Source organism: Clostridium aquiflavi, from assembly GCF_031344075.1.
In the GTDB taxonomy this organism is placed as follows: domain Bacteria; phylum Bacillota; class Clostridia; order Clostridiales; family Clostridiaceae; genus Clostridium; species Clostridium aquiflavi.
On the sequence record NZ_JAVJAN010000016.1, the window covers coordinates 1 to 57671 of the forward strand.

Genomic DNA, 57671 nt, shown 5'->3' on the forward strand with positions numbered 1-57671 from the left:
TTGCTCCCAATATAAAATTGAGACAAGCAGTAAATATGACAATACTCATTAAGGATTCTCAAAGTCCAATTACAATGCCACTTCACCTATTTCATATATTAACACGTATTTAAACAATTCTTAAATAAAATCACTTTTAATTATACTTTAAAAATGATTTTATTACAAAGTTTTGATTTTTTATTTCATTACCACTGTATACTAGGTGATATTTTTTTATAAATTTAATCCTATATAATTTTTCACAATTAACTAGTATATATTTAAAAGCTTATATGCCTTCAGCATATAAGCTTTTATAATTTTCATATCATATATTAATGCAATTACATAATAAAAACATAAAACAAACCAAATCTAAAACTAAGATGTTTGTTTATTATTATAATAATTATAAATGTAAAATGGTACTCCGATAAGCATCAGTATGAATCCCCACATTACAGTTTCTGCTCCTGAACCATAAATAGTCCATATAGAATATGCAAATGCCAAAAGAGGTATTATTGATTTCTTTATAAATATTTTAAAATTAAATTTCTGCTCTTCTCTAAACATAAGCATCATTTCTGCACTTACTGCTAATAAATAAACAGGTAAAAATGACAATGTTGCTAATATAGTTATAAACGTAAAAGCAGATACCATGCTCTTTTGGTAATTCATCACAAGTAATATATTTACCAATACTGATCCAGCTATCAATGAATTTATTGGAGTTCCATACTTAGGATGTAATTTACCAAAAAATTTAGGAAACACTCCATCTATTCCTGCTGCATATGAAACTCTAGCTGTTGATAATAGCCATCCAATTGTTGTTCCTAAAATGCATATTATAACTGCGATTGTTAGTCCTTTCCCAATTGAGTGTCCAAATATGTTAGTTAATATGTCTGTAAGTGGTGCTGTACTAGTTGAAAGCTGTAAATTTGACATAGCTCCCATACTTCCAACACTTATTAATATGTAAATAACAGATGCTATTATCATTCCATATATTGTGCTCTTTTTAACATTTTTTTCTGGATCTCTGATTTCTCCTGCTGTAACTGTAGAACTTTCCAAGCCTACAAATGCCCATAATGTTGATGTTGCTGCCAATGGAATTGTAGATAATCCCTTTCCTTGTGGCATAAGTGGCATTAAATTAATTTTATCAAAATTTAAGAAAGCTGCTATTATAAATACTCCAAAAAATGCAATCTTAAACACAGTAACAAAAGTTTGAATCTTTCCAGCTTCTTTAACTCCTACTATATTTAATATAGTAAAAATCCATAATAATGAGCTAGTGTATATTATTGATGCTAATGGATTTTGAAGTGCAGGTATAATGGATGCACTATAACTAGATAAAGCCACAATAATTGCAGCATTTCCAATCCAAGAACCATTCCAATATAACCATGCACTTAAAAAACCTGTAAATTCTCCGAATGCTTCTTTAGTATATTGATATGCCCCCCCAGTAGCTGGATATTTAGAACCTAAGTTTGCAAATGAAATTGCTATTAATATAGAACCTATAGTCGTTATAACCCATGCTATTATTGTTGCTAACGGGCCTGATACCTGTGCAAGGGTTGCTGGCAACATAAATACTCCTGAACCAATCATATTTCCACATACAAGCATAGTAGCCATAAATAGACTGATTTCTTTCTTCAAGTTGTTATTCTCCATTTTTTCCTCCTAATGTTGGACTGAAATCACAATATAAAATTTAACCTTTAACATTGTAATTTTATCAGCTTCTCATCATTTGTCAATGCATTGTCTAATGTTTATATACAGTTACACAATTTGATATTATTAAAATTTCTGTTTACAAAGTGTAATTTTATATTTTCATAATATTTCAATTTATAAATTGATTAATAATTAATAATTTATAGAATATATTTATAATTTTCTCTTTATTAGAAATTTATATACTATATTTCTTAATAATTTAACTACACTTCTTCTTTTTTTCCACATTTCTCATATAAAAGAACCCCTGTCCATTCACATAAGAATCCTAATACTGCGCCAATAAGTAATGATGGTATAAGATTCATCAAATCTCCATTAGCTGCAAATGTTGAAAATGATCCAACAAAAGCTCCTGGTATAAATGCAAGTACTTTAATTTTAGATTGTATACATAAGAAAAATGTAGTCACTATTGTCATGATTACTCCCGCTTGTGGAAAACCTAACATAGCTGATACCTTTATACTTAGCATTGCCCAAAATACTCCACTCAAATTTGTACATATAGCACTTTTAAATCCCTCTTTTTTACCACCTGCTGCAAAAAAAGTAGTACAACCTGCAAAACCCGCCCAAGCAATTAATCCTGCAGCATCAGCACCTATCATCCACGCACCACAAAGTATTGCTGTAGTTAATGATAATGAAAATAATGAACTCATTATTATTTCCTCCTATAATATTAATTTTAGGTTATTTTTTATTAAAATGTTTATTATAAAATGTATTTAACTATTTTATGATAAAAATAGCTGTGTTTAATCTTATGGATTTTTAACACAGCTATTATTATAAATGAATAATTAAAAAATTTATAGAATTATTTCTCTTTCTTCTCCATTATTTTTGAATTTTATTTCGCCCTTACCTATAGCTGTAACTGGACATACAAGTGCACATAAATGACATCCAACACATCTATCTTTATTTACTTCCGGCTTTCTTTCCTCTACATTCCATTTTATAGCTTGATGAGCACCATCATAACAAGAAATGTAACATCTACCACAGCCTAAACATTTTTCTTCATCAACTTCTGGATAAACTATATATTCTCTATCTAAATCTTCAGCTGGAATAATATTTTTAACAGCTATTCCAACCATATCTTCTAGCTTTTCAAATCCATGTTCTTCCATAAAATGAGATAACCCACTTATCATATCTTCTACTATTCTATACCCATATTGCATTACTGAAGTAGTAACTTGAAGATTACTTGAACCCAATAATATAAATTCTAAAGCATCTTCCCATGTTTCTATTCCGCCAATTCCACTTATAGGAACACCTTGTAATTTTTCATTCTTAACAAGTTCATAAATAAATCTTAATGCTATTGGTTTTACAGCTTTTCCTGAATATCCTGAAACAGATGATTTAGCATTAACTACTGGTTTTGCAGTCATTGAATTTATATCAATACCAGTTATGCTTTTTATAGTATTTATTGTTGCAAGTCCTGTTGCTCCGCCTTCCATAGATGCAATAGCTGGTACTGACATATCTCCTATGTTAGGAGTCATTTTAGCTAGTATTGGTAAATGAGTACCTCTTCTAGTTGCTTCACAATATTTTTTAACAAGTTCTGGGTTTTGACCAACATCTGAACCCATTTCATGACTTGTCATTTGAGGACATGAGAAATTACATTCTATCATGTCAGCACCAGCTTCAGTTACAAGCTTTGCTAAGTCTTCCCACTCTTTTTCATTTTCTCCCATTATTGAAGCTACTACAACTTTAGTAGGATAATTTTCTTTTAATCTTCTTAAATCATCTAAATTTTGTTGTAATGGATGATCTGATATTTGTTCCATATTTTTAAACCCAACAAATGAAGTTGATTCTTTTCTTAAACTATCAAAACGTGGAGAAACTTCATTAGGCATAAAGAAACCTATAGTTTTAAACATTACACCTGCCCACCCAGCTTCAAATGCTTTAGCACACATTTCATAGCAATTTCCTACTGGTGATGATGATAAGAAAAATGGATTTTCACATTTTACTCCACAAAATTCTATTGATAAGTCTTTGATAATACTCATTATCTAGCACCTTCTTTCTCATTTAAATATTGATCTATTTTTTCTGCTGCTTCTTTTCCTAATTTAAGTGCATAAACAACTGTTTTATCACCTTCAACTATATCTCCACAAGCAAATACTCTATCAATATTAGTTTTATATTCTTTAGTTAATATCATTCCTTTATCATTAAGCTCTATATTAGCTATTGAATTTACTTCTTCTTGTTCTTGTCCAATTGCAAATATAACATTTTCTGTAGGTATATCTAAGTTTGAGTCATCAAACATACCTACCCCTTTAAATCTTGAAACACTACCATTTTCTCCAATAATTTCTTCAGGCTTAATTCCTGTAAATATTGGTATATTTAAGTCTATTACTTCTTGAATACTCTTTCTTTCAGCTGGCATTTTTTCTATAGTTCTTCTATAAACTATTTTAACATCTCCTGCACCTAAGTTCTTAGCTGTCATTGCACAATCTATTGCAACGTCTCCACCACCAACAACTATAACTTTATTTCCTAGTTTATATTGTCCAGTTGACTTTACTTCTGCTAAAAAGTCTGTACCATTAATTACACCATTTAAATCAGAACCATTTATTTTAACTTCTTTACTCCTTTGCATTCCACAGGCAATTAAAAATGCTTTATAGCCCTCTTTACTTAAAGAATCTATAGTAACATCTTTTCCAATGTTTACATTAGTTCTAAACTCTACACCTAGATTTTCTATATATTTAATTTCATTATCTACAACTACTTGAGGTAGTCTTTCTTCTGGTATTCCATAAGTTAACCAACCACCTAATTTTTCTTTTTTTTCAAATACTGTCACATTGTATCCTAATTGTGCTAATTTAGTTGCTGCTGCTAATCCACTTGGACCTGAGCCAACTATAGCAATTTTTTCTTTATTACTTTCTACTTTGTTTAGCATTTCCATCCCTAAAACGTTTTCATAATCAGTTAAATACTTTTGAAGCTTTGCAATTTCTATAGGCTTGTCTATATTTGTTCTACTACAAGCTCCTTCACAATATTTCTTGGTAGGACATACTCTGGCACACACTCCTCCAAGTATGTTGTTTTCTCTTATTGTCTCAACAGCTCCCTTTAGATTTCTAAAGCGAAGCGAACGAATAAATTTAGCTGGATTCGTTCCTATTGGACATGCTTGTGAGCACGGTGCATCATAACATAGTAAACATCTTGAAGATTCCTCTATCGCAAATACTGGACTGATTAATTCTTCATTGTTTTTTTTCATTTTATTATTTTTATACAAAATGATCCCCCCTAAGTTGTGTATCGACAATATTAACTTAATATTTAAGAAATACTATTAAGTTAATCTTATGATGTTATAATTATATCATAAATAAATACAATGTTTTACTTTGCACTTTCTTGTTATGTTAATGTTTACATCGACTATTTGTTAAAATAATTATTTTTTAGATACTCTATTGTAACTTCTTTCTTTTTTATACACTATATTTATGTTTTTTATATTTTTGTATATTATGTAAAATGTTTCAACTAAAACAAAATTATCTATTAAAACAATAATTATGTTATTCTAATAGATAGTTTATTTTAATTTATGACTATTTATATCAATAATTTGTATATCATATAAGTCATTATTTAATTATATTTCCTGAGAAATAATGGGATTTTTATAAATTCCTAAAGAATAAAAAAATCTATACGTTTGTTCTTTGCCATCTAACAAACATATAGATTATACTAAGTATTTGAGTTATTTTGTTTTTTCATTAGATTTTATACAAAATAATATAAAATTTAATTAGTTTATACATAATACAATACACTTAGCTTTTTATTTTTGAGTACTTTTTTAATCATTTTTTTAGATTTTGTTCTTCTTTCTCAGTATCTGTAATATTGCTTACGGAACCATTATTCTTATCTTTTGAAGTTTCATTATTTTTATCTTCTGTTTCTTCATTGTTTGTTGTATTATCCCCTGGCTTAATTTCCTCTATTGGAGGTAATACTATTTCTGGCTTTGTTTCTGGAACTTCTTCAGGATCCTTCTTTATTTCAGACTCTTTATTATCTTCTATTGGCTTTTGTACTTCTGGAGTAATTTCTTTTATTGTTTCTTCAATTTTATCTTTTTTAGGTATTGTATTATTTTCTAAAGTATTTTCTGGTTTATCACTATATTTATCATCTGATAAATTATTATTTATTTCTGGTTTTTCTGAATTTTGTGCATTATCAGCTTTCCAGTAAATACAATTTTCTTTATCTTTTATTAAAGAAGTAATTTCTTTAACAGGAATATTTTCAATTTTAGATTTTACAGTTTCATCAGCTGAAAGAGAAACTTCATATCTTCCTAAACTTATACCTTTAGTTTTTGCTTCTTCCACCGCTTCTTTACTACCTTTTACATAAGTTACATTTTCAGTTTTAAAAGTTGTTTTAATAGCATCTTGTATTTGATTTTCGTAATTTTCATCTTCATGCTTATCTAATAATGCAAAAGCAACTAATACTTCTCCCGTTTCACCTAAATATTCTTTTTCAACTAGAATAGCCTTTATACCTTCTATTCCTTTGTCTATTTCTAGACCATTTATACTTGAAAAATCAATATTTTTGCCGTCCTCATTAACACCTTCAACAGCTACTATTTTCTTCTTATTATTAACCTGTATTTGAATACTTGGATTTATATCTAAGCTTACTACAGCATATGCTTTGTTAAATGCTAATGGTTGAAAGAACGTAAATATAAGTAAGAATAATGCTGCAAATGTTCCAAATGTTTTGAATAAGCTAATTTTATTAACACTTCTATTTTGATTAATATTAACTAAATCTTCTTCAAAGTAAAATATCTTTTGTCCTAATTTCATACCATCTTTTACTTTGATGCTCTCTATGCTACCCGTATCATTCATTACTATTGCATATTCTTTTTTTATTTCCATTATTATTCCCTTACTCATGATTATCACCTACTTTCTGATCCAATTTTTTAGTGTCTTAAGATTTTTCTTAAATATAATTACTACTGAAATTATAAATTTTTTGCTTCGTTTCACTACTTTTTCAGTAACAGAAAATCTAAGTACAATTTTCTTAATTGGTAATCTTTTTTTAACCTCCATAAAAGTTGTTAGTTCTTCTACTTCACTTATTTGCTTTGCTAAATTCATAGCATTTTCTCGTGTTGCTCTTTGCTTAGGCGCTTCTTCCACTAAATCTTCAAATGTAAAGCCATATAACATTATTTCTGATTTTAATATATTTATGTCATCAACTAATAATCCATTATCTTCTTCTTCTAAATATTCATCTTGAATTTCTATTCCCTTTTCAACCAGTTCTTCAATAGATGAACATGAATGTTTATTTTGGCTTTTTAAATAATTTTTAATTCTACTTGATATAACAAGCTTTGCGAATGGTAAGAAATAACCTTTATTTTTCTCATATCTTTCAATAGCCTCACAAAATGCAAGTAATGCAATACTTAGTTCTTCATCATTTTCACAAGACACATATTTTCCAGTAACATCAGATATGCTTTTAATTATAAAAGGCATATGTTGTTCTATTAATTGATTTACATCAAGGTCTTGTCCAATATTTAAATCTTCTAAAACACATTCGAGCATATTTAAGCTCCCTTCCTGTTCATTATTATATACAAAAAATATTAGTATTTTCGGTACTTTTTATTTCCAATGAATAAAATTTTCTAAAATATAATACATTGTATTACTTCATGCTTATATATTACCATATATTTTTTAATAAAGTAACAAGTAACAAACATATTTTATATGTACTAATTTTAATTAAATTAAAATTCAATCTTTTATTTAATTCTTTATAAATAAAAATCTTTTATTTATGATAAATTCTCACTAAATTTACGTATTTATTTTTTTAAATATAAAAATACTGCTAGGACTAATTAAAATCCTAGCAATATTATTAAAAATTATAATTTATTTATAACTTCTATTAAAAGTTTAATGATGCTGTTTATATAATTTCTACATATAAATATTATAATCAAAATAACAGCTTAATAGTTTTATATAAATATCTCTAATGTCCCAAATATCTTTAAAATTAGTATGATCTAAATATTGTCATAATAATTATCACCATAATATTCTCTTCTATTATATCTTCCTTGTTTATAAATATTATTTCTATTTTCTATTTGTTTTAGATTCATTTCTATCTTATTAAAATACTGTTCTTTTTGATTTAACTCATTTTCTTTTTCTTTAAGTTTAATTTCTTTTTCTTTAAGTTTAATTTCTTTTTCTTTTATATTATTTTCTTTTTTATTAATTTCCATTAAAAAACGATTCAAATTTTCTTGTTTTTCTTTAAGTTTAATTTCTTTTTCATTAATATAAATTTCTCTTTCTTTTATATTGATTTTTTCCTCTTTTATATTTAATTCTCTTTCTTTTATTTCTAACTCTTTTTCTTTTACTTTACTCATAAAGTCATAAGATGAATCTTTATAAGATTCCTGTTGCATTTCTTTTTCTTGTCTACCCTTTTGTTGTATATCTTTTTCTTGTTTATCAGTTTCTTTTCTTATTGATATTGATTTATAATGCATTTCATTTCTATTATCATTTACCGCAGTTGAAAAAGTTATTAGTGCCATAAAGGCTGCCCCCTTAATCCATTAATATATAGTTATGACAAATTTACTTCATCTATAGCTAAATAGCCATGCATAGCTACGGGACTAGTTGGTTTTGAAATGGAAGCTTCAAAAACAATTGTTTCAGTTACTGTAATTGTATATTGATGATGTTCCCAATCATCACTAATATATGGTACTGAATGTGTAAAAGTATCTCTTACAATTCCATCTGTATTTTTTATAACTACTTTAGCTACAGCCGGATCAGACTGTGGTCCTTCTGTCAAATGGAAGAATGCATAATAATCTATTACCTGTCCAGCTACTACATTAACACTTTGTTTTAGTATAGCGCTTTCATTAACCTTACCTGATCTTAATAAAGCAAAACATTCACTATCTTTACCTTTTAATTCTTTATTTTCACCATCCTTTTTATATTTAAATTCATCTGTGGCTTCAACAAATCCAGCAGGTATATCTATTTTAGTCCATCCATCAAGACTACATTTTCCTTCAACTTCAAATCCTCCATTGACAAAATCGTCTCCTGGTTCTGGTTCTGGACCTGGTTCATTACAATCTTCAAATTCAACTTGGAATAAAATTGATGCACAAAATACTGAATGGCAAGGTAAACAGAAATCTCCATAGTACTCTTCTGAATCATCACAACATTTTCTTATTTCTAGGATATATTCAACTCCACCGTCAAAACTATCTCCCTTTTCAACTACTTTATTATCTGTAATATTATATATTATAAAGTCACAATTTGTACAAATATCCATCACTTTTAAAGATGCTTTTTCAATAAGAGTAAGATCTAAAGTATCATTCACAGTTGGTTGTGAGTTAATTGGATGATAAGTTTCTTCTCCGTAATTTCCGAATACTAACAAAAATCCAAGATCGTCACCTTTACCTGGATTACATGGTTCTATCGAACATCCACAATCTCCTTCAGAATATACGTATTTATATGAAAACACTTTAATTTCTTTTTTTATGGTTATAGGTTTTACATTTTGCTTAAAGCAATTTAAATCCTTATTATAAAAGTTAGCTATATTTCTATAATTTATTTTTGCATCTGTAGGCATAATTATTCTCCTTATCTTTTTTCAGTGAAATTATCGTAAAATTTATTACTACACTATATGTTAATAAGAATAGAATTGTTACATTAATAAGCCCTTATATGAATTCTCTTAAAATTTTCATATAAGGGCTCTAGATAATACATAAAAATATTACTGGAAATAAAAATTTCCAGTAATATTTTATTAAAAAACGTGCAAACTACACAAAATTATTCAGAATCGTTAATACAACCCTCGAACTCAATTTGGAATAAAATTGATAAACAAAATACTGAATGACAAGGTAAGCAGAATGCTGCAGTACAGTTTTGGTCATTGTCATCACATTTTCTTATTTCAAGAGTATATCTACTTCCTCCCATAAATTCAGTTCCAGTAGTAACTTCTATTGGGTTTGCTGGGTCTGTAACATCATATATTTTAAAATGACAATCTGCACAAATACTCATTACTTTTAAAGATGCATTAGTGATTTGTGAAAGATCTAAAATATCGTGTACAGTAGGATCTGTTGCAGGATCTGGACAATAATTCTCTTCTCCATAATTTCCAAATATTAATGTAAATCCAACATCGTCACCTTTTCCTGGATAACATTCTCGTCGACAATCACAATCTGCTTCTGAATATACATATTTATATGAAAATACCTTTGTTTCACTTTTTATAATTATAGGGACTTGATTTATTACATCACAGTCTGAATCAGTTGGGTCAAAACTAGCTTGATTAAGATAATTTACTTTTGCCATACTTATATTCTCCTTTAATACATAACTTTTTTAGCATTATTTATTTGCTACTTTAATTTATGTCGAAATAGGTAGATTTGTTACTCTTTTATTGAATCTTGTTCATAAAAAAATATCTAAAGTAATTGATATAATCTTTTTACTTTAGATATTCTTTAATTATTTACTTATATTTCATAATTTTATAATTTATATTTTCGCTATATTTTAAATAGATCCAGTAACTCATACTTATTTAATTTATTAAATAATCCTTCCTCTTTTAGCTCTCCAGTTATTACATCTTCTATTAATGATTTTTTATCTTCTTGAAGCAATAGTATCTTTTCTTCTATGCTTTCTTTTGTTATTAATTTAATTACTTGAACTACATTTTTTTGTCCAATTCTATGGGCTCTATCTGTAGCTTGATCTTCTATTGCTGGATTCCACCATGGATCAAAATGTATTACCATATCCGCTGAAGTTAAATTTAATCCAGTTCCTCCAGCTTTTAAAGAAATTAAAAATATTTTTATATCTTCATTATTATTAAATTCATGTGCAAGTCTAATTCTTTCTTTTGAAGGCGTACTTCCATCTAAATATAAATAAGAAATTTGTTCACCTTTAAGTTCATCACAAACTTTATGTAGTACAGATGTAAATTGAGAAAAAAGAAGTATTTTGTGCTTATTCTTTATGGATTTTTTTATCAATTCTTTTGCTACATTGATTTTTCCACTTCCGCCATCATAATCCTCAACAATTATGGATGGATCTAAACAAAGCTGTCTAAGTCTTGTTAAATAAGCAAATATAGCCATTCTATTATTTTTGCTATCAATTTGTTTTAACTTACACTGTATATCTTTAATATAAGTTTTATATATTTTCTTTTGATTCTTTGTCATCTCGACAAAAAATCTATCTTCTATCTTATCTGGCAATTCTTTTATAACATCTTTTTTCAATCTTCTTAATATATATGGATTTATCATTATTCTTAATTCTTGTTTTGATTTTTCATCATTATTTATGAATTTCTTCGAAAATTCATCTTTACTAAAAAGATATCCTGGCATTATAAAATCAAACAAAGACCATAAATCAAGCAAATTATTTTCAACTGGTGTTCCTGTTAATGCAAATCTAACCTTGGCCTTTATTCCCTTAACTACTTCTGTTACTTTTGCCTTAGGATTATTTATATTTTGTGCTTCATCTATTATTAAATAATCAAATTTCATACTTTCATATTTTAAATAATCATTTCTTAAAGTTCCATAAGTTGTAATTATCAAATCATATTTTTCAATATCATCTAATACTTTGTTTCTAGCTTTTAAATCTCCATGTATAATTCCTACTTTTAAACTAGGGGCAAACTTTTTAAATTCTTCATCCCAATTATATATTAATGATGTTGGAGTTATAACAAATGCTTTCCTATTTGGTTCTGAAAGTAAAAATGAAATTATTTGAATAGTTTTACCAAGTCCCATTTCATCAGCAAGTATTCCTCCAAAACCTAGTTTACTTAAATTTTTAAGCCATCTATATCCTTTAACTTGATATCCTCTTAAAGTAGCATTAAGATTACTTGGAATAAATATTTTCTCATCATCCAAATTCTCTAGCTTATTTAAAGCTTCTTTAAATATCTCTACTCCGTTAACATTATATTTTTTACTATTTAATTTTTCATTTAAATAATATAATTTATTATTATCAACTATATAAGAATTGTTTTCACTCATTATATCTATATTTAAATTTTCTATAATTCGTAAAAAGTTTATTATGTCTCCATCTTCTAAATTAACAAAACTCTCATCATTTAACTTAATATAACTTTTCTTCTCTTTCCATGCTAAATATATTGCATTTAAATCATTATTACTAAAATCACTTAATGAAAAAGAAAAATCGATACCTTCTTTGTTTTTGTTTAAATCATAATTAATAAATGATCCATTAAATAAAGTAAATAATTTTTCATCTTTTAAATCACTTACTTCTCCAATTTTTTTAATTTTGTTTATTCCATTTTTTAAAAACTCATAATATTCATCATCATTTCCTTGAAATATAAAATCACCAGAACTATAAAAAAATCTAAATTTATTCATTTCACTTTCAATACTTCTAACTTTTCTAGATCTTTTAATTATAAAGTTAGAATTTATATTATCATGGTTATAATCTAATTCTAAATTTTCTCTAATTATTTTAACTTTAATAATTCTATCATTATTCCTATTTATTAAATTAAATTTGAAACTTATTAATTTATCCAAATCATCGATAATATCTTGTTCAATATTTATATCATGAGAAATCTCATTTAAGACTTCTATTATTTTATTTATATCTTCTATATAAGTATCTTTAGATAAAATAATCTCTCCGTATTCCTTTAAATCTTCATAAAATTTAATATAACTCTGCAAGTGCTTTATAGGAGATATGTATATATTTCTATCATATAAAAAAGCATTCATTTTTTTATTTAATGGTATAGGAAAAACTTTTTTTGTTTTCAATATATAATCTTCTTTTAACTTTTTAAAAGTGAAACTAATTGGCAAATTAGTAGTTTTTATATCACACAAATAGTTTTGATAATTATATTTAAACTTTATTTTCTTTTTATTTATAAGGTTTAAAAATCTTCTTATATTTTGAGGAAATATTTTTATATTTCCAGTATTGAGTTCTAATCTACAAATACTTAAATATTCTTCTAGAAATTCTATTAATTCTTCATCATCTTCATTAAAGTAATATTTCTTATGGCTATATATAAGTCCTTTTGCTATATAAAAATTTTCTTTTTTTATATAGCTAGAAATAAATTCCTTCATATTAACTAAATACTTTGTTTTACTTCCTATTAAAAAACTTGCTTCAAAATAATCTTCATTTTTATCCTTTACTTCATTTACTACTACATCTATCGCTAAAAGTTCTTTATTATTTTTTTCATCTAATATATATTTAACATTTTCTTTTTTAACATTCTCTATTTTATTTTTATTACTTTGTTTTTTAACTTGATCAAAAAATGTTAATATTATAGCTACTAAATGCTCGCAAATTACTATCCCATCTAAATCTTCATCATATTTTTCTTTATGACATTCACATTTAGCTAAAGTAACTTTTCCATTTTTCAAATCTAATCTTAAATGTGGATTATATTCTTTAAGTTTATCATCTTTTATTTTTCCATATATGTTATATAAACTTTCAATCTTTTTTCCATTAAGTCTAACCAATTTCTTATCAGTTATAATATCTTTTCCCCTTGTTAAACTTATTTTAGATATACTTTTTAATAACTGTGATTCCAAATCTAATAACTTCAAATTATCACCACCTCAAAAATCCTAAATAAGCCTAAATAATCCAATATTGGTTTACTTAAGCAAATTATAAATATTAAAAGGAGCTTAGAGACCGGCGAAGGACACTCTAAGCTCCATAATTAGCACTTTACGTACCAACTGCCCATTTAGAATAACATAATTCTTATTTAATAGCAATATATTTTTTATTTAAACTGTGCTTTAGATTAACACATTCCTCCATTTCCTCCACCGCCTCCACAGGCGTTCATATTGTTATTATTGTTCATATTGTTATTATTAGCATTTTTTCTTGCATAATTAGATGCAAATTCCATTACTTTAGCTTGAAGTTTATTTAAGCTATCTAAATATTCTATATTGTTAGGTTCTATTTCTGTTGCTGTTTTTAAATATACTAAAGCTGTATCAAACCATCCTTTTTGTACAGCTATAAAGCCTTGCAAATAATTCCATTCTGCTGAAGTTTTATCATCTGCAACATTAAGCTTAGCCTCTGCTTCTAGAAAATTATTTTTTTCTATTAAAGACCTAACTTCCTTGTACAAATTTCCATTAATAAGTACATCATAAGCTATGTTCACGTCTTTTAATATAGATTGATTATTTTCATTTTGCTCATTTTCATTGTAACTTTCTACTATCTGTTGGTATTTTTCTTTAATATCATCTTTACTTGCACCTTCATTCAAACCTAATACTTTATATGGATCCAAATTAATAACACTCCTCTAAAAATTTCTTTATTCCTTAATATTAAATATATTTTTCATATTTAATATTATTACATCCCTTATTTTTATTTATGAGTTAGTTCTTAATTAATTTAAAAAAGTTATTAATATATGTTTTTTTATATTAGGCTATATTTTAGTAGCGTTTTTATACATTTAATACAGAGTCTTATATTAAAAAGTATTTTTTTAATATCACTGCACGTATAGTTTCATATTTTATATATGGTGGAAGCTGTTTTTTTATTGCGCTTATTTTTTCATATCCAATTTTTTCACATACATCACTAATTAAATTTTCTTCTTCTTCATTATAAAATTCTTCTAACTCCAAATTAAACTTACTTTCTCCAAATTCTTTAATATAATCTGTTACATATCCTAAAATAGTTGATATTGAAACCTCTATTTCATCACATATTTCATTTAGTTTTCTTCCTTCCTTTAACATGTCAATTGCAATTTCATTGTCTTCTCTATTTTCACCATCAATAATTACTTTTCTTCTTTTCCTGTCCACCCATTTTATTTCTATATTATTCTCTAAAACATATTCACTAACTATTGAAACTAGCTTTTCTCCATATAAAGAAATTTTCTTTGGACCAATTCCGCTTATATCTTTTAACTCATCAATATTAATAGGATATCTTCCACTTATCTCTTTAAGTGAATTTTTAGAAATTATCATTTTAGGAAGTGTATTTTCCTTTTTAGCTTCTTCACATCTAATTTCATCTAGCTTATTAAATAACTCTTCATTTGTATTAATATCTAAATGAACACTTTCCATTTTAACTTCTTCTTTTTCCTTTATTTCATTTGATATTTCAATATTATTTTCTTTTACAAATTTCTTTATTTCATTTTCAAATATTTCACCATATTTTTTATACTTTATTTCTCCAACACCTGATATATTTAACATTTGTTCCTTATTAACTGGATATTTTACTGTCATTTCTTTTAATGTAGCATCTCCAAATATAACGTATGGAGGTACCCCATTTTCTACAGAAATTTCTTTTCTTATTTCCTTAAGTATTGAATATAATTCATTATCCTCTCTAGCTTTCTTTTCAATTTTAAATTCTTTAAATACAACTTTTTCTTCTGACTTTAATACATTCATTGATCTTTGATTCAATCCTAAAACAGGATACGTTCCATTAACTACAGATATGTATCTATGTGATATTAAAGTATTAATAAAATTTTTAAGTTCATCATTTGAATAATCTTTCATTATTCCATAAGTTGATAATTCATTAAAGTTAAATTGTATAACTTTTTTATTCTTAGAGCCTCTAAGAACATCAACTAACATACCAGAACCAAATTTATTTTTCATTCTATATATACATGAAAGAACCTTTTGCGCATCTATAGTTTTGTCTACTAATTCTCCTTCATTTAAACAATTACTACAGTTGTTACAATTATGATCATAAATTTCTCCAAAATAGTCTAGTATATATTTCCTGTAACATTCATTGCTGTATACAAAATCAGTCATTTCATTAAGTTTTTTATATTGATTATTTTTTCTATCAATATTTTCAATAGATTGCTCTATTAAATACTTTTGTATTTGAACATCTTGAGGTGAGAATAATAAGATACACTCACTTTTTTCTCCATCTCTTCCTGCTCTACCTATTTCCTGATAATAACCTTCTATATTTTTAGGCATATTATAATGTACTACAAATCTTATATTTGGCTTATCTATTCCCATTCCAAAAGCATTAGTTGCTACCATAATATTACTTCTGTCATATATAAAATCTTCTTGATTTTGCTTTCTATCATTTTCTGATAATCCTGCATGATATTTAGTAACTGAGAATCCATTATGATTTAGTTCTTCATGTATTTTATCAACTTCTTTTCTAGTTGCTGCATAAATTACTCCTGAAGATTCCTTATTATTATTTATATAATTATGCAAGTATAATTTTTTATCTCCAGATTTTATTACATTTATAAGTAAATTTTCTCTATCAAATCCTGTAATAAAAATTTTAGGTTTATTTAAGTTAAGAAGTCTTATAATATCTTCTCTTACCTCTTCTGATGCTGTCGCTGTAAATGCTGTAATTATAGGTCTTTTTTTAAGTAACTTAATAAAACCAGACACTTTTGTATAGCTTGTTCTAAAATCATGTCCCCATTGAGAAATACAATGCGCTTCATCTATAGCAATTTGAGATATACTACATTCTGAAATAACATTTAAAAAATTAAGTGATTCTAATCTTTCTGGCGCTATATATAATATTTTACATTGACCACTTTTAATATTTTCTATAACTTGATTTTCTTCACTACTGCTTATTGAGCTATTAATAAACTCACCATCTATCCCCATATCTTTTAATGCATCTACCTGATCCTTCATTAAAGAAATAAGAGGTGAAATAACTATTGTAAGTCCTTCAAATATAAGTGCTGGAATTTGATAACAAATTGATTTACCACCACCTGTTGGCATTATGGCTAATACATCATTTCCATCTATAATATTTGAAATTATATTTTCTTGCCCTTTTCTAAAAGACTTATATCCATAATACTTTTCTAAAAATTCTAATTCTTTGCTTTTCATTTAAATAAATCTCCTTAAAATACTACTTTCTTATTTTGCCATGTTTTATTAGATTATTGATATATTTAAAACACAGTGCAGGAATAATAGTGCGACATATAATTAATTTTAACTTACCAATATTAATTATAGCCTTTTATATTATATATTAATATCTATTCCCACATTATAAAATCTATTAACATATAAATTTTAGTAAAATTTTATAAGGAATCAACTAAAAAGTATTTTTAGTTGATTCCTCTACTTATTTTTATTATTGCCTTATATCATAAAATCAAGACCCTAAAGTTTATTTATATCATTGCATTTTCTCTATACTTTTTAGTTTTGGTTTTCCTTCAACAGGAACATAAATATATACTTTTACAAGTTCAACTTTTAATTTTGAAATGTCACTTGTTGATCCACATATAAACATATAGTTTGTTCCATCTACAACTTGACTACAGACTGTTATAGGTGTAAATATTCTATCTATATTTTCTTTAAGAGCGGTTTTAAGAACTTCTCTATCTTGCTTTCTTACATACCTATGAACATTCCATTCATTTAAACACTTCTCCATCTTCACACCTCCATATTATATTACCTTTATAAAAAAATATTGTATTTTTGCACATAATTTATTCTTTCTTATTATATTGTTTAAATAGCTGATTAGTATACACTGTAGCCCCTGTAACTAAAATTCCCTGTATCGCTGCATTTATATTAAATCCTAATAAAAGCATTCCCCCTACAATTCCAATAATCAATAAAATAAATGGTATAAATTTATTAGGAATACTCTCTGTACCCCTAATTATCATGCCTACTATATACAATGCAGGTATTAGTATTAATGCATTTTGTGATATATAGGTCATAAAATCCATAAAAATTCCTCCTAATGTTCTTAATTAAATTTTTCTAGTTATAGTAAGCCTATAATAAATTTTAATTTCTCCTTTAATTACTTTTCTAATCTAAAATTTTATTTCTTTAATATAATATGAATAAGCCTTTCTCTTTGTACACAACAAAAAACCAAATTAAAAAGATTATAATTTTTTTAATTTGGCTTAACAATATGTCTATTTATAATAATAATTTGTTTATTGTTTTATTGCTTTTACTATATAACTATCTTTAAGAATATTAATTTAGTCGTCACTACATACACAGAAACTATGTTGCAATTCTATATATTCATGCCAGCTTAAATTTTTTAGATATTTATCATAATGAACTTCGTTACAAAAACAACCTACTTTATTTTCTAAAAGTTCATTATTTAATCCTTTTTTACAATAAAAACACTGCTTTTTCATATTATCACTTCCACTTACAATATATTTATAAACATATAATATATTTATACGTTTACTCTTTCATTATATTTTAATCAATTATAACCTATTATATAAGTATATTTTAAATTTTAACTAAAATAAAAGTCATTAATTTAAATCTCTCAATCTTTTGATTAAGGAAAAATAAATTAATGACTTTATATAAACTTATCTTAAATATTAGTTGAACAATAATATTTTTCAAATAAAGTTACTTTAAGAATTCTCAATTTTCAATCTATACTTAAGTCATAATTAAAAGCCTAAAAAATATCTTTAAAAATCGCTTTATTTTATATCAAAATTATTAATTTGAAAATGTTTGAGTTCCCATATATTTATTGTTATCTTTATCGTAAATAACACCTACTCCAACCTTATTATAAGAAGGATTCATCATATTTTCTCTATGACCTTGTGAATTCCACCATTGATTGAATAATTCTACTGGATCGTATGTATTATATGCAATATTTTCACCAGTTGTATTATATTTATATCCTATTGTTTGTAACCAGTTTATCCATTTAGTTCCATCTGGATTTGTGTGGTCAAAATAATTATATTGAATCATATGGTCACTTTTATATCTAGCAACTTGTAATAAAGTATTATCCATAGTTAATGGTTGTAAACCAGCTTGTACTCTTTTTTCATTCATTAATTGAAGGATTTTATTCTCAGCACTACTTTGTATGCTTATAGAATACTTTTCTGGTAATTTGCTTAATCCATTAACATTTACAGAATCTCCATTTGTAGATGGTAAATTTTCTTGTGTATTTCCTGGTTGTTCAGGCTTAACTGTGCCGCCATCTCCATTATTGTCCGGATTTGTTGTATCTTTTCCTGGTACATTCGGAACTGTAACATCATTATTTGATCCATTGTCATTTCCTGGTGCATCTGGAACTGTAACATCACCATTTGATCCTTTATCACTTACTGGTACATTCGGAACCGTAACATCACCATTTGATCCATTGTCACTTCCTGGTACATTCGGAACTGTAACATCACCATTTGATCCATTAGTATCTGTTCCTGGCTTACTATTGCATGTCACCCATCCAAATTTCAAATTACAGCTTGTATTATTATTTTTTATATAATCACTTATTTGTATTTGTCCATTTGAACCTAAACAGAACCAAGTACCATAAACTTTACTCCAACATTTAGTTGTAGCATAATTATTAGTAGTATTATTTTTTCCTGCTGCGGATACCCCTAATGGACTTAGGCTAGTAATTGTTGCTATCGCTACAACCCCTCCTAGTATTCTTCTTAAAAAAGCTTTCTTCATTAGTTTCTCTCCCTCGCTATTTTTTTTGGATATATGTGTAAATTTCAATATAATCCTTTTTAATTAACTCTTTTTCATATATTCAAATTTATTACAACATCCTTGTGTTCAATACTAACATATCCATGACATTTTTCAACCAATGAAGACAAGCTTTAGAATGATTTATCTTCTTTTTATTATAAAATTCTTCAAAAATTCTAAAGAATGCTCCTTTATTTTAGCGCAAAGCATACATTATACTAAATTTTATATAAAAATATTTGAAAATTTTGTATTTTTTAATATCTTACATATAAAGAAATGGCTATATTACTTATATCATTATAGTAATATAGCCATTGTATTTTTTATATATTTTATTTTTGAGATGCTAACTTTCTTATTCTTGAGATGCTAATTTTTTATAATTATTATATCTTTCTAAAGCATCCTCTTCTGTCTTTTTAAATAGATCTTCTGATATTTCTGGGAATACTTTGGCAAGTGAAGAATATCTAACTTCACCCATTAAAAATTCCCTAAAGTTTTCTTTTGGTTCTTTTGAATCTAGTGAAAATGGATTCTTAACTCCTTTTAATGTAGGATTATATCTATAAAGACTCCAATATCCACATTCAACTGCTTTCTTTTCTTCCTCTTGAGAATTTGACATTCCGATTTTTATTCCATGACTTATACAAGGTGCATAAGCAATTATTAATGACGGTCCATCATATGCCTCTGCTTCTGCTATTGCTTTAAGTGTTTGATTTTTATCTGCGCCCATAGATATTTGTGCAACATATACATAACCATAAGTCATAGCAATCATACCTAAATCTTTTTTCTTAGTTCTCTTTCCTGATGCTGCAAATTTAGCTATTGCAGCTGTTGGTGTAGATTTAGAAGATTGACCTCCTGTATTTGAGTATATTTCTGTATCAAATACTAATATATTTATATTTTCTCCCGATGCAATAACATGATCAAGTCCTCCAAAGCCTATATCATAAGCCCAACCATCTCCACCAAATATCCATTGAGATCTCTTAACTAAGAATTCCTTATCCTTTAATATAACTTTTGCAAATTGATTATTTTCTTTTTCAAGTACTTCTATAACTTTATTAGACCTATCTCTACTTCCTTCACCACAGTCTTTATGTTCTAACCAATCTTTTAATACTTCTTTTGCATTATGAGGCATATCAGATTTCAAAGCAAGTTCAATATTATTAGCTATTCTTTCTCTTATAGCTTTAACTCCTAAATACATACCGTATCCAAACTCAGCATTATCTTCAAATAATGAATTTGCCCATGCCGGACCATGTCCTTGTTGATTTTTTGTATAAGCTGTAGCAGGTGCTCCTGCAGCCCAAATTGATGAACATCCTGTAGCATTTGCTATCATCATTCTATCACCAAACAATTGAGTTACAAGTTTAGCATATGAGGTTTCTCCACAACCTGCACAAGCTCCTGAGTATTCAAGAAGTGGTATTTCAAATTGACTTCCTTTTACAGTATTTTTATTCATAGGATTTTTATTAGTTACTTTTTCGACTGTATAATTCCAAACTTCTATTTGTTCATGTTGAGAAGCTTGAGGTTTCATAACTAATGCTTTTCCTGGTGCTGGACATACTTCAGCACAATTTCCACATCCTGTACAATCAAGAGGGGTTACTCCTATTGAATAATATAATTTTTCATCACTCTTTAAAGCTTTTGGCTCAACAAGTTTAATAGATGATGGTGCTTTTAATTTTTCTTCATCATTTAATAAAAATGGTCTTATTGTAGCATGTGGACACACATATGAACATTGATTACATTGTATACATTTTTCTGGTAGCCATTCTGGAACATTCACTGCAATTCCTCTTTTTTCATAAGCAGTAGTTCCTGCCATAAATGTACCATCTTCAATATTATGCTTTACAAAAGTTGATACTGGTAAAGAATCACCTTCTAATCTATTCATAGGATTTACTATTTCCCTTATAAAATCAGGTAACTCTTCATTATGTTCTTTTTTATCATCTATAACATTTTTCCATCCAAATGGTATTTCAATTTTTATTACACCTTCAACGCCAGCATCAATAGCATCATGATTCATTCTAACTACTTTTTCGCCTTTTTTACCATATGTATTTACAACAGCTTCTTTTAAATACTTAACTGCATCTTCAACAGGTATAATGTTTGTTATTTTAAAAAATGCAGATTGCATTATCATGTTTATTCTTCCACCAAGTCCGATATCTTGAGCTATCTTAATTGCATTTATTGTATAGAATTCTATATCATTTTCTGCTATAAATTTTTTCATACTTGCAGGTAATTTTTCCTCTAATTCTTCCTTATTCCATATTGTATTTAATAGGAATCTAGAATTTTTCTTCAATCCTTTTAATACATTGTATTTATACACATATGATTGATTATGACAAGCAATAAAATCTGCTTTATCTATTAAATATCTTGATTTTATAGGTTCTTTACCAAATCTTAAATGAGATACTGTAATACCACCAGATTTTTTAGAATCATAATCAAAATATCCTTGAGCATACATATCAGTATGATCTCCTATAATTTTTATAGCACTTTTATTTGCACCTACAGTACCATCTGATCCTAATCCCCAAAACTTACAAGAAGTAGTTCCTTCTGGTATAGCATCTATTCCCTTATGTGGCTTCAATGATTTATTTGTTAAATCATCAGTTATTCCTATTGTAAAGTCATTTTTTGGTTCATCATTAAGTAAGTTATCAAAAACAGCAGCGATATGTTCAGGTGTAGGGTCTTTAGATCCTAATCCAAATCTACCTCCAACAACAATAGGAGCGTCTTTTTTACCATACAAACTTCTAACTACATCTAAATATAAAGGTTCTCCTATTGATCCTGGTTCTTTAGTTTTATCTAAAACAGCAATTTTCTTAACACTTTCTGGTATTGATTTTAATAATTTCTCTACTGAAAATGGTCTATATAATCTAACCTTTACTAAACCTACTTTTTGTTTATTATTATTTAAATAATCAACTGTTTCTTCTATTACATCATTTACACATCCCATTGATATTATTATTCTATCAGCATCTTTTGCACCATAATAATCAAAACAATGATATTCTCTACCTGTAAGCTTAGTTATTTCATTCATATACTCCTCTACTATATATGGAATATCATCATAAGATTTGTTTACTGCTTCTCTTGTTTGAAAATATATATCTGGATTTTGAGCTGTACCCCTAGTTACTGGATGATTAGGGTTTAATGCGTTCTTTCTAAATTCATCAATTGCATTGTAATCAACGAGTTTAGCTAATTCATCTTGCTCAATAACTTCAATTTTTTGAATTTCATGAGATGTTCTAAATCCATCAAAAAAATTTACAAATGGTATTTTTCCTTTTATAGCTGCTAAATGTGCAACTCCTGATAAATCCATAACTTCTTGTACAGAAGTTTCTGCAAGCATAGCAAAACCTGTTTGTCTTGCTGCCATAACATCTTGATGATCTCCAAAAATATTTAATGAAGATGTAGTAAGTGCTCTGGCTGATACATGCATAACACAAGGTAATTTTTCTCCAGCTATTTTATACATGTTAGGTATCATAAGTAATAATCCTTGTGATGCTGTATATGTTGTTGTTAATGCACCTGCTTGAAGTGAACCATGCATAGCACCAGCCGCTCCTGCTTCTGATTGCATTTCAACTATTTTAACAGACTCTCCAAATATGTTTTTTCTTCCTTGAGATGCCCATTCATCAACATGTTCTGCCATTGGTGATGAAGGTGTTATAGGATAAATAGCTGCTACTTCTGTAAATCCATAAGACATATGTGCTGCAGCAGTATTTCCATCCATAGTTTTAGTTCTTCTCATCTTATCTACCTCTTTTGCTTAATTATTTATTAAATATGAAAAATGTATTTTCTTAAAAACTTAATTTTAACCTCTATATTCTTTTATAGTATTTGAAAAAAATTAAGTATTATGTACATTTTTCAACTTATAAAAAATCATCAAAGCAAAACTTTAGAAGGATAATATGAAAAGGTATTTAAAATAGAACAACTATTTTAAATACCTTTTCATATTGTTAGATTTTATTTTAAATTACTTAGTCTAGCTTTATTTATGCATATATCAACACCATGCCAAAATATAGTCTTTTATTAAATTATTAAAATTATAATACTAAAACCCTAACTACATTTTCAGTACATCTTTCTAAATTTTCTTTTCCTAAAGCTAATGCTTTATCTATATCAGTAACACTTGTTAAAATACCAAATATAGAATCTATTCCTTTAGGATATAAATTTTCTATACCTTTACCTATTCTTCCTGCAAAAGCTATAGTTTTAACATTTTCTTTTTTAGCAACTTTTGCTACGCCTATGGGAGTTTTTCCAAAGATTGTTTGAGAATCAATACTTCCTTCTCCTGTAAATACAAAATGTGCACCTTTTACTTTTTCACTTAAGTCTGTGTGTTTTATAACTAAGTCAATTCCTCTTTTTAGTTTTCCATTTAAAAATGCTAGTAATGCTGCGCCAAGACCGCCTGCTGCACCTGCACCTTCAGCATATGCAATATCTTTTCCTAAACATCTTTTTATCACATCTGAGTAATGTGCTAAATTAGCATCTAATTCTTTAACCACTTCTAAAGTTGCACCTTTTTGTGGGCCAAAAATAGCTGAAGCTCCTTTTTCTCCTATTAGAGGATTAGTAACATCACAAGCAACTTCAATAGTAGTATCCTTTAATCTACCATCTAAATTTGATAAATCTATATTTTCAAGATTATTTAATGCACCACCACCAAAAGAAATCTCATTTCCATTGCTATCTAAAAGTTTTCCACCTAATGCTTGAATCATTCCTGCTCCACCATCATTAGTAGCACTTCCTCCAATTCCTATAATGATATGCTTAATTCCTTTATCTAAAGCTGCTTTTATAAGCTCACCTGTCCCATAAGTTGTTGTTATAAGTGGATTACGTTCTTCTCTTTTTATTAATTGTATACCACTAGCAGTTGCCATTTCTATTACCGCAGTAGTTTTATTTCCAAGTACTCCAAAACAAGCATTTATTTTTTTGCCTAATGGATTTAATACTTCTACTTTATGTATTTCTCCATTTGTTGACTCAACTAGAGCTTCTACAGTTCCTTCTCCGCCATCTGCCATAGGAACCTTTATACATTCTGCATTTGGTATAACTTTCTTTATTCCTCTTTCCATAGCTTCACATGCTTCTTTAGAAGTCATGCTTTCTTTAAATGAATCTGGTGCTAATACAAATTTCATATTTAATTCCTCCATAAATTATGTTAGCTCTCATATTTAATAATATGTACTTAAAGTATTATTCCAAATATTATAGTTGATACCAATGTCATAGTAAGTCCAACCATAGCTTCATATGGAATAAGTTTCAATCTTTCATTCATATCCATATTTATACTTCCACCTGTTGAATGGAAAAAGCTTCCGTGAGGTAAACTATCTAAAACTGTTGCTCCAGCATGCATCATAGCTGCTGTTGCTAAACCTGATACACCTAATTCTAAAGCTGTTGCTCCAAATACAGAACTAGCTACTGCTGCACCTGAAGTTGTAGACGCTGTTGCTGCCGCCATAAGTATTCCTGATACTGGTGCTAATGCAAAGCTTGGTAATCCTAAAATGTTTATGCCTTGAATTATTACATCTTTTAATCCTGAATTAGAAATTATTCCAGCTAAAGTTCCTGTTCCTATTAAAAGTATAGCAACTCCACTCATTTTTCCAATCCCAAATATAGCATATTCATTCACTTTCTTAGCTTTTCCCATTGCTAAAGCTCCACATATTCCTCCAACTGGAAGTGCTATTAATGGATCTATACTTATACCAGCTATTGGTCTTAGCATAAGTAATAATATAGTTACTAACGGTCCAACTATTGCTGGTAAAAAATTAGGTTTTTCTTCTGACTCTTGTATTAATTCGTCTTGTTTTACAAAACTTCCTTTATTCTTTAATTTTTTAGCTATTATGCATGTAATAATAACACCAAATATAGCTGGTATTATTCCTGCCATCATTACATTAGTTAGTGATACTCCTAAATTATCCGATACTGCTATAGTATTAGGGTTTGGAGACATTATATTACCGGCCTTACCACCACCTACCATAGCTAATAAAATTGATGTTTTACTTAAGTTTGCTCTTTTTGCAATAGCTAAAGCTATTGGTGCTACTGTTATAACGGCTACGTCTATAAATACACCAACCATAGTTAAAACCATAGTTGCTATTGTTAAAGAAATTAAAGCTTTTGACTCTCCCATTTTCTCTACAATGGATTCTGCAATTTTAGTTGCTGCACCAGATTTTATTAATACCCCTGCTAACACCCCTGCAGTAAGTATTCTTAATATAGCTGGCATCATATTTTTAGCACCTGTAATCATTAAATCTACAGTACCTGTTAAACCAGCTCCTCCTACAAGCCCTCCCACTAAGGCCCCAATTATTAGTCCATATGCTGGATGTACTTTTTTTATAATTAATATAATTGCAATAATTAATGCTATTACTGCACCCAAAGCTGTAACTGTAACTTCCATTTTTATTCCCTCTTTCTTTCAATGTAAATGTTTATATACTCTATTTAATATTGTATAGGCATGTATTTTTTTTATCTATTGTAATGTAAACGAATTTATATTCATTATTATTATGCAAACGCACAAAAATAGTCCTATTTAAAGCAAAATAGGATATAAATCAAACTCTAAGAGTTTAATTTATATCCTATATATGATGTTATTAGCTGAAATAAATCTAAATAATCATTAAATTTCAATCCAGTAACTTCTTCTATTTTTTCTAACCTATAGTTAAGTGTATTTCTATGTATATGTATTTCATTAGCTGTTTTAGCTCTTTCACCATTGTTTTTCATATAAATTAAGAACGTTTCTAATAGTTCTTTTCCCATTATTTCCTGTAATATATTACCTATAACTTCCTTTTCATAGTCCTTATTTATAAGCAAACTCATTTTATGAAAAAACTTAACTGCATCGTAAAGATATATATTCTTATCTTCATATAATTTATTTCCAATATTAAGAGCATTTACACTATCAATTAATGAATTTATTATGATACTATGAACTCTTCCGATTCCAATCTTTATTGATAATTCCTGTATTTTATCCTGAAATTTTATTATTTTATTGCTAGTTATTCTTTCACTTTTTAATAACAAAGCTATTTTATTTGAAGATATATTTATACTATATTCATTTTCTTTTAAATTCTTATCTATAAATTTATTAACTTCCTTTAATTTAGATTTATCGTATTGAACTACTATAACAAATCTTTTTATTCTAATATCTATTTCTAATGACATTCCTCTTTGAATGAATTCCTCAGTATACTCTTCATTGATATTTAGCCATTCATAAATAAATTCTTCAGTTAACTTTTGCTTTATTATATGCTGATTTAAAGTATATTCCTGAGATATTAATAATTCAGCTGTTACGCTTACTATTCTTCCAAATGGACTAACTATTTTAGGTGATCCAGTTATACCTATTACTCCCATAATTTTATTTCTAAAAAGTATTGGTATATTAACTCCTGCTTTTGTATATTCATAATCTTTAAAAACCTCAACTGCTTTTTTATTTTTTAAAGCTTCTAAAGCACCCTCATGCAAACTTCCTATTCTAGATACATCACCACTACCAATGATAACACCTTTTTCATTCATTATATTCACATTATAAGGAATAACTCCCATAACTTTATTTACTATATTCTGTGCTAATTCTTTACTTAACATAAACATCTCTCCGAACTAAAGTGCTTGAAATATAAAGTTTTCTGTAATTTATAACTTGTGTATAATCTCAGCTTTATTAAGCACTGAATTAATTATCTCATTATATATAATTACGGTGATAATATCAATAAATTATACTATGGTAAAATAATGCATTATAGAAAAGAAAGCATCTCAATATTAGATACTTTCTTTCTAATAAATCAATATACATATATCCCCTCTTTCATTACTATTTTTAAGTATACTATTTTTGCTTATTTATAGTAATTATACCATAATTTAAATATTAACTAATAATAAGCACATTTTAAGAGAGAATTCAATATTTTTTTGTAAAACTAAGAAGCTATAAAAATTAAAACATTTTTATAGCTTCTTAGTTACTTTTTCTTTTAACTTATATAATTATTGGCAAGTAGCTTTTAGGGATCAACTACTAAGAACCCTCTATTTTATAACTTACTATAAAATAGCTATAATTCTTTAATCACTTTATTCACCTTTTCTTAAATTGCTACATAAAAAAAAGGTTATAAGAAAATCTTATAACCTTTTAAATCATAAATTATCTTCTATTATTTTGTGCTTTCTTAGCTCTTCTACAAGCTGCACATCTTACAGGTTCATTATCGAATCCTTTTTCTTTGTAGAATTCTTGTTCTCCTACTGAAAATACGAATTCTTCTCCACAATCTTTACATACTAATATTTTATCTTCCATATTAAATTCCTCCTTAATTTTAAAGACTAATATTGATTTATATAATTCTCTAAAAGGAGAAATCTACATATCTATAAAAAATCTTTTTTAACAATATATTTATGATAACAGATTTTTAATTTAATTGCAAGCTTTATTTTAAATTTAATATTTTTTATAAATTAACATAATCATAACCATTCTTATCCCCTTCAGTATCTCAAAAAGCATACTCTAAAAACTTATAAATCCCTAAAAATTAATTTTCTAAAGTAAAAACTAAGTCATTATTATTTGAAAATTGTTCATTATATAAATATCCTTCTAAATCAAATTTCTTTAAATCATTTATATTATTAATTTTATTTTTCATTATAAATGAAGTCATAAGTCCACGAGCTTTTTTAGCTTTCATAGTTATTATTTTATATTCACCATTTCTATACTCTTTAAATATAGGAGTCACAATATTTACTGATGTATCTAATATATCTATTCCTTCTATAGATTTAAAGTATTCGTAAGACGCTAGATTTACTAATATATTATTACCAGTAGATTTTATATCTTCTATTATTTTATGTTTTAATTTATCCTCCCAATAATCATATAAGTTTTTATAATTATCAAAAGAAAGTTTTGTTCCCATTTCTAATCTATAGGGATTTACTCCATCGAATGGACTTAAAACACCATATAAACCAGATAAAATCCTTAAATGCTCATTAGTATAAAATAAGTCTTCAATATTAAAACTTCCAACATCTATTCCTCTAAAAACTTCCCCTTTAAAAGCGATCAAACATTGTCTTGCATTATCAAAAGATTCATTCCAAACTTCGAATCTATCTTTATTTAATAATGATAATTTATCACTTGTTTTCATTAGATTCCCTAATGAATAAGAATCATATTTTTTTAATTCGTCTACTAAGGTTCTAGCTTCTTTTAAAAATTTTGGACTTGTCATTGGTAAAGTTTCATTTGTCTTATTAAAATCCAGCGTTTTAGCTGGAGAAATAACTACTAACATAATTTTTCTCTCTCCTTATAAGTAATTATAAGCCACTTGTTGGGCATTTTTATTAAATATATTTTTAATTATAAATGTTTTGATATTAACTATCAACTAACAATAATTTTCTTTTCAAATACAATCAATTCTTTAATAATACCTAGTTAGAAGTATATAAACATTTAATTATACTTTGAAACGTTTGGAGCATAACTCATTATAATTAGTAAGTAAAAATTTTGTCACAATTTATTTGTGTCAAATTAAAGTTAAAATTATAAATTATTAAGAGGAGTAATTTTATCTAAAGGAGAGACGATGGTAAAAGAACCAAGAGATTGCATAGATGCTGGTACTGAATATTGCCCTTGCAAGTTAGCAGAAACTGGTGAATGTTTAATATGTTCTCAGCTACAAGGGGAATGTTTTTGTGATTGTTTAAATTGGAAAGGAGTTTGTATATATCAAGAATTATTTAATAATGGTAATAAGGCAAAAGAGGGACGAAAAAGTTACAGCTGTCTAATTAAAGATATAACCAATTTTAATGATGAAGTTGTAATGATTAAATTTGAAGCGCCACATAAATTAGCATTAGATTTAGTTAAGCCAGGAAGTTATATATTTGTAAGTCAAAATGAAAATAAATATTTTGATGTACCTATTTCCATTATGGAATCTGATATAGAAACAAACATTATAACAATATTAATAGAAGTTAGAGGAATAAAAACTAAAAGCATTTTAAATTTGAAAGCAGAAGAAAACATAATTATTAGAGGTCCTTATTGGAATGGAATTTTTGGTATTAAAAATATAACTTCTCAAAAAGGAGGTAAATCATTAGTACTAGCACGAGGTATAGGTGTAGCTCCAATGATGCCAGTTATAAGAAAATTACTTTCTCAAGATAATGAGGTGAAAGTTGTTATAGATAAAACACCATTTACAGATGATTTTTCTAATGAATTATTATTAAAATATTCTGTAGAGGCAAGTGAGAATGAATTACTTGATAAAGGAAAACTTTCTGATCATTGTAAGGTTATCATAAAAGAAGCCTTAAAAGATGGGGTTAATTATATTCATATCGCTGGAGCTGACATTTTTACCTACGAGGTTATTGAATATTTAGATAAATTAGATAGAAAAGATGTTTTATTGTCTTGTTGTAATAATTTTAAAATGTGCTGTGGTGAAGGAATTTGTGGAGCATGTACAGCAAGATTCTCTGGTCATAGAGTAAGAAGATTTTGTAAGGAGCAAGCTGATCCAAGAAGTATATTTGAAGGGAGAAGATTTATATGAAGGTTGTTATTATTGGAGGAGGTTGGTCTGGATGTGCTGCAGCAATCAGTAGTAAAAAAGCAGGAGCTGATGTTGTTATAATAGAGAAAACAGATCTTCTACTCGGCTTAGGTAACGTTGGTGGAATAATGAGAAACAATGGAAGATATACTGCATCTGAAGAACTTATTGCTTTAGGTGGCGGAGATTTAATAAAAATTACTGATAGGGTATCAACTCATAGAAATATAGATTTTCCAGGCCATAAACATGCTACTTTATATAATGTAAATCTTATAGAAGGAGAAGTAAGAAAATATTTAATTTCATTAGGAATAGAAATATTAATAGAAAGTAGAGTTAACGATGTTAAATTTGATGGAAATAAAATTCATGGTGTTTATTTAAGTGATGGAACCTATATTAAAGGTGATGTATTTATAGAGACAACAGGAACAACAGGACCTATGGGAAATTGTTTGCGTTACGGAAATGGTTGTTCAATGTGCATTTTAAGATGCCCAGCATTTGGTCCTAGAATTAGTATTAGTGAAAGATGTGGAGTTGCTGATATTCAAGGAGAAAGAGATGATGATGTGCTAGGTGCATTCTCAGGCTCTTGTAAATTAGCGAAAGAAAGTTTATCTGAAGATATTAAAAATAAATTAGATAAGGACGGTGTCGTAGTATTACAAATTCCTAAAGAAGACGTTAATTATGGAAAGCTTAGCACTAAAGTTTGTCAACAATATGCGTTAAAAGAATTTGCTGAGAATGTAGTTCTTCTTGATACAGGTCATGCCAAACTTATGACTACCTATTATCCACTAGAAAAATTGAGAAAAATAAAGGGATTAGAATATGCTAAATATGTTGATCCATATGCAGGTAGTAAAGGAAATTCAATTAGATATTTATCAGTAGCACCTAGAACAAATGATTTAAAAGTTGTAGGAGTAGACAATTTATTCTGTGCTGGAGAAAAGAGTGGTCTTTTTGTTGGCCATACAGAAGCTATATGTACCGGAACATTATCTGGGCATAATGCAGTTAGGCTTATTATGGGTATGCCTCTTCTAATATTACCTTCTTCTATTGCAGTAGGTGATATTATAAGTTTTGCAAATGAAAAAGCTAATACAAGGGAAGGAAGAAAGAATAGATATACTTTTGCAGGAGCAGGATATTTTAAGAGAATGCAAGAATTAGGTCTGTATACAACTAATATTGATGAAATAAATGAACGTGTTAAAAAGGTTAATTTAGATAATATATTTGGGCAAAGATTATGTTAAAAGTTAATAGCTGACAATAATAGTCTGTTTAATTAAAAAAACTTAAATTAAACAGACTATTTTTGCTTTAATATTTAATTTTTATAAACTAATTCCTTAATATTATGATTTTCGAATGCCACCGTTTCTAAAATATGATTATATATTTTTTGTGTTTGTGCCCATCTATCAGGACAATTCAATACAACTATAATTATATCTTTACCTTGATGATTTACAGATGAAACTAAGCATTTACCTGCTCCACCAGTATAACCTGTTTTTACACCATTTGCTTCTGGAATAAGCCAAAGTATTTTATTTATATTATTATAGTCTCTTGTAAAATTATATTTTTCTTTACTAATTTGTTTTGAGCCAACTATCTCTCTAAATAAGTCATATTCCATACCTTTTGCAGTTAAAATAGCTAAATCATATGCTGAAGAGTAATGTGAATTACTATCTAATCCATGAGGAGACTCAAAATGTGAGTCTAATATTCCAATTCCTGTAGCATAGTGATTCATTATTTGTGCAAATCCTTCCACAGAACCTCCTAATGATTCAGCTATGGCTATTGCTGCATCATTTCCTGATTTAAACATTAAACCAAATGCAAGTTCCTTCAAACTTATTTCTTCCCCTGCTTTGTACCCAACTTTTGACCCTCTTATTGAAGCAGCATTCTTACTTATAACTACTTTTTTATCTAAATCACCTTGTTCAATGGCAATTATTGCTGTAATTATCTTTGTTGTACTTGCCATCGGTACTATTTCATACGCATTTTGTTCAAAAAGTACTTCTTTAGATTCTCTATCAAGTGCTATTGCACATCTTGCATTTACCCTAAAATTATCTTTTAATTTGCTATCTGCTAAAACAGTTTTTGAGAAAATTTGAAAAAGCATAATACTTAGTAATATTATTATTACTATATTATTTTTAATAGTTTTTCTCATAATACTCACCTTCTTAATTACTACTTACTTCTATTTTTCCTTGAAATTTTAATTTTAAACCTATATTTCAAAAAAAATCAGTTTTATTTTTGGATAACATGTCAATAATTACAATACCTTTAGAAATTGGAGATATATTTATGAAATTGTTTTTACTCATATTAATGATAATTATCCTTGCACCTATTCCATTAAAAATTAGTATTTACTATTCATTTGATAATTATTATATAAAGTTATATAAATTTACTATAATATCAAAAGAAAAAATTAAAAAGAAAAAACAAAGCTCAAATACAAAATCAAAATCACACAAAAAAAAGAAAGATTCTTTAAATATTTTTGATATTATACATAAAAAATATTTAATACAAAAATTATATAATTCAAAATTTAAGCCTAAAATTAATTTAAAAGGTAATTTAGATTATAGTCTTAATGATTCTGCCCATACTGCAATAACTTATGGACTATTATCTCAATTTACACCTATATTTTATTTTGTTTTAAGTATCCCTTACAAAATAAATAAGTTTAAATTTAATATAAATCCAATATTTGAAGATAAATTTTTAGTAAAATTTGAAATTTCAAGTATAATATTCATTTCTATTGTAAAAATTATATATGTACTGATTATTATATTTAAATCAGTACTTTATTCTGAGGAGGTGGACCCCTATATAGGGAATAATTATGACAAATGAACAACCTGTTGAAAAATTGATGAGAAGCACAATGGAAAATCTCAGAAGTATGATTGATGTAAATACAGTAATAGGCGATGCCGTTGAAACACGAGATGGTACTTATATCATTCCTGTTTCAAAATTAAGTTTTGGTTTTGCCTCCGGAGGAGCTGAATACTCTACATTAGATAAAAACTTTAATGGTGAATCAAATTTTCCTTTTGGTGGTGGATCAGGTGCTGGTGTTTCTGTTAAACCAGTCGCATTTTTAGTCGTTAAAGAAGATGGTATAAGAATGATTCCAGTTGATCAAGATTCTACTTATGATAGAATTGTTGATTCAGTCCCCCAGGTCATAGATATGGCAAAAGATTTAATAAAAGAAATGAAAAATAAGAATAAAAGTGCTAAACATGGTAATAATACTAATATCGATCTTGATATCACTGAAAATTTAAATACATCTTCTAGTGATACTACAGACGATTAAAAATAACTCCTAATTTTTTTAATTTCATACACATTAATTTAAATGGGTGTATTAATAAATACTTTAATACACCTGTTTTTAATGTTAATTTTAAATAAATTATGTACTACTAAAATTCTGTTTCTAAATCATAAGATTTATCCTCTTCAAAAAAATCTAGTGATGGAAGTTGATTTAAATCTTTAATCCCAAATTGTCTTAAAAATTCTTCAGTTGTGCCATATAATATTGGCCTTCCTGGTACTTCTAATCGTCCTACCTCTTTAATAAGATCTCTTTCTAACAATCTTTGAAGGGCACTTTCAGATTTTACCCCTCTTATTTCATCAATATCTATTCTAGTTATAGGTTGTTGATATGCTATTATTGATAAACTTTCTAAAGAAGCTTGTGATAATGATTGGCGCTTACTTTTCTTCAATAACTTTTGTATAAAGTTGCTATTTTCCGGTTTTGTAACTAATTGATAAGATCCCTTAATAGAAATAAGCTTTATTCCTCGTTCTTGCATATCATACTCTTCTATCATTTCTTGTATAGTATTTTCAACAATTTTAAGTTCTTCTTCAAGATAAATTGATAAATCCTTAGCTGTCAATGGCTCACCACCTGCAAAAAGCAATGCTTCAATTCCTGATTTTAAAGATTTTTTTTGAAATTCTTCTAAAAATTGAATTTGTAGTCTATCACTCTTCCCCATCATCTTCTCTCCTTTCAATTAATATATTATTAAAATTATCACTTTGATATACTCTTATCTTTCTTAGCTTTACCATTTCAAGTAAAGCTAAAAAACTAACAATACATTCTAATTTACATTCACATTTATTAATAATTTCTGAAAATTTACTAACTTTATTATTTTCTATAAGTCCTAAAAGATACTCAAGCTTGTCCTCAATTTTATATTTATCAACATATATTCTTTTTTGAATTACATTAGCTTTATTTTGTTTATTATTATATATTTCTAAAAGGTTGTTATACATATTATATAATTCCAAAAGAGTTAAATTTTTAAATATATCTTCATTATTATGAGGTAAATTTATTTCTTCTATTATTTCTGGCTTTTTAGTATACAATTCACCTGAATTAATATATCTTTCTTTAAAAAATTCAGCTGCCTTCTTTATTTTCTTATATAAAATAAGTTTTTCAATAAGATCTTTTTCTTGATCTTCTTCGTCCTCATCTTCATCTTTCTTAATTTTAGGCAATAAATGTTTAGATTTTATTTCTATTAATGTAGCTGCAACGACTATAAATTCTGATGTTATTTCTAAATCCATAACCTTCATATCATCAATATATTTTAAGTATTGATTTGTTATTTTTGATATTTCTACATTATAAATATCCATTTGATTCTTTTTAATTAAATGAAGTAATAAATCAAATGGGCCTTCAAAATCTTTTATCTTAATACTTGGAAAATCCATATATTCACTCACCTTTTTAGCATGGATATTAGTATTTTACTATCTTATTTAAATAATATCAATTAAATATATTTTAAACAAGCTTATTACCTTTATAAGAATATATATTAATTATTGAAATAAATAGAAAACTCAATTAAGGGAAGTCAAAATAACTTCCCTTAACAATCTATCTTTTTATAAGTGCTATTTAAAATTGTTATCTTAAAAGTTTCTTCTATACTCCTTTTTCAAATAAGTTTTTTATATTATATTTTATATTATCAAATAGATTACCTTTCTTTATATCTCTATCAGAATATATATCTACTTCTCCTACTTTTTCTTCACCTAGATAAACTTCACATTTTCCTACTATATCACCCATTTTATATTCAGGTTTTAATTCTTCAATAACTATTTTCTTAGAAATTTCACCATTGTTTCCTTTAGGTAATACTGCTGTTAAATCTTCTTTTGCTTTTGCCATAAAAAATCTATCTGTTTGTTTATCCATAAGAATTTTTTCTACATCTTCATCTTTTGCTACTATTTTTTTACCTTCATATTTTGAAAATCCATGATTTAATAATATTCCTGCATCTCTATTTCTTATTTTATAAGTTGGTGCCCCCATAATAACAGTAAGCATTCTTACTCCATTTCTAGTTGCTGTTGCAGAAATACAATATTTTGCTTCATTTGTAAAACCTGTTTTTAATCCATCACAACCTTCAAAGAATCTAACTAATTTATTATGATTTACTAGTTCAATTGGTGACTTTCTTCCTTCTGAAATAGAATCCATATAAGTTCCTGTGTATTTTAATACAGTTGGATGTTTTAATAACTCAATAGACATTAACGAAATATCACGTGCTGTTGATAAATGTCCATCTGCAGGAAGTCCATTACAATTTTTGAATACTGTATTTGTCATTCCTAGCTCTTGAGCTCTTTTATTCATTAATACAACGAAGTCTGATTCTGTTCCACCTAAATATTCGGCTAAAGCAACTGCTGCATCATTTCCAGACGCTATAGCTACACCCTTTAATAATTCCTCAACACTTCTTATTTCACCTGTATCTAGTAACATTGTACTTCCACCCATTTTTTTTGCATTTTCACTACAAGTTACTTTATCATCTAATTTAATTTTACCATTATCTATTGCTTCCATGGTAAGAAGCATTGTCATGATTTTGGTTACAGATGCTGGTGCAAACTTTTCATCTGGATTTTTTTCATACACAACTTTTCCTGTTGTTGGTTCAATTAATAATGCTGATTTTGCTTCTACATTCATCCCCTCAGCTTTAACTTCATCCTCTAGCATAGATGCATTTACAGCTCCTATTGGTATTAATATAACAGTCAAAACAAAAACCAATGTAAAAGATATTATTCTTTTTATATTATTTTTCATCAATCTTCCTCCCTTCAAAATTAGTGTTACCAAAATAATAAATAATATTATTATAAAACTATAAAACTCCTTATTATGTGACAAAATTTTTAGTTTATTTTTATTTATATCTAGTCTAAACAAACTCAATGAAAAATAAAAACTGACACCAATTTAGGTATCAGTTTTTAAGTGAATAACTATTTAATTAAATCGAAAATTAAATTTGCCACCGAAATATAGTTTTTTCGGTGGCAACTGGGTGGAAGTTTGTAATTAAAAAAATATTTAATTTTACTTAAAGCTAGTGAAATCAAGCTCTTGGATGTGTATTCATATATATAAAATTAATTTTATCATTATTTATTATTTCATAATAAGTATCCATATATGTTAATACTTGATTTCCAAGTAACTTTTGTACAGCTCTTACATTTGCACCATTTTGAAGTAAATGTACCGCAAATGAATGTCTAAATGTATTTAAATTTACATCTTTGTCTATCTGCGCTTTTTTAGAATACTCTTTTACTATTCTCCAAATCCCTTGTCTTGTTAATTTATTTCCATTTAGATTAACAAATAAGTTAGGAACTCCACATTCGGCTATTTTATATCTTATGCTAAGATATTCATTTAATGCTTTACAAGCACTTCTACCTATAGGTATTAATCTTTCAAAATTTCTACTATCGGTACATCTTACAAAGTGTAATTCCAAGTTAATATCATCTACATTTAAAGATATTAGTTCAGATACTTTCATTCCAGTAGCATACATAAGCTCTAGCAATGCGTTATCTCTAATTCCTTTTGGACAATCTTTCTCTACTGTTCTAATTATTTTATCTACTTCATCTACTGTTAAAATTTGCGGTAACTTTCTATTATTTTTAGAACTTTTATACTCTATCTTTGGTACCTCATTTATTAATGACTGACTCTTTAAATAAGAGTAAAAACTCCTAAGACTTATAACTATTCTATTTATAGATCTTTCGGATTTTCCTGACTCTAATAAATATTGAATATATGCCATAACTGTTAATTTATCACTCTTATATACATCTATACCTTTCTTATCCAAAAACTTAAGATATAATGTCACATCTGTTACATAAGCATATATAGTATTTTCACTTTTTCCACTATCAAATAAATATTCTTTATAGTTATTTATACTATCTACCATTATTCTCTCCTATACCATTGATTATGAATTAATATTCGACAAAATTATCATTTTTCCTCTTTAATTAAGATTTATATCTTAAGTTTATAATTTTCTATATATGTTTTTTAATTATAAAGCTAATAAAATTTAGTAACCACAAATTTTATAAAATTAGGTGACACATAAGTTTCTATAATAGCTGCAAATATAAAAAATCCTAAGATTATAATCAGTTTATTTCCTAAAGAATTAAAAAATGGATCATTTAAATTCGCTCTTTTAAAAAACTTACTTTTAAATTTTTGAGTTGACATAGCTAATGCTATAACACTTAATGCTATAAAACAAGGAATATAAATTAAATTTTGAGGAATTACAGATACTAATGCTAGTCCAATACCTTTGCCCTGAAAAGTTGTTAGTATAAACGAAAATGTATATCCTAACGTAAATCCTTTAAACATATCTAAAACTAATATGAACGGCATTCCAAAAAAAGTAAAACCAAACATGAATATAGGTATAATTAGCAACATATTCTTTTTTATAACATTAATTAACAAATTTTCATAATTAATAGGCGTGTCCCCTATCGAAGATGTAAAACTTGAAAAATAACTTAACAAATCATTTCTGTTGGATTCGCTCATGTACTTTACTACATAAAGTCCAAAAGATATTCCGATGCAAAACATTATTAATACCATGAAAAAATATACTTTTTTATCTTTAAAGGTTTGACCAAGCTTATTCACCATATAATTCACCACTTATTCCTCCTTAAGTTACTCTACTTTATACTATGTTTAATTTTTCCATATTATTCATAGTACTTAACAAAATATATGTTAATTAAAATACTAGAATTCCTTTTATAAAATCCACTAAAACGTGATGAATGCTTGCTTTATAAACTTTTTAATTACATAAAAAATAGATGACCCTTATTAAGTCATCTAAAATTTTTTTATTATTTTTTAACCCATATTGAATATGATTTATTATTTACTTTAAAAGTCCCATTTCCTTCATTGTCTATTAGTATTTCTTCTTGTACATTTCCTGTTATATCTATAAAAACAGTATTTATATTTTTAGTCTCCATAAACATCTTTTTACTACCTTCATTTCCATTACTTATTAATACCGCAACACCTGAATTGTCATGCACCAAATCGCCTTGTCTAGTCCACCCAATTATATTTTTATCATCAAAATAATCACATTGATCACCGTAAGCATATTTTTTTCTTACATTTAAAATCACATCCAGCTGACTCTTAAAACCATCAAACCCCTTTTCAGGAATTCCATAATAATCTCCATAAAATACACAAGGATATCCTTCTTGCCTTGTTAATATAAATGTGTATGCTATTAATTTAAACCACGGTTTCACCCAAGATTCAAGCGCCTGACCAGGTTCAGTATCGTGATTATCAACAAAAGTAACTGAAATTTTTTCATCATGTTCTAATAAGGTATTTTGAATTAATGTTCTCATATCAAAGTTTTCTTCTAAATTGCTTGCTTCATAAAATTTATAATGAAGAGGAACATCAAATAACGACATAACATTTTGTGATTTACTAATATAGTATTTTAATTTGTTTATATCTCCAGACCAATATTCACCAACAGCAAATACATTGTCACCTTTCTTATTCCTAATATCATTTAACCATTCTGTAAAAAAATCAAATTTTATATGTTTTATTGCATCTAATCTAAAACCATCTAACTTGCATTCATTTACATACCAATTTCCCCATGTTTTAAGTTCTTCTACAACATCTCTGCTATCTATATCCAAATCCGCACACATTAAAAAATCAAAGTTTCCATTTTCATTATCTACATCTTGTTCCCATTCTTTCCCTACAAATTTAAATATTCCATTTTGTTTTGTTAAATCATCAAAATCTACCCCATCAAAATCTTTTGCACTCCATTTATAAGAAGAGTACTTATTATTTCTACCAAGAAAATTAAATACAGTAAACGACTTTATTTCTTTTTCTTCTCCTATAATATTATTTCTATTATTACTATCTACTAATTGAGCTTTTACTATCTCACTTTCATCTGCACCTGCTTTATGATTAAATACAGTATCTCCATATACTTCTATATTATTATCATGTGCTTCATTTATAGCATCTAAATATTGTTCCTTTGTACCATATTTAGTCCTTATGGTTCCTTTTTGATTAAATTCTCCTAAATCATATAAGTCATACGCTCCATACCCAACATCATTAATGCCTTCTACCCCCTTATAAGCAGGCGGAAGCCACAGTGCAGTAATCCCTTTTTTGCTTAACTTTTTAGAATTTTCTTTTACTTTACTCCAAAGAGAACCATCATTAGGATAATACCATTCAAAATATTGCATCATAGTTTTGTTTGTCACTTTTTTATCTTCTATGTAAACTTTGTCTTCATTTTTTTCTACGTCATTAGCTTTGTCCTGTTCTAAATTCAAATACATTACTCCTCCTATTATTGCAAATACTATTATTATTAAAAATTCTATTGTCATTATTATCCTCTCCTTAATTCACAAAATTATGCTTTGGTAACGATACCAGTTTGTTTTTAAATATTAAGATAGGATTAATTCCTATCTTAAGTCATATAAGTTTTAATTTATTCCCATCCTAAAACAAAAGCTTTCTCATTAATTCTTATTGATCTTCCATTAAATTTTTCTATTAGAATTTCTTCCATATTATCTACTTCTCTAAAAATAACTTGCTTTATTCCATCTGCTGATCCTACACGTTCAACACCTTCATACCAGATTATTCTATTTTGATCTACAGACAATTTACTTCTAAATTTTTTATATTTAAATACCTTTACTGCTATTTTACTAAAAGATATTTTTTCTGCTATTTTAAGAATAACAATATCTATTGTATCTCTTATAAAAAGTAACTCACATTCATCCTTCATATCGTATAAAGTTTTTATAGATTTAATCCCATCATCTAAAGTGAAACTTTCCTTATTCTTTAATTCATTTATTTTTTCAATAAATACATCTTGACCATATTTTTTTGAATTCATAATTAAATCCCCTCTCTTATATTATTTCCCTACATACTGTAAACGATTTTATTTTTAATAATTGACAAGTTGAATTTAAATAATTATACTTTATAAAAGTATAATTAGAAGCCTTATACTCATATGGTAAAGGTTTCTATATTGCATGTCAATATTATTTTATGTACACTAAAATAAGGTGGACTTTATTTTATAAAAAATTATTACTTTAAAGTAAAGCTTAATTTTTAAAATTAACACATTTTTAATTTATATAAATATATTTAATGAGGTGAAAATATTGAATATTTACATTACAAATGAACATTTTTATGAAACTTGGTTTTGTTTTAATAAAGGAGATGAAAAAGAAAATCTTTTAGACCTTATGGATAGAACTTCAGCTTCAATATATACATATTCTAATGAAGAAACAAATGATATTGAATTTGTAGCCATAAAGCCTGAAGAATTTAATTTACTTTCATATCCTTATTCTTGGTGTGAAAAACCTATAATAAGATTTTCTACTAGAGGTATTGAATTATCTGATGAATTAATTATTAAAGGTAATTCTAGCTTTGATGGAAGAATACATCACGGTTATCTTAATGCAGAAATTAAATTAGAAAATTTAGATGAGAATATACTAAGATGTGCATCTATATCTATAGATGAATTAATTACCTATGCTAAGTATCTTTGGTGCGAGGATATGGACCTTGATTATTTATTTACAGATAAAGCATTATATATAGAAGAAAAAATTCAACTTGGAAAAGATAAAGCTGAAAATATATATGATGATCAAAGCTATATGAACTATTTTGATGATATTGAATAAAATTTATGCTAATTTTATTAGACTTCAAGCTTTTATTCAATTAGAAGCTATCGATATAAAGAAAAATTCTACAGAATAATTTAACTCTAAAATACCTCTAATGAAAAATACTCATTAGAGGTATTCATTTAAAGTTTTTCTTTAATTCTTCTATTTCCTTTTCCAATTGATTTACCCTAAAAGTTAATTTTTTTATTTTATCACAATTATCTTTTTTATTTCTTTTTTTGTACTTGTACTCTTTGTCAAGTTTAACATCTTCATTTGAACAAAATGGATTATCTACATTCTTATACTCTGGATTATAATACCGTCCCGGACCACCTTGTTGATACTGTTGCTGTGCATTAAATGTTTCAATTACTTGTCCTACTAATTGTAGCCAGTTTCCATAAGCATTTAATAAGCTAGATGGTAATTTACTAGATATTGCATTAGCTATCAATTCTCCAATAACTAACATTAACATAGGGTCTAAATCTTGAAATCCACATGGCATATCTAAGTTTAAATTTTGACACTCATTTGTACTTGCCCCAGCACTTGGATCAATTTTACACTTTCTTTCTTCATCTTTTTCTTTGCATTTATCATCAGAATTATTCTTTTCACATTTTTTATAGCCAAGATGCTTTAATATCTCATCTAAATCATAAAAACTATTGTTATCCATATCTCACCTATATCTAAAATTATAAAAAATTATTACAATATATGTTTTATCTATCCAAATGGGGATCTAATATTATATTAATCTAGAAATAATTTTCTCTGTTAGTCTATTTACTATTTTCTATCTTTTTTATTCTTTTCTCTAATTCATACATTTTAGTTACAATTCTATTAAATTCACATTCTAAATTTTCTAATTTAAAACATATATCATTTATGTTATTATATTTTTGCCTTAAACCTTTATCTTCATTTAAATTACCTTTTTTTAAATTTTCATCTTTAATTAAATCATTAGCATTATTTAAACCCTCTTCTTTCTTTGTATCAAAATTGCAAAAAGGATTTTCAACATTTTTATATGCATAATTGAAGTATCTTCCAGGTCCTATTTCATAATATTGCTGCTGCGTACCATAAGTTTCTATTATTTGACCAACAAGAATAATAAGATTAGATATAGTATTAGCAACATTGTACGGTAATTGTCCAGAAATAACATTTCCTATAACTTCTCCTAAAGTTACAAATAATATTGGATTTATATCTTGAAATCCACCTGGTATATCTAAATTTAACTTTGAACACCAGTTTGTACTTGCCCCTGCTGTTGGATCTATTTTACACTTACAATCGCTTGTATTGCTTTCATTGCTTGATTCATTGGATTCTGTTGATTCATCATCTTCTTCAGTGATTTTTTCATACCCTAAATAATTCAAAAGTTCTTCAATTCCACTAAAATTATTTAAATCCATATTTCACCTTATAATTAATAACTCTAATATTAGATTACACAAAATTTAGATATCTGATACTAATTCTATTGGGTGCAATTTTTCTTTATTATATTTATACCATTTAACAAGATGTTGCATTTTTTTAGTACTTTCACCACATCTATCAACTGAGTTATACTCTTTGGTATACCCTGAAGTAATGGAAAATGTTATTTTTAATTCCAAATATCTATTTTATAGCAACGAAAAAGAAGATGTTTCCTTATCTTAGGTTCATCTTCTTAAATTTCTACATACTATTTATTAAATTCACTTCACTTTAATAGCTTAATATTTTAACTTTATTTTAGTTTTAATCGATTCAAACATCATATCACATTTAAATATACTATATAACACTCTATATACACTAAAAGACACTTAAAAACATTTTTATTTCAAATAAAAAGAAAAGGTCTTATCTTAATCTTTTATATAATCTTTATATTCGCATACATTAATGAATTCACAATTATCAGTTTTGCATCTTACAGAACTTGTGCCATCACTATTAACAAATGAAAATGGTAAAATTACATTTGTTTGAACGCCAAATTTTCTTATATTTACATCATAGCCTTTTTTACATTCTTTTATCATTTTTTTCCTCCTTGGTTTATATCTATAAATATTATAACATATTTCCAAGATATTTGTTGATAAATTTCGACATTTTATTACTTTTTATTATTTAAAAGAATATCTTTTAACATTTTCACATAAGTTTTATTGTTGGTTTCTTGGAAATATTTTTCATATAATTCCATTGTATCATTACTAACTATAATAAAATTACCTAGTTCATCTTAATAATAGAGCAAATTATAAGTATAACTATTATTTAGATACTAATAATATAAAAAAGGAGATGATCTAGAGTTGTCAAAAAATAAAAAAGAAGATTTCATTGAAAAGTCAAATGATATATCAAAAGTTAAAGTCAAGTCATATGAAGAGAAACTAGATAATACAAACAATGTTGTATCTAGAGGTAAGGATATTACGTTTAATAAACTTTAAAATTATAAATAACTATTCATTTAATAAAAAATACAAATCTGTTCTAATTTTCTCATACAAAATTAGAACAGATTTCATTACTTATAAGAGAATAAAATAATTCTATATCATTAACAACCATAGTTATTGCTTCTCTTAAATACATATATCTATACAGTTTTTTTGTATTATTAGCCATATGTTTATCGGCTTAATGATATACGATTCTTATCAAATTCTCAATGTTTTATTTATATTTTTGATTATTTTCTTAATCAAAAATTTGTACTTTAACTAATTGTGCTTTGTTCCAATCACTAGCTTTTATTTCAGCTATTCTTTCTATTATCATAACAACTAATGTTTCATATTCAGAAGCCATATCTAAACTGGCTTTTACGTACACTCCAACACTTGTAATTGCTATTATGTATAACACAAAAACTTCGATAATATTTAATAAACTAATAATATCAAACTTTTCAACAACCTTAGTACTTGTACTTATTAGCGCTAATACAATTGATATTATAGTACTAACAGTAGTCATTGTAGTTGTTCTGTTTCTAAGTTGTTTAGCTTTCATTTCATATTTATATTTCAACAATTTTAACTCTCTAATATCTAACTGTCTTATTAGACTATAATTATTATTTAGATTATAATTATCATTTAGAAATATTTCATCTTTTTGCATTAATAGCACTTACTTATTCCCCCTATTATGTTTTTTAATATATACGCATTTTACTTATTCCATATTATATCATAAAATACATAAATATATTGTTTTTTCTATATGTTCCTTTAACTTTAGAATATGTAACTTAGACTTACCGTTGTTTCTAGGTTCTATTTTTCAACATAAAAAAGAACCTAATGCAATTATTTGTACTAAGTTCATTATTTGCTATTTATATTTAATTATTTCCTGTATATTTATAAAATGATATCTCCTATTTTACGCACATGCTCCACCTCATTTTTTTAATCTAATTTTCTTATTTTACTGAATTTCACCCTGTTTCTCTAATTATCTATATCTTATTTATTTTTCTTTATATAATTGTTTTATTTTGTATTAAAAAATTACTAACCATCAAATTTGAGAATCCTTTTAAATGAATTCTAGGTAGCATTTACTTTGTATTATTCTTTATTACATATGTAACTGATATAATATCATGAAGAGCTTGTTTCTTCTTGGTAAAACCTGCCATAATATAACCAATAAAAAAATTATCAAAGAAATATATTTGCTCCAATATCTAACAGTGGCTCTTAAAAATGAAATTTTATTATTATTTGTATCTACAACTATTATACCTAATGCCTTTTTACCAAGCGTTGCTTTTCCATTAGATGATTCAAAAAAAGAATAATATAACCAAGGTATAACTAAATAAATAATTACCCCTAAATTACCTAATATTATTTTTTTGATTTTTTGTTCAATACCAATTTCATTTAATATCCTGTCAAATAATATCCAAACTAGCCAAAATAAAATATACACTAAAAAAATAGCTAATCTGTCAATAAAATACGCTAAATATCGATTCAAAAATCCTGCATACATTTATAATATCTTCTCCCGAACTTTGTTAATATCATAATTATACTATTTAATCTATTTCCTTACAATTATTTTGCACTTTTAGTATTAAAAATAACTACCATTTTTTGTTTGGTAATCATATTATTTGTTTATATGCTTTCATATAAATTAAATTCAATAATCTATTCGTTTATATTGTATAAAACATCATTAGTTGAATAATTTTTATCATCTATAGTAATTTTTTTTAATATATTTATATACTCAATTTCTTTTTGAGTTAACTCTCAATATAATATTTCTTAAATAGTTATTGACAGTATAAATCAATACTGGCTTTTCAAAATCACTTCTTCCAGATGGATTATTAGACTTTAAAGAATTAATATCTGCAACATATGAATATTTCCTCTTTGTTTTTATAAGTTCCAAATAATCTTTAATCTGTTTTGTTGTAACCTCTAGAGGAGTAGAGATATTGACTTCATCAGCCAAATATTTAGCATAGCTTCAATGTTCCTTCATAGGATTTTCTCATCTTTTTAGTCAAATCCTTATTGGTACAGTAAATCATAAAGTCATTAATACTTTCATCAAAATCATAAATTCTTTTCTTAAGTCTAGGCATAAAAAATAAGACACCTCCTAACCAATTTTTATCCCAAACTGATTAAATGATGTCTTATTGAAAGTTCATATATTTATAGGTATAAAATAATATTTTTGGGCTATACTTTATAAAAGTTATATATACTTAGCCTAGTAAAATATTACTAAGATACTTTATTTTTAAGTCTTAATTTATCAGCAATAATTGCTATAAATTCTGAATTTGTTGGCTTGCCTTTGTCATTATGGATTGTGTATCCAAATAGCTTATTAATAGCTTCTATTTGACCTCTGCCCCACGCTACTTCTATAGCATGTCTTATTGCTCTTTCCACTCTTGAAGCTGTTGTATTGTACTTCTTAGCTATTGAAGGATATAATTCCTTTGTTACAGCTGATAATAATTCTATATCATTAACAACCATTGTTATTGCTTCTCTTAAATACATATATCCTTTTATATGAGCTGGTACACCAATTTCGTGTATAATATTTGTTATTTCTGTTTCTAAATCTAAAGTTCCTTTATTTTCTTGGCATTCACTAGTATAAGAAATCATAGATTGTGATGATGTTCTTCTTATACTTTGGTTATCTGTTTCGTTATTAAACATTTCTCTTATTCTTTTTGTAAACACTTCCATATCAAATGGCTTAACAGTATAATAATCTGCTCCTAATGTTATTGCTTGTTGAGTAATTTTATCTTGACCTACTGCAGATAATATTATAATTTTAGGCATCTTTTCTAAGTTCATAGTATTTAATCTTTCTAAAACACCTAATCCATCTAAATGTGGCATTATTATATCTAGAATTAATAAATCTGGTTTCTTTTCAATTATTAAGTCTAAAGCTTCCCTACCGTCTTTTGCTATTCCAGTTACTATTATATTCCTTTGATTTAATAAATAATCGTTTAAAATACTGCAAAATTCCTTATTATCATCAGCAATAAGTACAGATATCTTTTTATCTTCCATGCTTTTTTCCTCTCCTTCATAAACCTAATTATATTACTATTTGAATCATACTCTCTATAACATCATAAACTACTCTTAATAGCCAAACTTATCACATTAAATAATTCTATACTCTTTAATAAAAATCCTCTTTTTGCTTTATTACGTTATAGTGATATGTATTACTTTACATTAAAAATAACAGTTAATAACTAAATTATAACACTAATTAATCAAATATAACATTAATTGTTATATTTAATTTATATTCCACTATTTGTAAATTATAACCTTATTTTTAATATAAGTAAATAGTTTTGTAGAAAATAGTTTGTAAAACTCATTATTTTTTTATTGTAAAAGCACTAATTATAAAAATTAGTGCTTTTAATACTACATGTTATTTTATTATTTCTGCATCTTTTAACATCCACTCTATATATATTCCATAACCTGTATCTGGCTTATTTATTAACACGTGAGTTACTGCTCCTACAATTTTATTATTTTGAATAATAGGACTTCCACTCATTCCTTGAACTATTCCTCCTGTTTTTTCTAATAACTTAGAATCAGTAACTTTTATCACCATACTTTTAGGTCCTGGAGTATTTTGTTCCAAAAGTTTAACTATTTCTATCTCATATTCTTTAGGTCCAGATTCGTCAATAGTCGTTATTATACTTGCCTTACCCTCACATATCTCATTTCTAAATCCAACTTTCATAGGTTTTACATTACTTTTTATAATATTCATATTTTCAACTGTTCCAAAAATACCACTTTCAGTATTACTTTTTATTTTACCACTTACATTATTTTCGTTTATAAATACACCTTTAAGTTCTCCTGGAGATCCTTTTTCACCTCTTCTTAAGCTTATTATTGATGATTCTAATAAATCACCTTTTTTAATTAAAAATGCTTCATTTGTATCACAGTCGGTAATAGGATGACCTAATGCACCAAATTTTTTTGATTCACTATCTATAAAAGTCATTGTTCCTACACCTGCTGTAGAATCTCTAATCCATAGTCCTAGTTTATAATCTGAGTTTTCTTCTTTTTTTAGTTCTATTTCTCTACTCAATTTTTCATTATGTCTTAATAAGTCAACTTTTATTTTGCATTCTTTGCAATCTTTAATTATACCTACTAAATCTTTGCAATTTTCAACTTCTTCACCATTAATCTTTAATATTATATCTCCTAATTGAACTCCACCTAATTTACCAGGGCTTTCTTCTGTTACATTATTAATTACTATATCAGAATATCCTACCACTAAAACGCCTTGTGTAGATACTCTAACACCTACGCTATTTCCACCTGGATAAATTTCTAGATTTTTTACTTTTTGAACCTCTAATGACTTTACTGGTATCAACCCTAATAACTTAACCTCATATTTATTCCCGTAATCTTCAATTTTATTTATTGTACTTCCTATCGGAATCATCGAAGATACTGGTATATCTTTATTTGTATATATTGTATTTGGAATACCTTTTAAATATATACTAGTTATTAAAACCAGAATCAAGATTGGAGCTGTAATTAAACTAATAGTTTTTAATATTTTCTTCTTCATAATTTCCCTCCTCCTTTGCTTCTGATTTTAATTTCCCCATGAGACAAGCCTCTTATGCTGTATTAACATTGTTATAAAAGTCAAAAATTTTTAGTTCATGTTAAATTTTTTATAAATATATTTTTATTGTTATTTGAAAAAATATAAAATCCATTCTTAAAATTATGGATTTTTCTAATTTTTTGCCTTTTAGAACTCGCCTGCAAGAAATTTGGAACAATAAAAAAAAATAAAACCACGCATTACATGATTTTATTTTTACCAAAATATATTACTATATGTATTAATTTTTAAATTTCTAATTTTTTTAACTCGGCAATTTTTATCATTTCTTTCACATTATTTAATGTTGCTTCTGTAACTTCATCGCCACCAAGCATTCTACCAATTTGATACTCTTTTTCTTCTTTTGTTAACACCCTTATATTAGTAAATGTCTTATTTTCTTTTACTACTTTTGATACAAAGTAATGATAATCTGATAAAATTGCTATTTGTGGAAGATGTGTTATGCATAGAACTTGGTGATTTTTAGAGACTTGATACATTTTTTCACCAACTCTTTTTGCCACAACACCACTAATACCAGTATCTATTTCATCAAAAATTAAAGTTGCTATTTCATCTTTATCTGCAAAAACACATTTTAATGCAAGCATTATTCTTGAAAGTTCTCCACCAGATAATATTTTTTCTAATGGCATAAGTGGTTCTCCAGGATTTGTAGAAATCATAAAGCATACATCATCAAAACCTCTAGAATTAAATTTTTCTTCTCTTATTATACTTATTTCCATAGTTGATTTTTCAAGACCTACAAAACTAAGTTCATTTAAAATTTTTTCTTTTAATTCAGTGCTTTTATCAACTCTTAATTCATGAAGTTTTAGTGATACTTTTTCCATTTCTTTCATAATTTCTTGCTTTTTCAAATTCAATTCTTCAATGATTTTTTCAGAATTTATAAGATCATTATATTGTATTTTTATTTTATTATAATATTCTAAAACTTCTGTTATAGTAGCTCCATATTTTTTCTTATATTGATTAATTTCATATATTCTTGCATTTATTTTTTCTAAAGCATCATCATCATATACAACTTCTTCAGCTATATTTCTTATATCTCTAGATACTTCTTCTATTGTATAAAAAGCCTCTTCTATTAGTTCTCTATTTTTTTTAACTTTTTCAAAATTATTTTCAATATTCGATAATTCTTGAATTACCTTTGATATTGAATTTATAATACTATTTTCTCCATCAACACCATTTAATAAAGCATATGATAAATTTAAACTCTTGCTTATTTTTTCAGCATTTGATAGTAAATTAAATTCTTCTTTTAAATTTTCTTCTTCTTTTTCTTTTAATTTTCCTTTTTCTATATCCTCAATTTGAAATTTAAGATAGTCTAAAAGTTTATCTCTATCATCATTTCCACATATTTGTTGAATTTTATTTTCGATTTGTAATAAACTATCTTTTAAAGAAGTAAATTCTTCTAAGTGATTAAGAATTTCTTCTCCTATAAATTCATCTAAGTACAATATATGACTATTTCTTTGAAGAAGAGTTTGATTTTGATGTTGACCATGTATATCTAATAATCTTTCTCTTATTTTTTTTAATTGAGATGCTAAAAAAGTTTTTCCGTTAACTTTAATTAAACTTCGCCCACTTTGATGAGTTTCTCTAGAGACAATTAGCATATCATCGTCACTTTCAATATCCAATTCAATCAATACATTTTTTAATAAGCTATTTTCAATAGTAAATATAGCTTCAACATAAGTTTTATCTTCTCCAGTTCTTATTAAACTTTTCGAAAATTTCCCACCTAATACATAATCTATTGCATCAATTAAAATAGATTTACCCGCTCCTGTTTCACCTGAAAGAATATTAAATCCTTCATTGAAATTCATAGTTATTTCTTGTATCAATGCAAAATTTTTAATGTTCAATTGAATTAACATATATACCCATCCTTATATTTATAGTGATATTCTTTTTCTTATTTTAGCTACTAATTCTTCTGCTTTTTCTAAACTTCTAAGAAGTATAAATATTGTATTGTCTCCCGCTACTGTTCCTGCTATATCGGATCCTTCTAAATTATCTATAGCCTCTGCTGCTGCTGATCCGGAACCACTTATAGTTTTTATTACTACCATCTTATCTACGTTTTCTGCGCTTATAACCGTATTAGATAATATATTACTTAATCTGTCTATTATGTTTTTTTCTTCACCAGAAGATACAACATATTTATAATTTCCAGAAGCACCTTGTATTTTAATAAGTTTTAAATTTTTGATATCTCTTGAAACAGTTGCTTGAGTTACATCAAAACCTTGTGATTTTAATTCTTCCGCTAAGTCTTCCTGAGTTTCTATTTCTTTAGATGATATAATCTCTAATATCTTAGTATGTCTTTTTGATTTCAAATTTCTTCACCATCACATTCCTTAGAATTATTTAATACCTTATTTCTTATTACTTTAAAATAATCATAATCGTTAAATAACAGTAATTTTAATGACTTTGGATTCTTTTTTACAGTTATAACAGAATTGTCTTTCATTTCTATTGCTCTTTGTCCATCTATTGTCAAGTATATTTGATCTCCGCCATTTTGTGCTATTATCTTTATAGTACTATCACCTTTTAGTACAATTGGATGCATACTCTTTGTATGACCACATATAGGCACTATACTAATAACTTCTAAGTCAGGATATATAAATGGTCCTCCTGCTGAAAAAGAATACGCTGTTGATCCCGTAGGAGTTGAAACAATAAGTCCATCGCCTTTAAATATAGCATATAATTTTTCATCAACAAATATCTTGAATTTTACCATTCTTGACAAAGTTCCTCTTGCTACTGCAACTTCATTTAAGGCCTTGATATTCTTTATTGACTCATTTATATCTACTTCACAGTTTAACATCATTCTCTTGTGTACTTTACAATCTTTAGTCATCAATTTTTTTAATGCCAAATCTAAATCGGATATTTCTATACTAGATAAAACTCCTAAGTTACCTATATTTATTCCTAATATAGGTGCCTTAAAATCATCATCCAATTCCCTTGCTACTCCAAGAAGTGTTCCATCTCCTCCTAAAACAATAAGCAAATCTAATGAACCTAAATTTAAATTTTTTATATCAAAACTATTGTATACTTCAATATTAGTAATATTGCAAATATTTTCAATTTTTTCTTTCACCATATTTAAAATAGTATTTTTACAGTCTTTTGATGGATTTATCGCAATACCTATATTCTTCATAACCCCTCCGAAAATCTCTAAAGTTCTTTATGAGATTCCTCTATAACCCTTTCTACATCATCAATTTGAAAATTACTTTCTTTTTCATTATCTTTTGTAAAATAGACTAAGTATTCTCGGTTTCCCTCTGGGCCTTTTATTGGAGAATATCCTACCCCTAGGATATTTAAGTTTTCATTTTTAAGGAATTCAATTATTCCATACACTACTTCTTTATGTGTACTAATTTCTCTAACAACGCCTTTTTTACCAACTTTTTCACGACCTGCTTCAAATTGTGGCTTTATTAAAGCTACCACTTCACCAGTATCCTTTAAAAGTCCTAATGTTGCTGGCATTATCTTTTTTAATGATATAAAAGATACATCTATTGATGCAAAATCTAAAGGTTCACCAATATCTTCTAATGTAACATATCTAATATTAGTTCTTTCCATGCATACTACTCTTTTATCAGTTCTTAATTTCCATGCAAACTGACCATATCCTACATCTACTGAATACACTTTCTTTGCTCCATTTTGAAGCATACAATCAGTAAATCCACCAGTAGATGCCCCTATATCCATACATACCTTATCTTCTAAAGATATATCATAGGACTTCATAGCTTTTTCTAGCTTAAGTCCACCTCTACTCACGTATTTAAGTTTTGCGCCTTTATATTCTATGTTAGCATTTATACTTACTTTTTCTCCTGCTTTATCAACTCTTTGACCATCAACAAATACCTTACCTTCCATAATACAAGCCTTAGCTCTATCCCTAGAAGTAATTATACCCTTTTCTACTAAAAGTATATCAAGTCTTTCCTTTTTTTCTGCCATATATTATATTCTCCTTTTAATTATAAAGTTTAAGGATTGTATTACTTATACTTACAGGATCTAATCCATATGTTTTATAAAGTATTTCTACATTTCCTTGTGGGATAAATTCATCATCATATCCTAATAATTTCATATTTCCCTTATAATTTATACAATTTAAATATTCTAGAATAGCTATTCCGAGGCCTCCACATATAATATTATCCTCAATAGTTAAAATATCATATCCTTCTTCTTTTAAATTCTTTAATAAATGTTCATCTATTGGCTTTATAAAAGTTGCATTTATTATCTTAGGATTTATTCCTTTTTCTTTTAGTATTTCCTTTGCTAAAAGTGCATGTTGAAGCATTCTTCCGCTAGCTATAATGCATATCTTATTTCCTTCACTTGCAATTTCCCATTTTCCATAATTTATCTCTTTTAAAGCATCTAAATTACAAACAACATCTTTACCTCTTGGATATCTTATGGCTACAGGTGAATTCCTTTTTATTGCCCATTTTAATAAACTTAAAATTTCTTCTGTACATTTAGGAGCTACTATTGTCATATTAGGCATCATTGACAAATAACTTACATCCATAATTCCTTGATGAGTTTCTCCATCTTCTCCTACTATTCCTGCTCTATCTATAGCAAATATTACAGGTAAGTTTTGAATGCACACATCATGTATTACCTGATCAAATCCTCTTTGTAAAAAAGTAGAATATACTGCAAATACAGGCTTTAATCCATTAGCTGCCATTCCTGCTGCTAATGTTACTGCATGTTGTTCTGCTATTCCAACATCAAAAAATCTTTCTGGATAAGTAGTAGAAAAATCTTTTAGTCCAGTTCCGTCTGGCATAGCTGCTGTTATAGCAACTAGTTCTTTTTCTTCTTTTGCTATATCCATTAATGCATTACCAAAAGCTTTAGAATATGTTTCCTTGCAAGCTTTGTTTGGTTCTTCCTTTTTATCATTACTAGGTGGAATTCCATGATACTTAGATGGACTTTTTTCTGCTAATGAATATCCTCTACCTTTTTGAGTTACTGTGTGTATTATAACAGGACCTTCTATATCTTTAACTTTACTGAAAACTTCGTTCATTGCTTTTATATCATGACCATCAATAGGACCTATATATTTTACTCCCATATTTTCAAAAAACATTGAAGGTACAACTAATTGCTTTATACTATCTTTTACTTTTGACATTTTAGAAATAAGATCTTTTCCTAAATCAGATGAACCAAGAGATGTATTTATATTAGCTTTTAATTTATTATATGTTTGGCCCATTCTTAATTTATTTAAATATCTAGAAAGTCCCCCAACATTAAGTGAAATAGACATTTGATTATCGTTTAAAATTATCACCATTTTAGTTTTTCTAAAACCAACATCATTTAAAGCTTCTAATGCCATTCCACCTGTTAAAGCTCCATCTCCGATTACAGAAACTACAGTGTACTTTTCTTTCTTTAAATCCCTAGCTCTTGCCATTCCAAGTCCAGCTGATATTGAAGTACTACTATGACCTGTGTCAAAATAATCATACTTGCTTTCATTTCTCTTTGGAAATCCACTTAGACCATCAAACTGTCTAAGATTTTTAAACTCACCTTTTCTACCAGTTAAAATCTTATACACATAACTTTGGTGTCCTACATCCCATACTATTTTATCTTTTTCAAAATCAAAAGATTTCATAAGACTTAAAGTAAGCTCTACAACACCTAAGTTAGATGATAAATGTCCCCCTGTTTTGGAAACACTTTCTATTAAAAATCGCCTTATTTCTTTGCTTAATCTCTCTGTATCACTATCACTCAAATTATTTAAATCTTTTGGAAAATTTAAACTATCTAATAATGATTTCATAATAACCATTCCCTTTTTTAATTTAGTCTATTTAAAAGATTATAAGTTAATTCTTTTAATAAACTAGCGTCTACACTTAAGTTATCTAAAATTTTTATACATTCATCAGTTAACATTTTACAAAGCTCTTCACATTTTTCTAATCCATAAACAGTTATAAAATTAGTTTTGTTTAATTCTTTATCTCTATTAGTTGCTTTGCCTAATGTTTCTTCTGTTCCTACTATATCTAATATATCATCTTTTATTTGAAAAGCTAAGCCTAATTTTTTACCATATTCATTTAAAGCTTCTATATCACCACTTGGAACTTTTGCTAAAATACCACCAGCTACTATTGATACTCTTATAAGTTCCCCTGTCTTTTTTTCGTGCATATATTCTAATTCTTCTTTTGATATTTCGCTTCCTTCACTTAATACATCAACAACTTGACCGCCTATCATTCCTTCTGCGCCTGCTGCTTTTGAAATTTCATAAGAAGCTTTTAAAGCACTTTCTCCTAATTCTAATGAACTTTTCATAAGTAAAGTCATAGCTTCATTTAATAATGCATCACCTGCTAAAACTGCAATATTTTCACCGAAAATCTTATGATTTGTTGGTTTACCTCTTCTTAAATCATCATCATCCATGCATGGAAGATCATCATGTATTAAAGAATAAGTATGTATCATTTCAATTGCAGCTGCCATTGGCATTATTTTTTCTATATTATCTTTATATAAAGAATAAGTTAATATAAGTAATGTTGGACGTATTCTTTTTCCACCTATATTTACACTATATCCTGCTGATTCATAAACAGCTTTATTATAAGAACTTCTATTTGTAAAATAATTTTTTAAATAATTATCTATTGTATTTTTTAAATTATCTATCTCCATCTTGACTTTCAAACTCCACTTCTTTCTCTTCCTTAATTACAGATATTTTTCCTTCATATGAATTTAAAGTTTTATAAAGTTTATTTACTAATTTTACTCCATCTTCATAAGATTTCATACCCTCTTCAAGGTTTAAATTATCATCTTCTAAAGTACTCAAAATATCTTGAAGTTTACCAAGCATATCTTCATAGCTTTCTTTCTTTGCCATATAATACTCTCCTTACTTAATAGGTATAAAATTTCCTTTAATTTTTCCATCACTTAAAGAAACACTTATTTCTTTTTTTTCATCTAATTGTGATATTTCTTTAATGATCTTATTATTTTCATCCTCTATTATAGCATATCCTTTATTAAGTACCTTTATAGGATTATTAGCGCTTAATAAATTATTTAATGATTCTATCTTTTGCTTTTCTCTTTTTATTTTTATATCTATTGCAAAATATAATCTATCTTTTAATTTATCAATTTCTAAATATGAGTTTACTATTTTTGACATTGGAGAATGTAATTTTAAAATTCTCTCATTTGACTCTAATCTACTTTTGCAATCTTTTAATTTCTTTTGTATTTCATAATCTAATGATTTTGATATTTCATAAATTCTTGTGTTTATATCACTTAATAGCGGAACTGCTATTTCAGCTGCTTGTGACGGTGTTGCTGCTCTTACATCAGAAACAAAATCTGAAATTGTAAAATCGACTTCATGACCTACTGCTGAAATAATAGGAAGCTTAGAATTAAATATAACTTTTGCAAGTTCTTCTTCATTAAAGTTCCATAATTCTTCTATAGAACCTCCACCTCTTCCAACTATTATTAGATCTATATTTTTCTTCTTATTAAAATATTCAATTCCTGCAATTATTTCTTTATATGCACCGTCACCTTGAACCTTAGCTGGATATAATATTATGTCTACTAATGAGTTTCTTCTTTTAGTTACATTTATTATATCTCTTATTACTGCACCTGTTGATGAGGTTACAACACCTATTCTTTTAGCGTACATAGGGATATTTTTTTTATACTTTTCATCAAAATATCCAGACTTTGATAATTTTTCTTTAAGAGCTTCGAATTTTATAAATAACTCTCCTTGCCCTTCTTTTTTTATCTCATCACAATAAAGTTGAAAACTCCCTGTAGCTGTGTAAATAGATGCTCTTCCCTTTACCATCACTTCCATACCATCTTCTAAGGCAATATTTAAAAGACTTGCTTTGCTTTTAAACATAACACAATTTACTTTACTATTGTTATCTTTTAAAGAAAAATAAATATGCCCACTGCTATGGAACTTTAAATTAGAAATCTCCCCTTTTACAGAGAGATTATTTAAAATAAAGTCATTATCAATTATTTTTTTTATATAGTTTGTTAGATCTGAAACAGTTAAAGTTTTAATCTTCATATTCCTTTAAAGCCTCACATGAATTTTTTATTAAAAGAGTAGTAGTTAAAGCTCCAACTCCACCTGGTACTGGTGTTACGAAAGAAGCTTTATCTATTACCTTGTCAAAATTAACATCGCCTGTTATTTTACCTTCAAAAGATGAAGTACCTACGTCAATAACTATTGCATTTTCTCTTATGTATTCTTCATCTATAAACTTAGGTTTACCAATTGCTACAACTAATATGTCTGCTTTACTACATACTTCTTTTAAATTTTTTGTTTTAGAATGACATATAGTAACTGTTGCATTTTCATTTAATAAAAGTTGTGCTACTGGCTTTCCTACTATATTACTTCTTCCAAGAACAAC

53 protein-coding genes (1 of these 53 running past the window's edge) are annotated in these 57671 nt (G+C 26.7%); 6 read left to right on the forward strand and 47 right to left on the reverse strand.

What is annotated here, in order from left to right:
- Positions 1 to 363 precede the first annotated feature (363 nt).
- The 22 genes from RGC78_RS07145 to yaaA all read right to left on the reverse strand — a co-directional run bounded on the left by RGC78_RS07145 (position 364) and on the right by yaaA (position 29247).
- Complete coding sequence (locus RGC78_RS07145) at positions 364 to 1686, reverse strand: APC family permease (RefSeq protein WP_252213497.1); 1323 nt, start codon at positions 1684 to 1686, stop codon at positions 364 to 366.
- A gap of 272 nt (positions 1687 to 1958) precedes the next feature.
- A complete protein-coding gene (locus tag RGC78_RS07150; protein WP_252213495.1) occupies positions 1959 to 2420 on the reverse strand; it encodes a DUF1097 domain-containing protein in 462 nt (153 codons plus the stop codon).
- Positions 2421 to 2570: 150 nt separating this feature from the next.
- Complete coding sequence (preA, locus tag RGC78_RS07155; protein ID WP_252225928.1) at positions 2571 to 3809, reverse strand: NAD-dependent dihydropyrimidine dehydrogenase subunit PreA; 1239 nt, start codon at positions 3807 to 3809, stop codon at positions 2571 to 2573.
- On the reverse strand, positions 3809 to 5062 hold the full coding sequence (locus tag RGC78_RS07160; RefSeq protein ID WP_252213538.1) for an FAD-dependent oxidoreductase: 1254 nt from the start codon (positions 5060 to 5062) through the stop codon (positions 3809 to 3811). Before RGC78_RS07160 ends, preA begins: the two co-directional genes overlap by 1 nt.
- A gap of 598 nt (positions 5063 to 5660) precedes the next feature.
- Positions 5661 to 6779 (reverse strand): anti-sigma factor domain-containing protein, encoded by a 1119-nt coding sequence (locus tag RGC78_RS07165; RefSeq protein WP_309556313.1) that lies wholly within the window; start codon positions 6777 to 6779, stop codon positions 5661 to 5663.
- A gap of 9 nt (positions 6780 to 6788) precedes the next feature.
- Positions 6789 to 7451 carry an RNA polymerase sigma factor SigI gene (gene sigI, locus RGC78_RS07170; RefSeq protein ID WP_252213489.1) on the reverse strand — a complete coding sequence of 221 codons (663 nt, stop codon included), beginning with the start codon at positions 7449 to 7451 and terminating at the stop codon, positions 6789 to 6791.
- Between the two features lie 473 nt (positions 7452 to 7924).
- Positions 7925 to 8470: a ribonuclease gene (locus tag RGC78_RS07175; RefSeq protein ID WP_252225937.1), complete on the reverse strand. Its 546-nt coding sequence runs from the start codon at positions 8468 to 8470 to the stop codon at positions 7925 to 7927.
- Positions 8471 to 8502: 32 nt separating this feature from the next.
- Entirely contained in the window at positions 8503 to 9555 is a 1053-nt protein-coding gene (locus RGC78_RS07180; RefSeq protein ID WP_252225939.1) for a hypothetical protein, read from the reverse strand.
- A gap of 209 nt (positions 9556 to 9764) precedes the next feature.
- The gene (locus RGC78_RS07185; RefSeq protein WP_309556314.1) at positions 9765 to 10307 is read right to left on the reverse strand and encodes a hypothetical protein; all 543 of its coding nucleotides are present in this window, start codon (positions 10305 to 10307) and stop codon (positions 9765 to 9767) included.
- Positions 10308 to 10507: 200 nt separating this feature from the next.
- Positions 10508 to 13657 (reverse strand): DEAD/DEAH box helicase, encoded by a 3150-nt coding sequence (locus RGC78_RS07190; protein WP_309556316.1) that lies wholly within the window; start codon positions 13655 to 13657, stop codon positions 10508 to 10510.
- Between the two features lie 206 nt (positions 13658 to 13863).
- Positions 13864 to 14373, reverse strand: a complete 510-nt coding sequence (locus RGC78_RS07195; RefSeq protein WP_252213479.1) for a tetratricopeptide repeat protein — start codon at positions 14371 to 14373, stop codon at positions 13864 to 13866.
- Positions 14374 to 14560: 187 nt separating this feature from the next.
- Positions 14561 to 16999, reverse strand: a complete 2439-nt coding sequence (gene recQ, locus RGC78_RS07200) for a DNA helicase RecQ (RefSeq protein ID WP_309556317.1) — start codon at positions 16997 to 16999, stop codon at positions 14561 to 14563.
- A 301-nt stretch (positions 17000 to 17300) separates the two neighbouring features.
- A complete protein-coding gene (locus RGC78_RS07205) occupies positions 17301 to 17567 on the reverse strand; it encodes a hypothetical protein (protein WP_252213475.1) in 267 nt (88 codons plus the stop codon).
- A 58-nt stretch (positions 17568 to 17625) separates the two neighbouring features.
- The gene (locus RGC78_RS07210) at positions 17626 to 17877 is read right to left on the reverse strand and encodes a phage holin family protein (RefSeq protein ID WP_252213473.1); all 252 of its coding nucleotides are present in this window, start codon (positions 17875 to 17877) and stop codon (positions 17626 to 17628) included.
- A 267-nt stretch (positions 17878 to 18144) separates the two neighbouring features.
- Positions 18145 to 18312, reverse strand: coding sequence for a hypothetical protein (locus RGC78_RS07215; protein ID WP_252213471.1), 168 nt, complete (start codon positions 18310 to 18312; stop codon positions 18145 to 18147).
- A gap of 328 nt (positions 18313 to 18640) precedes the next feature.
- A complete protein-coding gene (locus RGC78_RS07220; protein ID WP_252213469.1) occupies positions 18641 to 19639 on the reverse strand; it encodes a CAP domain-containing protein in 999 nt (332 codons plus the stop codon).
- A 382-nt stretch (positions 19640 to 20021) separates the two neighbouring features.
- Positions 20022 to 23537: a pyruvate:ferredoxin (flavodoxin) oxidoreductase gene (gene nifJ / locus RGC78_RS07225; RefSeq protein ID WP_252225953.1), complete on the reverse strand. Its 3516-nt coding sequence runs from the start codon at positions 23535 to 23537 to the stop codon at positions 20022 to 20024.
- Between the two features lie 307 nt (positions 23538 to 23844).
- The gene (locus RGC78_RS07230) at positions 23845 to 24972 is read right to left on the reverse strand and encodes a glycerate kinase family protein (protein WP_252225955.1); all 1128 of its coding nucleotides are present in this window, start codon (positions 24970 to 24972) and stop codon (positions 23845 to 23847) included.
- A 50-nt stretch (positions 24973 to 25022) separates the two neighbouring features.
- Entirely contained in the window at positions 25023 to 26279 is a 1257-nt protein-coding gene (locus tag RGC78_RS07235) for a GntP family permease (protein ID WP_252213463.1), read from the reverse strand.
- 167 nt (positions 26280 to 26446) lie between these two features.
- The gene (locus RGC78_RS07240; RefSeq protein WP_252213461.1) at positions 26447 to 27511 is read right to left on the reverse strand and encodes a CdaR family transcriptional regulator; all 1065 of its coding nucleotides are present in this window, start codon (positions 27509 to 27511) and stop codon (positions 26447 to 26449) included.
- A 568-nt stretch (positions 27512 to 28079) separates the two neighbouring features.
- Positions 28080 to 28235 carry a zinc-ribbon domain-containing protein gene (locus RGC78_RS07245; protein ID WP_003372027.1) on the reverse strand — a complete coding sequence of 52 codons (156 nt, stop codon included), beginning with the start codon at positions 28233 to 28235 and terminating at the stop codon, positions 28080 to 28082.
- Between the two features lie 238 nt (positions 28236 to 28473).
- Positions 28474 to 29247, reverse strand: a complete 774-nt coding sequence (gene yaaA / locus RGC78_RS07250; RefSeq protein WP_309556321.1) for a peroxide stress protein YaaA — start codon at positions 29245 to 29247, stop codon at positions 28474 to 28476.
- 300 nt (positions 29248 to 29547) lie between these two features.
- Here yaaA and RGC78_RS07255 point away from each other — a divergent pair, with 300 nt between their 5' ends.
- Entirely contained in the window at positions 29548 to 30537 is a 990-nt protein-coding gene (locus RGC78_RS07255; RefSeq protein WP_252213457.1) for a sulfide/dihydroorotate dehydrogenase-like FAD/NAD-binding protein, read from the forward strand.
- Positions 30534 to 31811 (forward strand): FAD-dependent oxidoreductase, encoded by a 1278-nt coding sequence (locus RGC78_RS07260; RefSeq protein ID WP_252213455.1) that lies wholly within the window; start codon positions 30534 to 30536, stop codon positions 31809 to 31811. The genes RGC78_RS07255 and RGC78_RS07260 overlap by 4 nt, the downstream gene beginning before the upstream one ends.
- 74 nt (positions 31812 to 31885) lie before the next feature.
- Here RGC78_RS07260 and RGC78_RS07265 read toward each other — a convergent pair whose 3' ends face one another.
- A complete protein-coding gene (locus RGC78_RS07265) occupies positions 31886 to 32755 on the reverse strand; it encodes a D-alanyl-D-alanine carboxypeptidase family protein (protein WP_252213453.1) in 870 nt (289 codons plus the stop codon).
- Positions 32756 to 32895: 140 nt separating this feature from the next.
- Between RGC78_RS07265 and RGC78_RS07270 the strand changes: the two genes are divergently transcribed.
- Both RGC78_RS07270 and ytfJ read left to right on the forward strand, forming a co-directional pair.
- On the forward strand, positions 32896 to 33462 hold the full coding sequence (locus tag RGC78_RS07270) for a DUF2953 domain-containing protein (protein ID WP_252213451.1): 567 nt from the start codon (positions 32896 to 32898) through the stop codon (positions 33460 to 33462).
- The gene (gene ytfJ, locus RGC78_RS07275) at positions 33452 to 33934 is read left to right on the forward strand and encodes a GerW family sporulation protein (protein WP_252213449.1); all 483 of its coding nucleotides are present in this window, start codon (positions 33452 to 33454) and stop codon (positions 33932 to 33934) included. The genes RGC78_RS07270 and ytfJ overlap by 11 nt, the downstream gene beginning before the upstream one ends.
- A 109-nt stretch (positions 33935 to 34043) precedes the next feature.
- Here ytfJ and scpB read toward each other — a convergent pair whose 3' ends face one another.
- The 7 genes from scpB to RGC78_RS07310 form a co-directional block, all read right to left on the reverse strand.
- A complete protein-coding gene (gene scpB / locus RGC78_RS07280) occupies positions 34044 to 34637 on the reverse strand; it encodes an SMC-Scp complex subunit ScpB (RefSeq protein ID WP_309556323.1) in 594 nt (197 codons plus the stop codon).
- Complete coding sequence (locus RGC78_RS07285) at positions 34621 to 35376, reverse strand: segregation/condensation protein A (protein WP_252213443.1); 756 nt, start codon at positions 35374 to 35376, stop codon at positions 34621 to 34623. The genes scpB and RGC78_RS07285 overlap by 17 nt, the downstream gene beginning before the upstream one ends.
- A 217-nt stretch (positions 35377 to 35593) precedes the next feature.
- Positions 35594 to 36784, reverse strand: a complete 1191-nt coding sequence (locus tag RGC78_RS07290; protein WP_252213441.1) for a D-alanyl-D-alanine carboxypeptidase family protein — start codon at positions 36782 to 36784, stop codon at positions 35594 to 35596.
- 292 nt (positions 36785 to 37076) lie between these two features.
- The gene (locus RGC78_RS07295) at positions 37077 to 37955 is read right to left on the reverse strand and encodes a tyrosine-type recombinase/integrase (RefSeq protein ID WP_252213436.1); all 879 of its coding nucleotides are present in this window, start codon (positions 37953 to 37955) and stop codon (positions 37077 to 37079) included.
- Positions 37956 to 38074: 119 nt separating this feature from the next.
- Positions 38075 to 38707 carry a stage II sporulation protein M gene (spoIIM, locus tag RGC78_RS07300; protein ID WP_252213433.1) on the reverse strand — a complete coding sequence of 211 codons (633 nt, stop codon included), beginning with the start codon at positions 38705 to 38707 and terminating at the stop codon, positions 38075 to 38077.
- 200 nt (positions 38708 to 38907) lie between these two features.
- Positions 38908 to 40479 carry an alpha-amylase gene (locus RGC78_RS07305; protein ID WP_252213430.1) on the reverse strand — a complete coding sequence of 524 codons (1572 nt, stop codon included), beginning with the start codon at positions 40477 to 40479 and terminating at the stop codon, positions 38908 to 38910.
- A 107-nt stretch (positions 40480 to 40586) separates the two neighbouring features.
- Positions 40587 to 41009, reverse strand: a complete 423-nt coding sequence (locus RGC78_RS07310) for a hypothetical protein (protein ID WP_309556324.1) — start codon at positions 41007 to 41009, stop codon at positions 40587 to 40589.
- Between the two features lie 271 nt (positions 41010 to 41280).
- Here RGC78_RS07310 and RGC78_RS07315 point away from each other — a divergent pair, with 271 nt between their 5' ends.
- Positions 41281 to 41832, forward strand: a complete 552-nt coding sequence (locus RGC78_RS07315) for a hypothetical protein (RefSeq protein ID WP_309556325.1) — start codon at positions 41281 to 41283, stop codon at positions 41830 to 41832.
- A 124-nt stretch (positions 41833 to 41956) separates the two neighbouring features.
- On the opposite strand, the gene RGC78_RS07320 is transcribed toward RGC78_RS07315, so the two are convergent.
- The 3 genes from RGC78_RS07320 to RGC78_RS07330 all read right to left on the reverse strand — a co-directional run bounded on the left by RGC78_RS07320 (position 41957) and on the right by RGC78_RS07330 (position 43883).
- A complete protein-coding gene (locus tag RGC78_RS07320; RefSeq protein ID WP_252213422.1) occupies positions 41957 to 42505 on the reverse strand; it encodes a hypothetical protein in 549 nt (182 codons plus the stop codon).
- A gap of 106 nt (positions 42506 to 42611) precedes the next feature.
- A complete protein-coding gene (locus tag RGC78_RS07325) occupies positions 42612 to 43262 on the reverse strand; it encodes a hypothetical protein (protein WP_252213419.1) in 651 nt (216 codons plus the stop codon).
- 444 nt (positions 43263 to 43706) lie between these two features.
- A complete protein-coding gene (locus tag RGC78_RS07330; RefSeq protein WP_252213415.1) occupies positions 43707 to 43883 on the reverse strand; it encodes a hypothetical protein in 177 nt (58 codons plus the stop codon).
- Positions 43884 to 44162: 279 nt separating this feature from the next.
- Here RGC78_RS07330 and RGC78_RS07335 point away from each other — a divergent pair, with 279 nt between their 5' ends.
- Positions 44163 to 44303 carry a hypothetical protein gene (locus tag RGC78_RS07335; protein WP_252213413.1) on the forward strand — a complete coding sequence of 47 codons (141 nt, stop codon included), beginning with the start codon at positions 44163 to 44165 and terminating at the stop codon, positions 44301 to 44303.
- A 250-nt stretch (positions 44304 to 44553) separates the two neighbouring features.
- Here RGC78_RS07335 and RGC78_RS07340 read toward each other — a convergent pair whose 3' ends face one another.
- The 14 genes from RGC78_RS07340 to RGC78_RS07405 all read right to left on the reverse strand — a co-directional run.
- Positions 44554 to 44988 carry a hypothetical protein gene (locus tag RGC78_RS07340; protein ID WP_252213411.1) on the reverse strand — a complete coding sequence of 145 codons (435 nt, stop codon included), beginning with the start codon at positions 44986 to 44988 and terminating at the stop codon, positions 44554 to 44556.
- A gap of 453 nt (positions 44989 to 45441) precedes the next feature.
- Entirely contained in the window at positions 45442 to 45861 is a 420-nt protein-coding gene (locus RGC78_RS07345; RefSeq protein WP_309556326.1) for an RDD family protein, read from the reverse strand.
- Positions 45862 to 46339: 478 nt separating this feature from the next.
- Positions 46340 to 46468: a hypothetical protein gene (locus RGC78_RS07350; RefSeq protein ID WP_286674257.1), complete on the reverse strand. Its 129-nt coding sequence runs from the start codon at positions 46466 to 46468 to the stop codon at positions 46340 to 46342.
- A gap of 145 nt (positions 46469 to 46613) precedes the next feature.
- Positions 46614 to 47432 (reverse strand): sporulation transcription factor Spo0A, encoded by an 819-nt coding sequence (gene spo0A, locus RGC78_RS07355; protein WP_252213405.1) that lies wholly within the window; start codon positions 47430 to 47432, stop codon positions 46614 to 46616.
- Positions 47433 to 47811: 379 nt separating this feature from the next.
- The gene (gene spoIVB / locus RGC78_RS07360; RefSeq protein WP_252213403.1) at positions 47812 to 49002 is read right to left on the reverse strand and encodes a SpoIVB peptidase; all 1191 of its coding nucleotides are present in this window, start codon (positions 49000 to 49002) and stop codon (positions 47812 to 47814) included.
- Positions 49003 to 49292: 290 nt separating this feature from the next.
- Positions 49293 to 50981 carry a DNA repair protein RecN gene (gene recN / locus RGC78_RS07365; RefSeq protein ID WP_309556327.1) on the reverse strand — a complete coding sequence of 563 codons (1689 nt, stop codon included), beginning with the start codon at positions 50979 to 50981 and terminating at the stop codon, positions 49293 to 49295.
- An 18-nt stretch (positions 50982 to 50999) separates the two neighbouring features.
- A complete protein-coding gene (locus RGC78_RS07370; RefSeq protein WP_252213399.1) occupies positions 51000 to 51452 on the reverse strand; it encodes an arginine repressor in 453 nt (150 codons plus the stop codon).
- The gene (locus RGC78_RS07375; protein WP_252213396.1) at positions 51449 to 52303 is read right to left on the reverse strand and encodes an NAD(+)/NADH kinase; all 855 of its coding nucleotides are present in this window, start codon (positions 52301 to 52303) and stop codon (positions 51449 to 51451) included. The genes RGC78_RS07370 and RGC78_RS07375 overlap by 4 nt, the downstream gene beginning before the upstream one ends.
- A gap of 17 nt (positions 52304 to 52320) precedes the next feature.
- Positions 52321 to 53130, reverse strand: coding sequence for a TlyA family RNA methyltransferase (locus tag RGC78_RS07380; RefSeq protein ID WP_309556328.1), 810 nt, complete (start codon positions 53128 to 53130; stop codon positions 52321 to 52323).
- Positions 53131 to 53146: 16 nt separating this feature from the next.
- A complete protein-coding gene (gene dxs / locus RGC78_RS07385) occupies positions 53147 to 55006 on the reverse strand; it encodes a 1-deoxy-D-xylulose-5-phosphate synthase (RefSeq protein ID WP_252213390.1) in 1860 nt (619 codons plus the stop codon).
- Positions 55007 to 55023: 17 nt separating this feature from the next.
- Positions 55024 to 55893, reverse strand: coding sequence for a polyprenyl synthetase family protein (locus tag RGC78_RS07390; protein WP_309556329.1), 870 nt, complete (start codon positions 55891 to 55893; stop codon positions 55024 to 55026).
- A complete protein-coding gene (gene xseB, locus RGC78_RS07395; RefSeq protein WP_252213384.1) occupies positions 55880 to 56104 on the reverse strand; it encodes an exodeoxyribonuclease VII small subunit in 225 nt (74 codons plus the stop codon). Before xseB ends, RGC78_RS07390 begins: the two co-directional genes overlap by 14 nt.
- A 12-nt stretch (positions 56105 to 56116) precedes the next feature.
- Positions 56117 to 57316 (reverse strand): exodeoxyribonuclease VII large subunit, encoded by a 1200-nt coding sequence (gene xseA, locus RGC78_RS07400; RefSeq protein ID WP_309556330.1) that lies wholly within the window; start codon positions 57314 to 57316, stop codon positions 56117 to 56119.
- Positions 57306 to 57671, reverse strand: partial view of a bifunctional methylenetetrahydrofolate dehydrogenase/methenyltetrahydrofolate cyclohydrolase gene (locus RGC78_RS07405; protein WP_309556331.1) — the 3' portion only. 483 nt of this gene lie beyond the right edge of the window; only the last 366 of its 849 coding nucleotides appear in the window; its start codon lies beyond the right edge, outside the window; the stop codon is at positions 57306 to 57308. Before RGC78_RS07405 ends, xseA begins: the two co-directional genes overlap by 11 nt.

Excerpts from the sequence above, each read along its gene's own strand:
- RGC78_RS07145 (WP_252213497.1), bottom strand. The coding sequence starts at position 1,686 with ATGGAGAATAACAACTTGAAGAAAGAAATCAGTCTATTTATGGCTACT.
- RGC78_RS07150 (WP_252213495.1), bottom strand. The coding sequence starts at position 2,420 with ATGAGTTCATTATTTTCATTATCATTAACTACAGCAATACTTTGTGGT.
- preA (WP_252225928.1), bottom strand. The coding sequence starts at position 3,809 with ATGAGTATTATCAAAGACTTATCAATAGAATTTTGTGGAGTAAAATGT.
- RGC78_RS07160 (WP_252213538.1), bottom strand. The coding sequence starts at position 5,062 with ATGAAAAAAAACAATGAAGAATTAATCAGTCCAGTATTTGCGATAGAG.
- RGC78_RS07165 (WP_309556313.1), bottom strand. The coding sequence starts at position 6,779 with ATGAGTAAGGGAATAATAATGGAAATAAAAAAAGAATATGCAATAGTA.
- sigI (WP_252213489.1), bottom strand. The coding sequence starts at position 7,451 with ATGCTCGAATGTGTTTTAGAAGATTTAAATATTGGACAAGACCTTGAT.
- RGC78_RS07175 (WP_252225937.1), bottom strand. The coding sequence starts at position 8,470 with ATGGCACTAATAACTTTTTCAACTGCGGTAAATGATAATAGAAATGAA.
- RGC78_RS07180 (WP_252225939.1), bottom strand. The coding sequence starts at position 9,555 with ATGCCTACAGATGCAAAAATAAATTATAGAAATATAGCTAACTTTTAT.
- RGC78_RS07185 (WP_309556314.1), bottom strand. The coding sequence starts at position 10,307 with ATGGCAAAAGTAAATTATCTTAATCAAGCTAGTTTTGACCCAACTGAT.
- recQ (WP_309556317.1), bottom strand. The coding sequence starts at position 16,999 with ATGAAAAGCAAAGAATTAGAATTTTTAGAAAAGTATTATGGATATAAG.
- RGC78_RS07205 (WP_252213475.1), bottom strand. The coding sequence starts at position 17,567 with ATGGAGAAGTGTTTAAATGAATGGAATGTTCATAGGTATGTAAGAAAG.
- RGC78_RS07210 (WP_252213473.1), bottom strand. The coding sequence starts at position 17,877 with ATGGATTTTATGACCTATATATCACAAAATGCATTAATACTAATACCT.
- RGC78_RS07215 (WP_252213471.1), bottom strand. The coding sequence starts at position 18,312 with ATGAAAAAGCAGTGTTTTTATTGTAAAAAAGGATTAAATAATGAACTT.
- RGC78_RS07220 (WP_252213469.1), bottom strand. The coding sequence starts at position 19,639 with ATGAAGAAAGCTTTTTTAAGAAGAATACTAGGAGGGGTTGTAGCGATA.
- nifJ (WP_252225953.1), bottom strand. The coding sequence starts at position 23,537 with ATGAGAAGAACTAAAACTATGGATGGAAATACTGCTGCAGCACATATG.
- RGC78_RS07230 (WP_252225955.1), bottom strand. The coding sequence starts at position 24,972 with ATGAAATTTGTATTAGCACCAGATTCATTTAAAGAAAGCATGACTTCT.
- RGC78_RS07235 (WP_252213463.1), bottom strand. The coding sequence starts at position 26,279 with ATGGAAGTTACAGTTACAGCTTTGGGTGCAGTAATAGCATTAATTATT.
- RGC78_RS07240 (WP_252213461.1), bottom strand. The coding sequence starts at position 27,511 with ATGTTAAGTAAAGAATTAGCACAGAATATAGTAAATAAAGTTATGGGA.
- RGC78_RS07245 (WP_003372027.1), bottom strand. The coding sequence starts at position 28,235 with ATGGAAGATAAAATATTAGTATGTAAAGATTGTGGAGAAGAATTCGTA.
- yaaA (WP_309556321.1), bottom strand. The coding sequence starts at position 29,247 with ATGTTAGTAGTTATTTCTCCAGCTAAAACGCTGGATTTTAATAAGACA.
- RGC78_RS07255 (WP_252213457.1), top strand. The coding sequence starts at position 29,548 with ATGGTAAAAGAACCAAGAGATTGCATAGATGCTGGTACTGAATATTGC.
- RGC78_RS07260 (WP_252213455.1), top strand. The coding sequence starts at position 30,534 with ATGAAGGTTGTTATTATTGGAGGAGGTTGGTCTGGATGTGCTGCAGCA.
- RGC78_RS07265 (WP_252213453.1), bottom strand. The coding sequence starts at position 32,755 with ATGAGAAAAACTATTAAAAATAATATAGTAATAATAATATTACTAAGT.
- RGC78_RS07270 (WP_252213451.1), top strand. The coding sequence starts at position 32,896 with ATGAAATTGTTTTTACTCATATTAATGATAATTATCCTTGCACCTATT.
- ytfJ (WP_252213449.1), top strand. The coding sequence starts at position 33,452 with ATGACAAATGAACAACCTGTTGAAAAATTGATGAGAAGCACAATGGAA.
- scpB (WP_309556323.1), bottom strand. The coding sequence starts at position 34,637 with ATGATGGGGAAGAGTGATAGACTACAAATTCAATTTTTAGAAGAATTT.
- RGC78_RS07285 (WP_252213443.1), bottom strand. The coding sequence starts at position 35,376 with ATGGATTTTCCAAGTATTAAGATAAAAGATTTTGAAGGCCCATTTGAT.
- RGC78_RS07290 (WP_252213441.1), bottom strand. The coding sequence starts at position 36,784 with ATGAAAAATAATATAAAAAGAATAATATCTTTTACATTGGTTTTTGTT.
- RGC78_RS07295 (WP_252213436.1), bottom strand. The coding sequence starts at position 37,955 with ATGGTAGATAGTATAAATAACTATAAAGAATATTTATTTGATAGTGGA.
- RGC78_RS07305 (WP_252213430.1), bottom strand. The coding sequence starts at position 40,479 with ATGACAATAGAATTTTTAATAATAATAGTATTTGCAATAATAGGAGGA.
- RGC78_RS07310 (WP_309556324.1), bottom strand. The coding sequence starts at position 41,009 with ATGAATTCAAAAAAATATGGTCAAGATGTATTTATTGAAAAAATAAAT.
- RGC78_RS07320 (WP_252213422.1), bottom strand. The coding sequence starts at position 42,505 with ATGGATAACAATAGTTTTTATGATTTAGATGAGATATTAAAGCATCTT.
- RGC78_RS07325 (WP_252213419.1), bottom strand. The coding sequence starts at position 43,262 with ATGGATTTAAATAATTTTAGTGGAATTGAAGAACTTTTGAATTATTTA.
- RGC78_RS07330 (WP_252213415.1), bottom strand. The coding sequence starts at position 43,883 with ATGATAAAAGAATGTAAAAAAGGCTATGATGTAAATATAAGAAAATTT.
- RGC78_RS07345 (WP_309556326.1), bottom strand. The coding sequence starts at position 45,861 with ATGTATGCAGGATTTTTGAATCGATATTTAGCGTATTTTATTGACAGA.
- RGC78_RS07350 (WP_286674257.1), bottom strand. The coding sequence starts at position 46,468 with ATGCCTAGACTTAAGAAAAGAATTTATGATTTTGATGAAAGTATTAAT.
- spo0A (WP_252213405.1), bottom strand. The coding sequence starts at position 47,432 with ATGGAAGATAAAAAGATATCTGTACTTATTGCTGATGATAATAAGGAA.
- spoIVB (WP_252213403.1), bottom strand. The coding sequence starts at position 49,002 with ATGAAGAAGAAAATATTAAAAACTATTAGTTTAATTACAGCTCCAATC.
- recN (WP_309556327.1), bottom strand. The coding sequence starts at position 50,981 with ATGTTAATTCAATTGAACATTAAAAATTTTGCATTGATACAAGAAATA.
- RGC78_RS07375 (WP_252213396.1), bottom strand. The coding sequence starts at position 52,303 with ATGAAGAATATAGGTATTGCGATAAATCCATCAAAAGACTGTAAAAAT.
- RGC78_RS07380 (WP_309556328.1), bottom strand. The coding sequence starts at position 53,130 with ATGGCAGAAAAAAAGGAAAGACTTGATATACTTTTAGTAGAAAAGGGT.
- dxs (WP_252213390.1), bottom strand. The coding sequence starts at position 55,006 with ATGAAATCATTATTAGATAGTTTAAATTTTCCAAAAGATTTAAATAAT.
- RGC78_RS07390 (WP_309556329.1), bottom strand. The coding sequence starts at position 55,893 with ATGGAGATAGATAATTTAAAAAATACAATAGATAATTATTTAAAAAAT.
- xseB (WP_252213384.1), bottom strand. The coding sequence starts at position 56,104 with ATGGCAAAGAAAGAAAGCTATGAAGATATGCTTGGTAAACTTCAAGAT.
- xseA (WP_309556330.1), bottom strand. The coding sequence starts at position 57,316 with ATGAAGATTAAAACTTTAACTGTTTCAGATCTAACAAACTATATAAAA.